We start from the raw sequence: 53,731 nt of genomic DNA on the forward strand, positions 1-53,731 counted from the left end.
TGCCGGCGAAAGCTTAGGCCGCCGCCTGACTTCAGACTGCCCAGGTAGTGCTAGGCTGCCATGCCCCGCCGCAGGAAGCGCTCCGCCCGGTAGGCCTCAGGGCTGACGAAGGGCCGCTCGCCCGTCATCATCTCGGCCAGCATCCGCCCCGTCGTCGGCCCGAGCGTCAGCCCCTGATGCGCATGGCCGAAGGCGCACCAGACGCCCGCCTGCCCCGGCAGCCGGCCGATGACCGGTAGCATGTCCGGCGTGCAGGGCCGGACGCCCATCCAGGGCACCCCCTCCACCCGCTCGCCGAGCGGCAGCAGGCCGCGCGCCACCGGCTCCGCCCGCTCCAGCTGCACCGGCGTCGCCGGCGCGCCCGGCTTGGCGAATTCTGCCCCCGTCGTCAGCCGGATGCCGGCCCGCATCGGCGCCAGCAGGAAGCCGCTCTCGGTGTCGAGCACCGGCCGGTGCAGCACGGCATTGCCGCGGAGGCCGTAATGCATGTGGTAGCCGCGCTTGCCGAAGAGCGGCGGCGCATAGCCGAGCGGCCGCGTCACCTCGACCGCCGCCGCGCCGAGCGCGATGACGACCTCCGCCGCCTCCACCTCGCCCTCCGCCGTCCGCACGGCCCAACCCGCGCCCGCCCGCCGCAGCGTCGCCGCATCGCCGATGCGGAAGGCGCCGCCCTCCTGCTGGAAGAACCCGGCATAGGCGAGCACCAGCGCATGCGGGTCGCTGACCGAGAGCGGGTCGGTCCAGTGGATCGCCCCCGCCCGCGACGCCAGCAGGTGCGGCTCCGCCTCCGCCAGCGCCGCGCCGTCGAGGGCCACGAAGTTGACGTCATGCTCGCGCCGCGCCTGCTCGGCCTGCGCCAGCGCCGCCTCCAGCATGGGCGCGGAGCTGTAGAGCCGCATCCAGCCGATCGGCCGCAGCAGCGCCATCGCCGCCGTCCCGCGCGCCAGCGCCAAGTGCTCGTCGAGGCAGGTGCGGATCAGCGCCGCATGCGCGGCGACGGCCGCCGCATAGCGCGCCGGCTCCGAGTGCCACCAGTAGCGCAGCAGCGGCGCGGCGAAGCCGGGCAGGGCGAGCGGGTGGTAGCGCACGTCGATGGAGCGGTTCCACGCCACCCGCCCGATCTCCCTCGCCTCGCGCGGAAAGGGATGCGGGAAGACCGCCTCGCGCTGGATCAGCCCGCCATTGCCGAAGGAGGCGCCTTCGCCCGGCTCCCGCCGGTCCACCAGCGCCACGTCATAGCCACGGCGCCTGAGGTGCAGCGCGACCGAGACGCCGACCATCCCGGCGCCGAGCACGATGGCTGATCGAGGCATCCTGTCCTTCCGTAGCGATGAGGCCGGGCAAGGCTACCTCGCCCCGCCGGGGCTGTCGCCCCCCGCCGCCCCGCTGCTAAGCTCGCCGCCGACGAAGTCCCTGGTGGAGCGGCGAGATGGTAGCGGATGGCATGGAGGCCGGCTTCGGCCGCTTCGGCAGCGGCCAGAAGGTCAGGCGCATCGAGGACGAGGCGCTGCTCTCCGGCACCGGCCGCTTCACCGACGACGTCTCGCTCCCCGGCCAGGCGCATTGCGTCTTCCTCCGCTCGCCCCACGCCCATGCGCGCATCACCCGCATCGACGCCGCCGCGGCGCTGGCCATGCCCGGCGTGCTCGCCGTCATCACCGGCCCCGAGCTGGAAGCCGCCGGGGTGAAGCCGCTCGGCGTCGCGCTGCCCTTCAAGCGGCCGGACGGCTCGCCGCTCGCCGCCCCGCCGCGGCCGATCCTCGCCATCGGCACGGTGCGCTTCGCCGGCGAGGCGGTCGCCGCCGTCATCGCCGAGACGCCCGGCCAGGCCCGCGACGCCGCCGAGGCCGTCGAGGTGGAGTACGAGGAGCTGCCCGCCGTCATCGGCCTCGCCCGCGCCAGCGCCCCCGATGCGCCGCTGGTCTGGCCGGCGGCGACCGGCAACGTCGTCGCCGAGACGCATTACGGCGACGCAGCCGCCGCCGAGGCCGCCTTCGCCCGCGCCGCGCACGCCGTCTCGCTCGACCTCGTCAACCAGCGCCTCGCCCCGGCCTCGATGGAGCCGCGCATGGCGCTCGCCGATTACGACGCGGCGAGCGGGCGCATCACCATCCGCCTCAGCAGCCAGATGCCCTCCGGCGCGCGCGACACGCTGGCGAAGGAGATCCTCGGCATTGAGCCCGCGCAAGTGCGCGTCCTCGTCGGCGATGTCGGCGGCGGCTTCGGGATGAAGACCGGCCTCTATCCGGAGGATGGCGTCGTCGCCTTCGCCGCCCGCAAGCTGGGGCGCCCGGTGAAATGGGCGGCGACGCGGCTCGAGGACTTCCTCTCGGCGACCCATGGCCGCGACACCGAGAGCCGCGCCGAGCTCGCCCTCGACGCGGATGGCAGGATCCTCGCCCTCCGCGTCAGGACGCTCGCCGACATGGGCGCCTATCAACGCGCGGCCGGCGTCGCCATCCAGCTGATGATCGGCCCCTGGGTCTCGACCAGCATCTACGACATCGGGACGATCGACCTGCGCTTCACCGCGCTGCTGACCAACACCGCGCCGACCGCCCCCTATCGCGGCGCCGGCCGTCCGGAGGCGATCTACCTGATCGAGCGGCTGATGGACGCCGCCGCGCGGCAGATGGGCATGGACCCGGCCGAGCTGCGCCGCCGCAACATGATCCGGCCGGAGCAGATGCCCTACACCAATGCCATGGGCCAGACCTATGACAGCGGCAGCTTCGCCCGCATCCTCGACGAGGGGCTGGCCGCCGCCGATTGGGGGGGCTTCGCCGCCCGCGCCGAGGCCTCGCGGGCCGCAGGCAAGCTGCGCGGGCGCGGCATCGCCACCTTCCTCGAATGGACCGGCGGCAACGTCTTCGAGGAGCGCGTCACCGTCGCGGTGAAGGGCGAGGGCGAGATCGAGGTCTATGCGACGACCCAGGCCATGGGCCAGGGCATCGCCACCAGCTACGCCCAGCTCGCCGTCGACGTCTTCAGCGTGCCCATCGGGCAGATCAAGGTGGTGCTCGGCGATTCCGACCGCGGCAGCGGCTTCGGCAGCGCCGGCTCCCGCTCGCTCTTCACCGCCGGCTCGGCGATCAAGGTCGCCTCCGACAGGGCGGTCGACACGGCGAAGGACCTCGCCGCCGAGGCACTGGAGGCCGCCGCCGCCGACCTCGAATACCGCAACGCCGTCATCAGCGTCGCCGGCACCGACCGCCGCATCGGCCTCTACGACCTCGCCGCGCACCAGCCGGAGGGGCGCATCTTCGTCGATATCAGCCACTCCGTCTCCGGCCCGACTTGGCCCAATGGCTGCCACATCTGCGAGGTGGAGCTGGATGCCGAGACCGGCGAGGTCGACGTCCTCTCCTACGTCTCGGCCAACGATGCCGGCCGCGTCGTCAACCCGCTGATCGTCGAGGGCCAGATCGTCGGCGGCGCGCTGCAGGGCATCGGCCAGGCGCTCGCCGAGCAGGTCGCTTACGACCCGGAGACGGGCCAGCCCCTCTCGGCCAGCTTCATGGACTACGCCATGCCGCGCGCCGACCTCGCCCATGGCTATCTGACGCAGCTCGACCAGTCCATCCCCTGCCGCACCAACCCGCTCGGGGTGAAGGGCGTCGGCGAGCTCGGCACCATCGGCGCGACGCCCGCCGTGGTCAGCGCCATCGCCGATGCGCTGGCCCGGGCCGGCCATGCCCAGGCGGCGGACCGGCTGCAGATGCCGCTGACGCCGCCGCGCGTCTGGGCGGCGCTGCGGGGCGCCGCGTAAACCCGGCGGTAATTTCCGCATGCCATTGATCCGCCGCATCCAAGGCAGCGGATCACCATGGCGATCAGAACCCGGATCCTCGCAGGCTTCTCCACCGTCCTCCTGCTGATCGGCGCCGTCGCGGCCGTTGGCTGGAGCGGCTTCCGCTCCTTCGCCGCCCGCGTCGACACGGCGAAGATGGCGGCGGCGGTGCGCGAGTCGGTGCTGACCGCCCGCCTCGCCGCCGACCGCATCCGCCTCGAGCCCGCGGCGCTGGAGGCTGCCCTCGACGCCCTCGGGCAGGCGACGGCGACCTTGCGACGGCTGGAAGGCCTGGCCGGCGCCGAGGCCGCCTCCGGCATCCGCGCCGCGGGCGAGGCGACCGAGCGCCTGGCTGGCACCTTGGCCGACCTCGCCACCAGCCAGTCCGCGATCCGCGAGGCCCGCGCCGAGCTCAACCAGCGCATCGAGGACTTCACCCGCCGAACCGAGGCGCTGGGCACTGCCGCGCTCGCCCGCTACACCGCCAGCCTGGAGACGCAGGAGGCCCGCCGCGCCGCCCAGCTCGCCGCCAACGGCACCCTCCTCGCCGCCCAGCGCCTCGCCCTGCTGCTGAGCGAGCTTGCCGAGGCCGAGGCCAAGCTCGTCGCCGAGGGCCGCGCCACCGACCGGGAGGCCGCGGAGCGGGCCGGGGCCGCGGTCAGCGCGGCCCTCGACGGGTTCCTTGCCTCGGTCAGCGAGGCCGCCCGCCCCGCCGCCGCCCGGATCGTCGAGCAGGCGCAGGAGCTGCATGACGGCCTCGCCAGCCTCGTCGAGGCGGCGGAGGAGCGCAGCCGCTTCGCCCTCGCCCTGGCCGCCTTCCGCCCCCGCCTGGCCGAGGCCTGGAGCGAGGTCGAAGTGGCCCTGCTGGCCCTGGCCGGCGAGGCCGGGTCGGAGGGGCTGCGCCGGCTTGCCCGCGCCATGGAAGGCCAGCTTCCCTCGCTCCGCGCCGGCGCCGCCTCGCGCGCCGAGAGTCTGGTCGCCGCGGCGGAGCTCGCGGCCCCTCTCGTCGCCGAGGCCGCCCGGCGGCCCGGGGAGGCCGACCGGATCAACGGCCTCCTCCGCCGCTTCGCCGCCGCCGCCACCGGGCAGGCGGCGTTGGAGCGCAGCGCCGCCGAGGCCGCCGCCCGCCCCGGCTCGCTGCTCGCCACCCGGCGCCAGGGTGCCGGCGTGCTGATGGCCGACATCGCGGCCCTGCTGGACGAGGTGCGCGCCACCATCCCCGGCTTCGTCGAGGGCGCCGTCGCCGCCCGCACCGACTTCGAGCGCCACGCCGCCATCCGCGACATCGCCGGCCGGCTGACGGCCCAGGCGCTGCGGGCCCAGCTCCACACCAATGCCTTCGCTCTCGCCGGGCAGGCGGAGGAGGCAGCCGAGGTCCGCCGCGCCCTCGGCGCCGCCGAGACGCTCTTCACCACCCTGCTGGGCGCCGTCGAGCCGGAGGAGCGCCTGGCGCTCGGCAGCCTGGCCGGCGCCATCGCCGGTGCCGGCCAGGCCTTCGAGGAGGCGACCCTCGCCACCGCCGGCCGCGCCCGCCACGAGGCGGCGATGCAGGAAGCGACGGCGACCGCCGACCGGGAGATGACGCAGCTCTCGACCGCGCAGGGCGAGGCCCTGGCTGCCGGCCGGCCGATTCGGAGCGGCTGATCCTCGCCGGCGGCGCCGCCGCCCTGCTGCTGGGCGCGCTGGCCGCGCTGCTGATCGCCCGCTCCGTCACGCGCCCCGTCACGGCGATGACGGCCGCCATGCGCCGCCTCGCCGAGGGCGCGTTGGAGACCGAGATTCCCGCCGTCCGCCGCCGCGACGAATTCGGCGCCGTGGCCGAGGCCGTGCTGGTCTTCCGCGGGAATGCCCGCGCCGTCGCCCGGCTCGAGGCCGAGGCGGACGCCGCCCGCGCGGCGGCCGAGCGGCAGCGCCAGGATGCGCAGCTCTCGCTGGCCGCCGAGGTCGAGCGCTCGCTCGGCGAGATCGCCGATGGCCTCGCCTCCGCCGCCACGGCGCTGACCGCGTCGGGCGAGGCGCTGCACCGCACCGCCGAAGCCGCCGCCGAGCAGGCCGGCACGGCGGAGCGCGGCGCCCGCCAGGCCGGCGGCAGCGTTCATGCCGTGGCCGGCGCGGCGGAGCAGATGGCCGGCTCCGTCCAGGCCATCGCCCGGCAGGTGACCGAGGCCGCCGGCATCGCCCGCCAGGCCGTCGCCGAGGCCGAGGCGACCGATGCCACCATCCGCGACCTCGCCGAGAGGGCGACGCGCATCGGCGAGGTGGTGCGGCTCATTGCCGACATCGCGAGCCGCACCAACCTCCTCGCCCTCAACGCCACCATCGAGGCGAGCCGAGCCGGCGAGGCCGGCCGCGGCTTCGCCGTCGTCGCCTCCGAGGTGAAGGGGCTCGCCGCCCAGACCGCCCGCGCGACGGAGGAGATCGGCCACCAGGTCGCCCGCATGCAGGCGACGGTGGACACCGCGGTCGGCGCCATCCGCGGCATCGGCGGCACCATCGCCCGCATCGACGATGCCTCCGCCGCCATCAGCCGGGCGGTCGAGGAGCAGGGCGCCGTCACCCGCCAGATCGCCGGCGGCGCCGGCGACGCGGCCGCGGGCTTCGAGGCGGCCAGCGCCAGCGTCATCCAGCTGGCCGAGGGCGCGGCCGCCACCTCCGCCTCGGTCGGGGGCCTGCGCGGCCATGCCGACTAGGTGGCGCAGCAGGCGGCGACGCTCCGTTCCGCCATCGGCGGCCTCGCCCGGCGGCTGCGAGGGTGACGGGGAAGTTCCTGGTTCACGCCCCGCCGGCTTGGTCTAGGGTGCGGCCATGACCTCCCATGCCGAACTCCTCCAGGACCTGGTCGCCGCCGCCCGCGGCGCCGGGGCCGATGCCGCGGATGCGCTGCTGGTCGCCTCCGCCTCGCTCTCCGTCCAGCGCCGCCTCGGCAAGATCGAGCAGTTGGAACGGGCGGAGGGCTTCGACCTCGGCCTCCGCGTCTTCCTCGGCCAGCGCCAGGCGATCGTCTCCTCCACCGACCCGTCGCCGCGCGGCTTCGAGGCGCTCGCCGAGCGCGCCGTCGCCATGGCCCGCGTCGTGCCCGAGGATCCCTTCGCCGGCCTGCCCGAGGCGCCGGACGGCCTCATCGCCTCCGCCCTCGAGCTGGAGGACCCGGCCGAGCCCAGCGCCGAGGACCTCATCGCCCGCTGCGCCGCCGCCGAGGATGCGGCGCTGGCCATCGCCGGCGTGACGAATTCGGAGGGCGCCGATGCCGGCTTCTCCCGCTATACCATCGCGCTCGCCGCCTCGAACGGCTTCGCCGGCGAGTATGCCCGCAGCAGCCATTCCATCTCGGCGACCGCGCTGGCCGGGCAGGGAACTGGCATGGAGCGCGACTACGATTACTCCAGCGCCGTCTTCCTCGCCGATCTCGAGGATGCCGCCGCCATCGGCCGCCGCGCCGGGGAGCGGGCCGTCGCCCGCCTCAACCCGACCCGGCCGAGGACCGCCCGGCTGCCCGTCGTCTATGACCCGCGCGTGGCCACCTCGCTGCTCGGCCACCTCTCCGGCGCCATCAATGGCGCGGCCGTCGCGCGGGGCACGAGCTTCCTGCGCGACCGGCTCGGCCAGCGCGTCATGGCGCCCGGCCTCTCGGTGATCGACGACCCGACCCGCCGCCGCGGCTTCCGCAGCCGGCCCTTCGACGGGGAGGGGATGCAGGGCATCCGCCGGGCCATCGTGGAGGACGGGGTGCTCACCACCTGGATCCTCGACTGGCGCAGCGCCCGCCAGCTCGGCATGACCTCGACCGGCCATGCCAGCCGCGGCACCGGCGGCCCGCCCGGCCCGGCGCCGACCAACCTCTACCTCGCTGCCGGCAGCCTCACGCCCGCGGCGCTGATGGCGGATATCCGGGAAGGCCTCTACGTCACCGAGCTGATCGGCATGGGCGTCAACGGCGTCACCGGCGACTACAGCCGCGGCGCCGCCGGCTTCATGATCCGCGACGGCGCCCTGGCCGAACCGATCTCCGAGGTCACCATCGCCGGCAATGTCCGCGAGATGCTGCTGCACCTCACCCCGGCGGACGACCTGGAATTCCGCCGCGGCACCGACAGCCCCACCGTCCGGGTCGAGGGGCTGACCATGGCCGGCGCCTGAGGCGCGGCCGGAACGGGGCGGGGATCGCTTCCCGCCCCGGGCCGGTCAGATGATGACGGTGAGGTCGTCGATGCCGAAGTAGTTGTCGGCGTTGAGATGCACCCCGTCCACCAGGCCGAAGTTGAGGCCGTTGAGGGCGCCCACCCGTCCGACGATACCCTTCGGCATGACGCCGATGCCGCCGATCTTGACGCCGTTGCTGTAGCCCAGGACATGCAGGATCCGGGCATCCGCATTGGCCGAGGATGCGAAGAGCGCACGCAGTCATTGCCGGTGCCGCCATGGACGGTGTTGTTGCCGAGCGCGGTGCCGATCACGTCGTTGCCGTCATCCCCCTGGAGGGTATCGTTGTTGATGCTGCCCCACAGGGTATCGTCGCCCGCCCAGCTACAGAGGGCGTTGACGCTGCCATAGTCCTCCAGCAGGTCGTTGCCGTCCCCGCCATACAGCCTGTCGGCGAGGCCCGAGCCCCAGATGCCGTCATTGCCGCCCTTGCCTTAGACCTCGAGGTCGTCGAAGCCGGAGATGTCGGGGGTATCGATCCATTCGGGGCCGGTGCTCCCGATCACGAGGCTTTCCGCCATGTTCCGGGTGGTCCCCAGCCAGCGGCGACCCGATCACCGCCATCCGCCCGTTGCCCGGCCGCAGCGTTAAGCCATCGTTAAGTTTCGCCGTGGCCATCCAACAAAAAGACATGATGCGTTTTGTGGACGGATGATCGCCTTCGCGCCCGGTCGCAACCTTCCTGCCGGCTGGAGCGCTTCCGGGCTGGGTGCCGCCTTCCCGGCTGCGCCGCTACCTTCGCCCATGACGGGCCTGCCCCGCAGCCGGGACACCACCCGCAACCAGCCATCTGTCGGCTTGCCGTCCCAACTTCGGCGGTTCCTGTCGTAATCGGGGGCACGCCTCCCTATATTGCAGTTAGTTCAGAATCACGGAGACCCTGGCCCGATGCGTCGCCCTGTCCTGTTCCTCGCCGCCGCCCTCCTGGCGCTGGCCCCTGCGTTCGCCGATGCGCGACCGGGGGGTGGTACCTCGACGGGCAGCCGCGGCAGCCGCACCTACAGCGCCCCGCCGGCCACCACGACCGCGCCCAACGCCGCGCGGCCGATGGAGCGCTCTATGGAATCCACCCGCCCGGCCACGCCCTACGGCCAGCAGGCCAGCCGTTCGCCGATCGGCCAGCCCAATCCGGCCGGCGGCTTCTTCTCCCGCTCGCCCTTCATGGCAGGGCTGATGGGCGGCCTGATCGGCGCCGGCATCGGCGGCCTGCTCTTCGGCCATGGCCTGTTCGGCGGCTTCACCGGCCTCGGCTCCATCTTCGGCCTGCTGCTGCAGATCGGACTGATCTTCCTCCTGGTCCGGCTGGTGATGGGCTTCATCCGCCGCCGCCAGCCGCAGCCCGCCATGGCCGGGATGCCGCAGGGGATGTCCGAGCGGATGCCGCAGGGCATGGCCCGCGAGGCGATGCAGGGCGCGCGGCCCATCGGCGGCGCCGGCGGAGCGCCCTCGGCCGCCATCGAGGTGACGCCGGCCGATTTCCAGGCCTTCGAAGCGGCCCTCCAGCGGGTCAACGAGGCCTGGAACCGGCAGGACGAGGCCGGGATGCGCGCCGTCGTCACGCCCGAGATGCTGCGCTACTTCGGCGACGACCTGGCCGATCTGGATCGCCGTGGCCTCCGCAACGAGGCCCGCGACGTGAAGCTGGAGCAGGGCGACCTGGCCGAGGCATGGCGCGAGGGCACGCGTGAGTTCGCCACCGTGGCCATGCGCTTCTCGATGATCGACGTGACCCGCCGGGTCAGCGATGGCGCGGTGGTCGAGGGCGACCCCAACCGCCGCACCGAGGCGACCGAGCTCTGGACCTTCCTCCGCGTCCAGGGCGGGCCCTGGATGCTCTCGGCGATCCAGCAGACCGGCTGATACCTTCACTATTCCGTCACAAACGCGCCGCCATCCCCGGGAGGGGTTGGCGGCGCGGTCGTAATTGTGGCCGGCTGGGGCCAAATCATGGCATAACCATGGCAGACCCTGTCTCATTCGCCGGAGGCCCCACATGCTACCACTTTGCTTCGTGGCCGTCCTTGCCGCCGTCGGCGGTCTGGCCGCGGTCGGCCTCGCCCTCGGCACCGCCGCCTCGGCCGGCTTGCTCGCCGCGCCGGTGCTCGGCCTCGTCTCCCTGACCAGCGGCCTCGCCGCTGCGGTCCTGGCGCTGCGCCGGAAAAGCGTTTTCGCCTGAGGCCAGGGGCGGGCGGCCCGCCCTATTCCGGCTCCGGACGGGGCGTGCTAGGGCGGCGGGCCCCATGTCCCGCCCGCCATGCTCCGCCGCCTGATCCGGCATCCCACGACCCAGGCGGCCTTCGCCAGGGCGCTCGGCCTCTACCTCGCCCTGGTCTTCCGCACCACGCGCTGGACCCTGCTCGGCGAGCCGAACCTGGCCGCCGCCCTCGGCCCGGCAGGCCGGCCCATCCTCGCCGCCTTCTGGCATGAGCGCCTGCCGATGATGCCGATGCTCTGGCTGCGCGCCCGCGCCGCCGAGCCGCGCCTCGCGGCCGTCAGCGCCCATGTCCTGGTCTCCCGCCACCGCGATGGCCGCTTCATCGGCGACATCGTCCGCCGCTTCCGGCTGGAGCTGGTGCATGCCTCCACCTCGCGCGGCGGCGCCACCGGCCTGCGGCAGTTGCTGCGGGTGCTGGGGGAGGGGGACATGGTAGTCATCACCCCGGACGGCCCCCGCGGCCCATGCCGCCGTGCCGCGCCCGGTGTCGCGCAGCTGGCGGCGCTGGCCGGCATCCCCGTCCTGCCCTGCGCCGCCCGCACCAGCCGCGTCCGCCGGCTGCGGAGCTGGGACCGGATGGTGCTGCCGCTGCCCTTCGCCCGCGGGGTGCTGGTGATGGGCCCGCCCGTCGCCGTGGACCGCGCCGCGCCGCTCGCCGCCCTGCCGGCGATCGAGGCGGCCCTCACCGCCGCCTGCGACACGGCGGATGCCTGGGTCGCCGCGGCATGAGCATGGCCGGATGAGCCTTGCCGCCTGGGCCTGGCGCTGCGGCACGACGCTGGCCGCCCCGCTGCTGCCGTTCTGGCTGCGCCACCGCCTGCGCCGCGGCAAGGAACTCGCCGCCCGCCTGCCGGAACGCCGCGGCCTCCATGCCGCCCGGCCGCCGGGGCCCCTGATCTGGTTGCACGCCGCCAGCATCGGCGAGACCCTCTCCCTCCTCCCGGTGCTGGAGGCGCTGGCCGCCCGCGCCCCGCGCCTGGCCATCCTGCTGACCACCGGCACCGTCACCAGCGCCGCCCTGCTCGAGCGCCGCCTCCCGCCCGCGCTCCGCCCGCGGGTGATCCATCGCTTCGCCCCGCTCGACGTGCCCGCCTGGGTTGCCCGCTTCCTCGATGCCTGGCGGCCCGATGCCGCGGGCCTCGTCGAGTCGGAGCTCTGGCCGAACCTGATCCGCGCCGCCCGCGCCCGTCGCCTGCCGCTGGTGCTGATCAACGGCCGCCTTTCGGCCCGCTCCGCCGCCCGTTGGCGCCTCGCCCCGGCGCTGGGGCGGGAGCTGATGGCCGCCTTCACCCTGGTCATGGCGCAGAGCGCGGGCGATGCCGCCCGCTTCGCCGGCCTCGGCGCCCGCGCCGTCCGCGCCCCCGGCAACCTGAAGGAGGCCGCGCCCCCCCTCCCGGCCGACCCCGCCGCCCTGGCCGCGCTGCGGGCGGCCATCGGCCCCCGCCCGGTCGTGCTCGGCGCCGCCACCCATCCGGGCGAGGAGGCGATGCTGGTTGCCGCCCATCGCCGGCTCGCCGCCGACATCCCCGGCCTGCTGACCATCCTCGCCCCCCGCCACCCGGAACGCGTCGCGGGCCTCGAGGCCGAGGCCGCCGGCCTCCCGCTCGCCCGCCGCAGTGCCGGCGCGCTCCCCGGCCCCCAGACGGCGGTCTACATCGCCGACACCCTCGGCGAACTCGGCCTCCTCTACCGCCTGGCCCATGTCGCCTTGGTCGGCGGCTCCCTCGTGCCGCATGGCGGGCAGAACCCGCTGGAGCCCGCCCGGCTCGGCTGCCCCATTCTGCTCGGTCCCCATACCGCCAATTTCGCCGATATCGCCGCACGGTTGCTGGCCGCGGGCGGCGCTCGCCTGGTCCAGCCGCCGGAGCCGGGGGCGCTGGCCGGGGCCATCCGCGCCGTGCTATCCAGCCCCGATCATGGCCGAAATCTGGCAGAGGCTGCCGCCGCCGCCATCGCGCCGGCCGCCACCCTGCCGGACCAGGTGGCCGAGGCGTTGCTGCACCTGCTGCCGCAGCGCGCCGACAGGGACGAGGATCGATCGACGCCCCATGCCGACTGAGATGACCGCCGGCTGATGCGCGCCCCCGATTTCTGGGGCGGCGACGGCTCCGGCCTGCTGCCGCTACTGCTCTCCCCGATCGCCGCCTTCTATGCGGCGGCGACCGCGCGCCGCGTGGCGAGGCCGGGCTGGCAGGCGCCGGTGCCGGTGATCTGCTGCGGCAACGCCACCGCGGGCGGCGCCGGCAAGACCACCGTCGCGCTCGACCTCGGCCAGCGCCTGGCCAATCGCGGCATCGCCGTGCATTTCCTCCTCCGCGGCTATGGCGGCAAGCTGCGCGGCCCCGTCCGCGTCGACCCCGCGGTGCATGACAGCCGGGCGGTCGGCGACGAGGCCCTGCTGCTGGCCGCCGAGCGCCCCGCCTGGATCTCGGCCGACCGCGCCGCCGGCGCCCAGGCCGCCGTCGCCGCCGGCGCCCAGGCCATCATCATGGATGACGGGCTGCAGAACCCGACGCTCGGGAAGGACCTCTCCTTCCTCATCGTCGACGGTAGCTTCGGCTTCGGCAACAACCGCATCATCCCCGCCGGGCCGCTGCGCGAGCCGGTCGCCGCCGCTGCCGCCCGCTGCCGCGCCGCCGTCATGATCGGCGAGGACGAGGCCGATGCGGCGAGCCTGTTGCCCCCCGGCACCCGCATCCTCCGCGCCCGGCAGCGCCCGGCGCCCGAGGCGGCGATGCTGGCCGGCCAGCCCGTCCATGCCTTCTGCGGCATCGGCAACCCGAAGAAATTCTTCGCCACCCTGGCCGAGGTCGGCGCCGTGGTCGCCGGCCGCGCCGCCTTCGCCGACCACTACCCCTTCGACGAGGGCGACATGCGCGAGATCCTGGCCGAGGCCGACCGGCTGCGCGCCATCCCCGTCACCACGCGGAAGGACTTCGTCCGCATCCCCCCTGGCTTCCGCAGCCGGGTGACGGTGGTGAATGTCGGTCTGGAGTGGGAGGACACGGCGGCGATCGAGGCGCTGCTTGATCCGCTCGCCCAGCGGGTGCCGATCCCGGCCTGACATGCCCCGCCTCCAGCACCGGCTCGAGGCGGCCGCGGCGCGGCTGCTGCTCGGCCTCTCGCGCCGCCTCGGGCCGCGCCGCGCCTCCGACCTCGGCGGCTGGATCGGGCGGAGCATCGGCCCGATGCTCCCCGTCACCCGCACCGCGCGGCGCAACCTGGCGCGCGCCCTGCCATCCCTGGCCGCGGCGGAGCGGGACCGGGTGGTGCGCGCCATGTGGGACAATCTCGGCCGCACCGCCGCCGAGCTGGCGCATATCCCGGCGCTGGAATGGGAGATGGAGGGGAGGGAGCACCTCGTCCCCATCGCGGAGCGCGGCGGCCCTGCCATCCTGGTCTCCGGCCATATCGGCAATTGGGAGGTGCTGCCCCCGGCGCTCGCCACCATGGGCATCCGCATGGGCAGCGTCTACCGCGCCGCCGACAATGCCGAGGTCGACGCGCTCATCGCCGCCTGCCGCGCCGAGGCCGTGCCGGGCGACCCGCTCCCGCTTTTCCCGAAGGGCTCGGCCGGCGCCCGCGCCGCGCTGCGCTACCTGTCGCGGGGCGGCGTCCTCGGCATGCTCGCCGACCAGAAGCTGAATGACGGCATCGCCGTCCCGCTGCTCGGCCTGCCGGCGATGACCGCCCCGGCGCCGGCGCAGCTGGCGCTGCGCTTCGGCTGTCCAATCATCCCCGGCCGCGTCCTGCGCCTCGGCCCCTGCCGCTTCCGCCTGATGGTGGAGCCGCCGCTTCCGGTCCCGCCCGGCGAGGACCGGCAGGCGCAGATCCTGGCGCTGACGACGGCCATCAACGACCGCATCTCCGCCTGGATCGCGGAGCGCCCGGCGGAGTGGCTCTGGCTGCACCGCCGGTGGCCCGCCTAAGGCTCCTGGATTACTGTACCGGCTGGACGGTTCAGCTTGACAGACCGTCCAGCCGGTATAGTTTGTCACCATGATGGATGGCTCGACTCTTCCCGCCCAGGCCGATGCCCGCACCCGCATCCTCGATGCGGCCGAGAGCCTGGTCCGCGCCAAGGGCGTCGCCGGCCTCACCCTCGAGGCCGCCGCCCGCCTCGCGGGGGTCTCCAAGGGCGGGCTGCTCTACCATTACGCCTCGAAGGAGGCGCTGCTCGCCGGCCTCATCGCGCGCATGGCGGCCTTCATCACCGAGGACTTCGCCGCCGGCGTCGCCGCCCAGCCCGCGGGGCCCGGCCAGGTCGCCCGCGCCGTGCTCGCCTGGGGCTTCGGCCAGACGCCGGAGGCGATGAACGAGCGCTGCGACCGTGCCGCCGCCGTCTTCCTCGCCACCTTCCACCACGACCCGGCCCTGCTGGACCCCGTGCGCGCCGTCATCGCCGACATGCGCCGCCGCGTCGCCGCGGACGGCTTGCCGCCTGGCATCGGCGGCGTCGTCATGGCCGCGGGCGACGGCCTCTTCATGGCGCGCATCTTCGGCATGTACACCCCGACGCCCGAGGAGATGGCCGCAATGCACGCCACCCTCTCCCGCCTGATCGAGGAGGCCCTGCCATGAGGCTGTCCACCGCGCTCGCCGGCGCCATCCTCACCATGCTCGCCGCCGGGGCCGCGGCGGGGACGCAGTTCCACCCCGCCATGCCCGGCCTCTTCGGCCTGATCAGCGACTGCCTCCGCGGCGACCCGCAGGACAGCGCGCTGCTCGCCTTCGACGTGCTGGACGAGGCCGAATTCCTGTCCCTGCTCGAGCCCGAGTCGCCCCCCCGATGAGGCGCCGCGTCGCCCTCTTCGGCCTGCTGCTCGTGGCCCTGACCGGGGCCGGCCTCGCCTGGGTCCGTCTCGGCGTCCGCGAGGCCGCGCCCATCTCGCCCGCGGAGGCCGCGCCGCTGCCGCCCCCCGGCGTCGGCGCCCTCGGCCGGGTCGATCCCGCCAGCCGCATCCGCCGCCTCAACCCGCCGGGCGGCATGGCGGTCACCCGCCTCGACCGCCTGCTGGTGGCCGAGGGCGACAGGGTGGAGGCCGGCCAGCTCATCGCCGAGTTCGGCGACCTCGCTCAGAAGGAGGCCGCCATCGCCCAGGCCGAGGCGCAGCTCGCGCAGGATCGCGCCGAGCTCGCCCGCATCCGCGCCGCCGGCCGGCCGGAGGAGATCGCCGCCCAGCGCGCCCGCATCGACGCCCTCCGCTACGCCGAGGCCAGCGCCCGCCGCGACGCCGAGCGGGCCGAGGCGCTCGTCCCCTCCGGCGCCGGCGGCGCCGCCACCGCCGAGCGCGCCCGCTTCGCCGCCGCCCGCACCGCGGCCGAGCGCGCCGAGGCCGAGGCCACGCTGCAGCAGCTCCTGGTTCCCCGCCCCGAGGATCTCGCCGTTGCCGAGACGGAGGTGAGGGCCTCGGAGGCCGCCCTCGCCAAGGCCCGCGCGGATGCCACCCTCTCCCGCGTTGTGGCCCCGATCGCCGGCACGATCCTGAAGATCTATGCCCGGCCCGGCGACCAGGTCGGCAGCGACGGGCTGCTCGACATGGCGGACCTCACCCGGCTCGACATCGTGGCCGATGTCTATGAGACGGACCTGCCGCGCCTGCGCCAGGGCGCCCCTGCCGAGGTGATCGTCCCCGGCGACCCGCGGCGCTACCCGGCGGAGCTGCGCGAGATCGGCTGGCTGGTCCGCCGCTCCACCCAGGCTGGCACCGACCCGGTGGCGGCGGTGGATGCGCGCACCGTCGAGGTCCGCCTCACCCTCTCGCCGGAGGGCCGCGCCGCGCTCGAGCGCCGCGCCGGCATGCAGGTGCAGGTCTCCATCCAGCCATGAACGCCATGCCCCGCACCGCGCCGGCGGCCGAGGCAGAGCTGCTGCCCTGGGCGCCCGAGCTCACCGGCGACGCCGCGGTGGCCGCATCCCCGCCGCCGCCGGGGGGCGGCTCGCCGCTCGCCGGGCTCTGGCTGCCGCTCCGCCTCGCCTGGCGCCAGCTCCGCGCCGAGCGCGCCCGCCTCGCCTCCGCCATCGCCGGCGTGCTCTTCGCCTGCGTGCTGGTCTTCATGCAGCTCGGCTTCCGCTCGGCGCTCTTCGACAGCGCGACCGCCCTGCTGGCGGCGATGCGCGCCGACATCTTCCTGATGCACCCGCTGACCACGGTGAGCTTCAAGCCGGAGACCCTGCCGCGGATCCGCGCCAGCCAGGCCATGGCGCTGCCCGAGGTGCAGGCGGCCGTGCCCGTCTACCTGGCCCAGGCCACCTGGCGGAATCCGGAGAACGGCAGCCGCCGCGCCGTCCAGCTCGTCGGCTTCGACACCGAATCCGGGGTGATGGACTTCCCTGGCCTCGCCCCCCTGGTCGAGACGCTGAAGCGCCCCGACACCATGGCCTTCGACCGCCGCTCCCGCCCCGAATTCGGCGATGTCGCCCGGCTGCTCGGCGAGCGCGGCCCCTTCGAGGTGCAGGTCGGCAACCGCCGGATGGAGGTCGCCGGGCTGGTCGAGATCGGCCCCTCCTTCGGCGCCGACGGCAACGTCGTCATGTCGGAGGTGAATTTCCGCCGCGTGGTGAAGGAGCGCCTGCCGAGCCAGGTCGACCTCGTCGCCATCAAGCTCCGCCCCGGCGCCGACCGCGAGGCCGCCATAGCCCGCCTGCGCGCCATCCTCCCCGCCGATGTCATGGTGATGAGCCAGCCGCAGCTCGTCGCCCATGAGCGGTCCTATTGGGAGAATGCGACGCCGATCGGCTTCATCTTCGCCTTCGGCAGCCTGATGGGCCTCGTGGTCGGCATGGTGATCGTCTACCAGATCCTCTTCAGCGACATCGCCAGCCACCTGCGCGAATACGCGACGCTGAAGGCTATCGGCTATTCCAACGGCTTCCTGCGCCGCGCCGTGCTCTCGGCGGCGCTGATCCTCGCGGTGCTCGGCTTCCTGCCTGGCCTCGCCCTCTCGACCCTGCTCTACGACGTGGTGGGGAAGGGGACCTTCCTGCCGCTCGAGATGGACGCTTCGCGCGCGCTCAGCGTCTTCGCCATGATCTTCACCATGTGCGGCATCGCCGGCCTGCTCGCCATGCGCAAGCTCCGCGACGCCAACCCGGCCGACATGTTCTGATGGCGCCGCCGCCCGTCTCGCTCAGCGGCGTCACCTATGCCTATGGGTCGGGCGACCTCGCCCGCCCCGTCCTGCGCGAGGTGGACCTCACCGTCGCCCCGGGCGAGGTGGTGCTGCTGACCGGCCCCTCGGGCAGCGGCAAGACCACGCTGCTGACGCTGATAGGCGCGCTGCGCGCCCTGCAGCAGGGCAGCGGCACCGTCCTCGGCCAGCCGCTCGCCGGCGCGACGGAGCGGCAGCGCACCGCGCTCCGGCGCCGCATCGGCTTCATCTTCCAGCAGCACAACCTGCTCGGCTTCCTCACCGCCCGGCAGAACGTGGCGATGGCGCTCGAGCTCGACCCGGCGACCAGCGAGCGCGACCGCCTCGCCCGCGCCGGCGAGATGCTGGCGGCCGTCGGCCTCGCCGAGAAATGCGAGAGCCGCCCGGACCAGCTCTCCGGCGGCCAGCGCCAGCGCGTCGCCGTCGCCCGCGCGCTCGCCGGCCAGCCCGGCCTCATCCTCGCCGACGAGCCGACCGCGGCGCTCGACAAGCAGTCGGGCGGCGACGTCGTCCGCCTGCTGCGCGACCTCGCCCGCCGCCGCGGCGTGCCGATCCTGATGGTGACGCACGACCCGCGCATCCTCGACATCGCCGACCGCATCGTCGCCATGGAAGATGGGCGCATTCTGCCCGCAAACGAGACAAAGCCGGTCTCCGCGCCCTGAGGCGCCGCCCGCCTCGCATCGACAGGGCGAAGCCGCAGCCGCGACCATCCCCGAGAGGCTCGAACAGGGCAGGCCAGGCATCATGCCGGGACGAGGCATCATCGCCGCGGCGGCACGCGCGTGTCCGGGCGAGCCGATTGCCCCGGTCGGACGATCCCGGCCGATCGGGGTTGGCCCTAGCCCTGCGCAGCCTGCACCGGCACCAAGTGCAGGCCGTGCTGCCGGACGCCGCGCTGGCTCGTCACCCCATCGGCGAAGCGCCGCACCGCGCCCGAGGGGCCGCGCAGCACCGCGACCTCGAGGCAGGCCTCGTGGTCGAGATGCACATGCAGGCTGGCGACGCTCAGCGCATGGTGGTCATGCTGCGACTGGGTCAGCCGCCGCGCCAGGTCCCGCACGGCGTGGTCGTAGACATAGGTCAGGGTGGCGAGGCAGGGCGTCTCCTCCGCCAGCGCCGCCTCGCGGTCAGTTGCCTCCCGCACCAGGTCGCGCACCGCCTCGGAGCGGCTGGCATAGCCCCGCCGCGCCGCCAGCCGGTCGATCGCCTCCAGCAGCGCCGCCTCGATGGTGATCGTCACCCGCTCCATCCCACATCCCCCCGCCTGCTTGCCGCGCCGCGGCGGCCATGTGATCTTTTGCCCGAAAAGTAAGAGGCACCCTCGCATGCCCCGGCGGTTCGGCGCAGCCCTCCTCCTGATCGGCACCGGCGCCGCCGCGCAGGAGGCGACGCTGCCGCCGCTCACCGTCACCGGCGCCGCGCCGCCCGCCGCCGCCAGCGAGATCCGCCTCGGCGCGGGCGAGATCGCCGCCCGCCCCGTCGCCCGCATCGGCGAGGCGCTGGAGGCCGCCCCCGGCCTCATCGTCACCCAGCACAGCGGGGAGGGGAAGGCGAACCAGTACTTCCTTCGCGGCTTCAACCTCGACCACGGCACCGACCTCGCCATCTCGGTCGACGGCATGCCGGTCAACATGCCGACCCACGCCCATGGCCAGGGCTATGCCGACACGAACTTCCTCATCCCCGAGACGCTGGGCGGCCTGCTGGTCCGCAAGGGCCCCTACTACGCCGATGACGGCGACTTCGCGACCGCCGGCTCGCTCCGCCTGTCCCTGCTGAACCGCATCGACCGGCCCTTCTTGCAGGCGACGGGGGGAAGCTTCGGCTACTGGCGCGGCCTCGCCGCCGGCTCCGTCGATCTCGGCCCCGGTACGCTGCTCGCCGCCGGCGAGGTCGCCACCTATGACGGTCCCTGGCAGCGCCCGGATGCGCTGCGGCGCTTGAACGGCTTGCTGCGCTACAGCCAGGGCACGGCGGAGGATGGCCTCTCCGTTACCGCCATGGGCTACAGCAGCCGCTGGCACGCAACCGACCAGGTCCCGGCCCGCGCCGTCTCCGCCGGGCTGATCCCGCGCTTCGGCACGCTCGACCCGAGCGATGGCGGCCGCGCCGAGCGCTACTCCCTGTCCGCACGCTGGGCCCGCACGACGAGCTTCGGCACGACGAGCGTGAGCGCCCATGCCATCCGCTCCACGCTCGACCTCTTCAACAACTTCACCTACTTCCTCGACGACCCGGTCAATGGCGACCAGTTCCACCAGCAGGACCGCCGCTGGATCCTCGGCGGCGAGGCCGTCCAGGCGCTTCCCTGGCGGCTGCTAGACGGCGAGGCCATGACCCGCCTCGGCCTGCAGGCCCGCGATGACGACATCCGCCTGGCGCTGCGCCGCACCGCGGCGCGCACGGCCCTCTCCACGGTCCGCGCGGACCGCGTCGAGGAGCACCAGCTCGGCCTCTTCACCGATACGAGCTGGCGCCCGGTGCCCTGGCTCCGCCTCACCGCCGGCGCCCGCGCCGACTGGGTGGGCGGCCGCGTCCGCAGCGACGCGGCCCAGAATTCCGGCGATGCCGGCGAATGGATCGCCAGCCCCAAGGGCGGCCTCGCCCTCGGCCCCTGGTGGTGGACGGAGCTCTTCCTGAACGCCGCCACCGGCTTCCACAGCAACGACTTGCGCGGCGCCACCATCCGCCTCGACCCGACCGACCGGCTGACGCCGCTCTCCCGCGTGCCGCTCCTGGTCCGGGCTAGGGGTGCCGAGATCGGCCTGCTGACGCGCCCGGCCGAGGGCCTCGAATCCCGCCTTGCCGCCTTCCTGCTCGAGCTCGGCTCCGAGATCCTTTTCCTCGGCGATGCCGGCACGACGGAGCCGAGCCGCGCCAGCCGGCGGGTGGGCGTCGAGTGGATCAATCGCTGGCAGGCGACGCCGCGGCTCGGCTTCGACCTCGACATCGCCGCGACGCGCGCCCGCTTCGGTGCCGCCTCCCTCGGGGCCGAACCGGCCGGGCGCTACATCCCCGGCGCGCCGAACCTCGTCATGGCGGCCGGCGCCACCTATGACGAGGGCATCGGCTGGTTCGCCGCCGCCCGCCTCCGCTATTTCGGCGCCCGCCCGCTGGTCGAGGACAACAGCCAGCGCTCCCGCGCAACGGCCCTGGTCAATGCGCGGCTCGGCTACCGCTTCGGGAACGGCCTCAGGATGCAGCTCGACGCCTTCAACCTCTTCGACAGCAAGGCCAGCCAGATCGACTATTTCTACGCCTCGCGCCTGCCCGGCGAGCCGGCCGAGGGCGTCGGCGACCGCCACTACCATCCGGCCGAGCCGCTGGCGCTGCGCTTCAGCCTGGCCGCTAGCCTGTGAGGCAGGCCTCCCGCAGCAGGGCGAAGGCGCGGGCCCGGTGGTTGAACAGGTGCTTCCTGGCCGGCTCCATCTCGCCGAAGGTCTCGGTCGCGCCCTCGGGGACGAACATCGGGTCGTAGCCGAAGCCCCGCTCGCCACGCGGCGGATGCACCCAGCTGCCGTGGATCTCGCCGAGGAAGCCCTCCTCATGCCCGTCCGGCCAGGCGAGGACGAGGGCGCAGGTGAACCAGGCATGCCGGTCGGGGAAGGGCCCGGCCAGCGCCGCCACCTTGGCCATCGCCATGGCATAGTCCCGCCCGCCGCCCGGCAGCTCCGCCCAGTCGGCGGTCCTGACGCCCGGGTCGCCGCCGAGCGAGGCGACGGAGAAGCCGCTGTCATCGGCCAGCGCCGGCAGCCCCGTCGCCCGTGCCGCCGCCCGCGCCTTGATCCGCGCATTGCCGAGGAAGCTGTCCTCAGTCTCCTCCGGCACCGGCAGGCCGAGCCCGCCTGCCGAGAGCACCTCCATCCCGAAGGGCTCCAGCAGCTCGGCGACCTCGCGCCGCTTGCCCTCGTTATGGGTGGCGATGACGAGGCGGCCGCGCTCCAGCCGCCGGTGCCCGCCGGCCGGCCGCTTCAGCCCCTCGGGCCTGTCGGCGCTCCGGCCATCGGACGGCTCAGCCAATGCCGACGGCCGCCCGCTGCCGCTTGAACAGCTCGTCCGTGCCCTGGCGCGCCAGCTTCAGCAGCGCCAGCAGCTCCGCCTCGGAGAAGGGCTCGCCCTCGGCCGTGCCCTGCACCTCGACGAGGCCGCCCTTGCCGGTCAGGACGAAATTGGCATCGGTCTGCGCCTTGCTGTCCTCGTCATAATCGAGGTCGAGCACCGCCGTGCCCTGCCAGATGCCGCAGGACACCGCCGCCACCTGGTCGCGCAGCGGCACGGTGCCCAAGACGTTCATCTTCATGCAGTGCCGGAAGGCGAGGTGCAGCGCCACCCAGCCGCCGGTGATGCTGGCGCAGCGCGTGCCGCCATCCGCCGTCAGCACGTCGCAGTCGACGGTGATGGACATCTCGCCCATCGCCTTGAGGTCGGTGACCGCCCGGAGGCTCCGCCCGATCAACCGCTGGATCTCCTGCGTCCGCCCGGACTGCTTGCCGCGCGCCGCCTCGCGGTCGGAGCGGGTATGGGTCGCGCGCGGCAGCATGCCGTATTCCGCCGTCACCCAGCCCTGGCCGGTGCCGCGCAGGAAGGGCGGCACCCGGCTCTCGACGCTCGCGGTGCAGAGCACCTCGGTATTGCCCATGCGGATGCGGCAGGAGCCCTCCGCATGCCGGGCGACATTGGGCTCGAGGGTGGCGCTGCGCAGCGCATCGGCCACGCGACCTGAGGGACGGTTCATCCGCGCGGGGTAGCACCGGCGCGCAGGGAAGGCGAGGGGGCGCTATGCTCCGCGCCATGCCCGACCTCGTCCTCGCCCGCCCCGGCCCCGCCCTGCTCGGCAGCTACCGCCAGGCGCTGGAGGCTGGCTGGTCCCCCCACAACCTCCGCGGCGCCGAGGTCGCGGCCGAGCACCTGGCGGCCATCGCCGCCGACCCGCAGCGCTTCCTCGCCAGCCTGGAGCAGCCGCCCGGCCGAGCCGGGACCGTCCGCCTGCCCGATGGCAACCGAGTCCCGCGCCTGCCCGGCTTCACCCGCTGGATCTCGGACGGCGAGTTCTGCGGCGCCGTCCATTTCCGCTGGCAGCCGGGGACGGAGGCGCTGCCGCCGCATGTGCTCGGCCATGTGGGCTATACCGTCGTTCCCTGGAAGCGCGGCCGCGGCCTCGCCCGCCGCGCCCTGGCCCTGCTGCTGCCCGAGGCGCGCGCCCGCGGCCTCCGCCATGTCGAGCTGACGACGGATCCGGACAACCTCGCCTCCCAGCGGGTCATCCTCGCCTGCGGCGGGCAGTTCGTGGAGCGCTTCCGCGGCCCTGCCGCCTATGGCGCGGCGGAGGAGCTGCGCTTCCGCATCCCGCTGGCGGAAGGCCCTGGCGCATGACCCACGCCGCCCCCCGCTTCCGCTACGACCACATCCACCTCCGCGCCCGCGACCCGGCGGCGATGGCGCGCTTCTTCATCGAGTTCTTCGGCGCCGAGGCCCGCCCCGAGGGCCGCAGCGACCGCTACGAGCTGACCCTCGACGGCCAGCGCCTGCTGGTCGCCCCCGCCAACCCCGACTTCCCGGCTGCGCCCGCCCCCGGCTTCCCGCATCTCGGCCTCGAGCATGTCGGCCTCGCCGTCGATGACGTGGATGCCGCCTGCGCGCATCTCCGCGCCCTCGGCGCCGACATCCCCATCGGCCCGCTGGCGGCCGGCCCCTTCCGCCTCGCCTTCGTCCGCGGGCCCGAGGGCGTGATGGTCGAGCTGCTCCAGCGCCCGGCCTGAGGGCAGCCTGCCCAAGCCCTGCGCAGCCCCCGGCGCCGACGCCCCGCCCGCCCGCGCTCCGGCGCTTGCACGCCGCTTGCATTCCCCGCCGGCACCAAGCCGGGGATGGGACCACGCATGAAGAGATCGGGACTGATCGGCACCCTCGCCATCGCTGCCCTGCTCGCCGCCTCGCCGGGCGATGCGCAGCAGCCGAAGGTGCTGCGCATCGCCATGACCGCCGCCGACGTGCCGACCACGACCGGCGCGCCGAACAACGGCTTCGAGGGCGTCCGCTTCCTCGGCTACCCCGCCTTCGAGGGGCTGGTGCTCTGGGACCTCTCCCGCGCCGACCGGCCGGCGACGCTCCGCCCCGGCCTCGCCGAGCGCTACGAGCAGGACCCGGCCGACCCGAAGACCTGGGTGTTCCATCTCCGCCGCGGGGTGAGGTTCCACGACGGCACCCCCTTCACCGCGGACAGCGTGATCTGGACGCTCGACCGTTTCTGGAAGCAGGACAGCCCGCATTTCGACCCGGCCGGCAGCGGCATCACCCGCGCCCGCATCCCGATCCTCGCCAGCTACCGCAGGCTCGACGACTTCACCGTCTCGATCACCACCACGCGGGTCGCCAGCTACTTCCCCTACATGGCGGTCTATATCCTCATGATCAGCCCGCAGGGCTGGGAGCAGGGCGGCCGCGACTGGGCCAAGGTCGCCGCCCTGCCGCCGGCGGGAACCGGGCCCTTCCGCCTCTCCCGCTTCACCCCGCGCGTCTCGGCGGAACTGACGAAGAACGCCGAGTACTGGGACCAGGCCCGCGTCCCGAAGCTCGACCGGGTGCTGCTGCTGCCGATCCCGGAGGCGAATTCCCGCCTCGCGGCGCTGCGCTCCGGCCAGGTCGACTGGATCGAGGTGCCGCCGCCGGATGCCATCCCAAGCCTGAAGGGGGCCGGCTTTCAGGTCGTCACCAACAGCTACCCGCATGTCTGGCCCTGGTTCTACCAGATGGGCGGCAGCACCACCCCCTTCCGCGACGTCCGCACCCGCCAGGGCCTCAATTACTGCGTCGACCGCGCCGGCCTGGTGGAGCTGCTGAACGGCACGGCGGAGCCGTCTGTCGGCTGGCTGAAGCCCTCCGACCCGCATTTCGGCTCGCCGCAGAACCGCTACGGCTTCGACCCGGCCAAGGGCCGGGCCATGCTCGCCGCGGCCGGCTTCAATGCGCAGAACCCGTTGCGCTTCAAGGTGATGATCTCGGCCAGCGGCTCCGGCCAGATGCTGCCGCTGCCGATGAACGAGTTCCTGCAGCAGAGCCTGAAGGAGGCCTGCGGAGTCGAGGTCTCCTTCGAGGTGACCGAGTGGAACACGCTCCTGACGGCGGTGCGCAGCGCGCCTGAGGCGCCGGTCCTGAACGGCGCGGTCTCGGTGAACCCCTCCTCGCCCTCCTCCGACCCGGCCGTGGCGACCCGCTACTTCCTGCAGGCCTTCGTCCCGCCGAACGGCTTCAACTGGGGCCAGTGGAACGACCCGCAATTCGAGGAGGCCTTCGCCGCCCTCGAGAATGCCCGCGACCCGGCGGCCTACTCCGCCGCCTATGCCCGCGCGCATGAGCGGCTGGTCGACAACCCGCCCTGGCTTTACATCGTCCACGACCTCAACCCGCGGGCGATGTCGCGCCGGGTGCGCGGGTTCACGTCAGCGCAGTCCTGGTTCCAGGACCTGGTGACGGTGGACCTGCAGTAGATCCCCACGACAACGCTGCGCCTTGCCGCGGGGGCCCCGGTCGGTGCCTCCTTCCCAGCACCGTCCATCCCTTCCGCGGCTTTGCCGCGGAAGGGTTCTCCCTGCGGAGCGAGCCTTGTCCACCCCGTCGCGGCGGGCGGATCATGGCGGCGGGAAGGAGCCTTGCCGCCATGATCCTGCTGCCGACCAAGGGGCGCCGCGCATGATCGGCGCTCTCGCCACCCTGCTCTCCTGCCAGCTTGCCGGCGAGGTTCTCGCCCGCGCGCTGCACCTGCCCGTCCCCGGCCCGGTGATCGGCATGGCGCTGCTCTTCGCCGGCCTGCTGCTGCGCGGCCGCGAGGCGCCGCCCGCCCTCGACGCCACGGCCGATGCGCTGCTCGGCAATCTCGGCCTGCTCTTCGTCCCAGCCGGCGTCGGGGTGATGCTCTACCTGCCGCTGCTGGCGCGGGACTGGGCGCCGCTCAGCCTCGGCGTCCTGGTCGGGACGCTGGCGGCCATCGCCTTCACCGGCCGCCTCGCGCAATGGCTGCTGCGCGGCCGATGAACGAGCTCGGTGAGATCTGGGTCTACCTGGCGCGGGAGCCGCTGGCCGCCCTGGCCGCGACGCTGCTCGCCTGGCTCGGCGCGCTCCGGCTGCAGCGCCTCTGCCGGCGGCATCCGCTGGCCAACCCGGTGCTCTTCGCGGTGCTGATCCTGGCCGCGGGGCTGCTGCTGAGCGGCGTCGACTACGGCCGCTACTTCGAGGGGGCGCAGTTCGTCCACTTCCTGCTCGGCCCGGCGACCGTCGCGCTGGCCGTGCCGCTGCACCGGCAATGGGCCGCCGTCCGCCGCTCGGCCCTGCTCGCCGCGCTCTCCGTCGTTACCGGCGGGCTCTTCGCCGCGGCGGTCGGCGTCGGCATCGCGCTCGCCCTCGGCGCCTCGCCGGAAGTTGTCGCCTCGCTCGCCCCGCGCTCCGTCACCACCCCCGTCGCCATGGGCATCGCCGAGCGGATCGGCGGGCTGCCCTCGCTGACCGCGGCCCTCGTCATCGCCAGCGGCATCACCGGCGCGGCGCTTGGGCCCCTGGTGCTCGACCTCGCCCGAGTCGCGGACATGCGCGCGAGGGGACTCGCCATCGGGACTGCATCGCATGGCATCGGCACGGCCCGCGCGCTCTCCGTCAGCGCTGCCGCAGGGGCCTTCAGCGGCCTCGCGATGGGACTGAATGCCCTGGCGACCGCCCTCCTGCTGCCCCTGCTGTGGCATGCGCTCGCCGGTTGAGACCGAAACGAGGCTTTTCCACAGGATTCACAGGAGTCACGACCGGCCAGAACTTGTGGCGGCCCTGCGCGATATCCTACCGTATCTAGTGGGTGGCCACATCTGGTAGGCCGGGGCAGGGGAGGACCACATGGAGTGGACGGCAGAGGCTATCGACCAACTCCGCGCCTACTGGGCGGAGGGTCACTCCACCGCCGAGATCGGCCGGCGCATGGGCATCTCGAAGAATGCAGTCGTCGGCAAGGCCCACCGTCTGAACCTCGATGCCCGGCCCAGCCCGATCCGCCGCGAGACCGAAGGCGGCGAGCGCCCGGCCGCGCAGCCCCGCCGCACCACGCCGCCGGCCCGCGAGGCCGCACCGCTCCGCCGCCTGGAGCAGCCGGCTGCGCCGCCCGCCGCCGTGGTCCGCCACTTCCCGCGCGCCGCGGCGCGGACCTGCTGCTGGCCGCTCGGCGAGCCGGGGACGCCGGAATTCCGCTTCTGCTCGGGCGATGCGCTGACCGGCAAGCCCTACTGCCAGGAACACGCCGCCGTCGCCTATGTGAAGGCCCGCGACCGGCGGGAGGATGCGGCCTAGACCCCCAAGACAACGCTTCGCGTCGCCGCGGGGGCCGATGAGCCACCGAATGCCGGGCGCATCGCATTCCTGCCACGGCGACGCCGCGGCGGGGTCCTTCCCGGTTGCCAGCGGGTGGCGCCGGGGCGATCCTGACGGGATGTCCATCCTTCCCGCCCGATGAGCGGCTGGCTCGCCGGGCTTCTGCTGCAGGTCGCAGCGCTCGCCGTCTTCGTCTGCATGGACACGCTGCTGAAGGTGATGACCGCCTTCTACGCCGTGCCGCAGCTGATGTGGGCCCGCTTCCTCTTCAGCCTGCTCGCCGTTGCCCTCGTCTTCCGCCTCACCATGCGCCGGCTGCCCTGGCGCTCCCGCGCGCCATGGCTGCAGGCCTGGCGCAGCCTCATGCTGACCGGCGCCAACCTGATGTTCTCCTCGGCGCTGCCCTACCTGCCGCTTGCCGACGCGACGGCCATCGGCTTCGCCTCCCCGCTGCTGACCGTGGCGCTGGCCGCCCTCTGGCTGCGCGAGCGCGTCAGCGCTCGGCGCTGGGCCGGCGTCGCCATCGGCCTCGGGGGCGTGATGCTGGCGCTCCGCCCGCCCTTCCTCACCGGCGCCGAGCCGCCGCATTGGGCCGCCATCCTGCCGCTCGGCACGGCCTGCATGTTCGCCGTCTACCAGATCCTGACCCGCAGGCTGGCCGCGATCGACGACCCGCGGACCACCATCCTGCATACCGGCTTCGCCGGCTGCGTGGTGACCAGCCTCGTGCAGCCCCTCTTCTGGACCTGGCCGCCGCTCGGCCACTGGCCGCTGCTGATGCTGCTCGGCCTGTTCGGCGCGCTCGGCCATGGGCTACTGGTGCTGGCCTATGCCCGCGCCCCGGTCAGCCTGCTGGCGCCGCTCTCCTATACCCAGCTGATCTGGGCCAGCCTCTCCGGCATCCTCGTCTTCGGCGACTGGCCGGATGGCTGGACCCTGCTCGGCGGCCTGGTCATCGCCCTCGGCGGCATCCTCGTCGCCCTGCCGGACCGAAGGCCGGCCTGATCAATCAACAGCGGTTTCTTCGGGAACCCTCGGCGCCGGCCCCCGCTTGCGTCCCAGTCCTGCTTGGTCTAGCGCAGGAACCTCGACTGAGGAGAGCCGGGTCATTTCGCACGCCAGGCTGGAACAGCCCCATCACAAGCCGATCGACCGTGACCCGCATCCGCGGACGGCACTGGATGCCGGCGCCGTGCGGGATGCCTATCGCCGCTGGGCCGGCGTCTATGACGAGGTCTTCGGCGGCGTCTCCGGCGCCGGCCGGCGCCGCGCCGTCGCTGCCGCCAACCGCCTGCCCGGCACCAAGGTGCTGGAGGTCGGCGTCGGCACCGGCCTCGCCCTGCCGCTCTACGAGAAGCACAAGCAGGTGGTCGGCATCGACCTGTCGAGCGACATGCTCCGCCGCGCCCATGACCGCGTCGCCAACGAGCGCCTGCGCAACGTCACCGGCCTGCTCGAGATGGATGCCGAGTCCATGGCCTTCGAGGATGGCAGCTTCGACATCGCCGTCGCCATGTTCACCGCGACCGTGGTGCCCGATGCCCGCCGCCTCTTCCGCGAGATGCGCCGCGTCGTGCGGCCGGGCGGCGAGCTGCTCTTCGTCAACCACTTCGCCGCCGAGGGCGGCCTCCGCTGGTGGGCGGAGCGGACGCTGGCGCCGCTCTCCCGCGTGCTCGGCTGGCACCCGGACTTCGCCCTGACCGACCTGCTGGACGACCCGCGCCAGGCGGCCGAGATCGAGGCCTGCCCGCCCTTCGGGCTCTTCACCCTGGTGCGCGTGCCGAACCCCGGCTGACCGCCGCGCAGGCGAGCCGCGGCCTGACCCCGCCGCCGCCGCGCCTGATGACCAGCGCCGGCTGCCGCCCCGCCGCGCAGAGCCCGGCGAGGTTCCGGGCGGGGAGGGGCACGCTGCCGCCATGGGCGAAGGCCGCCCCGAGCCGCGCCATCACCACCCGCTGCTGGTACCCCGCGCCCCGCTCCGGATCGCCGGAATGATACTGCGCGATGGCATCCGCCCAATTCCCCGTCCGCGCCCGCAGCTCCTGCAGGAAGCGCACCGCGTAGCGGACATTGGCCGCCGGGTCGAAGCCCTCCGCCACGCCGGGGAAGGCCTCGGGATGGTGCAGCAGGTTCACCTGCATGCAGCCGATATCGACCGAGCGCTGCCCGCGCGCGAGCAGGCCGGAGACCGCGGCGACCGCGGCCTCCCGCGTCGGCTCGGCATGGCCCTCGCCCGCGGCATTCCAGCTCCAGGGCCAGGGCTCGAACCGGCCGGTGCCCGGCTCGCCCCGCCCGGTCTCGACGAGGGCGATGGCCAGCAGAAGGCCGGGCGGCAGGCCGGAGCCGCGCTCGGCGGCGGCGATGGCGCGGCGGCAGGCCAGCCAGGAGTCCTCCTGCGCCCGGGCCGGGCCGGCGGCGAGGAGGATCAGGCAGAGGGCGATCCAGCGCATCGCTCGAGCCTAGCCCGCCACGAACCCCCAGAGCAGCTTGAGGTTCATCCCCACGATCACCACCGTGCAGGCCCAGCCCAGCACCACCTGCCAGCGCGGCGCCGCCTGCGCGCCCAGCCGCTCCCGGTCCGCGGCGAACATCATCAGCGGGATCACGGCGAAGGGCAGCTGCAGGCAGAGCACCACCTGGGAGAAGACCAGCAGCTCCGCCGTGCCGCTCTCACCATAGAGCCAGGTGACGATCACGGCCGGGACGATGGCGATCAGCCGCGTCACCAGCCGCCGCAACACCGGCGACAGCCTCAGGCCCAGAAAGCCCTCCATCACCACCTGCCCGGCCAGAGTCGCGGTGACAGTGGCGTTCAGCCCGCAGGCCAGCAGCGCCACGGCGAAGAGGGTGGCGGCCATCGCCGTGCCCACCATCGGCGCCAGCAGCTCATAGGCCTCCTGGATTTCGGCGACCTCAGTGCGCCCGCCGGCATGGAAGACCGCCGCCGCGGTGATGAGGATCGCCGAGTTCACCAGCAGCGCGAGCGTCAGCGCCACGGTGCTGTCGATGGTGGCGAAGCGTATGGCCTCCCGCCGGTCCGCCACGCCCTCGCCATAGGCCCGCGACTGCACCACGGCCGTGTGCAGGTAGAGGTTGTGCGGCATCACCGTCGCCCCGAGGATGCCGATAGCAATGTAGAGCTGGGTCTCGTTCGTTAGGATGGAGGCGCTCGGCAGGTAGCCGCCGAGCACCGCCGCCCAGTCCGGCTGGGCGAGCACCATCTGCGCCGCGAAGCAGCCGAAGACGAGGACCATGAGCCCCGCCACCAGCGCCTCCAGCCAACGCACGCCCCGGTGCTGCAGCCAGAGGATCAGCAGCGCGTCGAGCGCGGTCAGCACCACGCCGACCAGCAGCGGCAAGCCGAAGAGCAGGTTGAGGGCGATCGCCGTACCGATCAGCTCGGCGAGGTCGGTGGCACAGATGGCGATCTCCGCCAGCGCCCAAAGCACGAGGTTGACCGGGCGGGGGAAGCGGTCCCGGCAGAGCTGCGCCAGGTCCCGGCCGGTGGCGATGCCGATCCGCGCGCAGAGCGCCTGCAGCAGCATCGCCATCAGCGAGGAGGCGAGCGCCACCGTGAGCAGCGTGTAGCCGAAGGCCGAGCCGCCGGCGAGGGCGGTCGCCCAGTTGCCCGGATCCATGTAGCCGACGGCGATGAGGTAGCCGGGCCCGACGAAGGCGCCGAGCCGCCGCAGCCAGCCCGCGGCATGGGGGATGCGGACGCTGGCATGCATCTCCGCTAGGCTGAGATCGGCCGGCGGCGGCTTCAACATGCGGCCATTCCCGCACGGATGGCTGAACAGGTCTTCAACTGTTCAAAGGTTCCTTGTTTTTCAGTGGGTTATCCGTTACCACCCAGTTGCGCTCGCGATGCTTTCCTGTCAAGGCATGAGAGCAGGGGTGAGGGCAGATGCGCGGACGAATCCGGATCGGCGACGACCAGGTGGTCGAATTGGCGGAAATGTTCCGCCTGATGAGCGACCCGACGCGGCTCAAGATCATCCTCGCCTGCCTCGACGCCCCGGCGGCGGTGGGCGAGATGGCGGAGCGCCTCGGCATCTCCGCCTCCCTCGTCTCGCACCACCTGCGCCTGCTGCGCGCCGCGCGCCTGCTGCAGGCGGACCGGCGCGGCCGCCAGGTCTTCTATGCGGTGATGGACGAGCATGTCCGCTCCATGCTGTCCGACATGGTGGACCATGTCGCCGAGGTCGATGCCGAGGCCGAAGCTGCGCCTTGACCCCGGACCCTCCGCGCGGACTTGCGGATCGCCGGCGGAGCCTCACTTGTGCGTTGCGGTGCAGGGCGACTATGGTCCGGCCGCGTCGCCTCAGCGCCCTCCGGGCGCGGCGATGCGTCGGCTGGCCAGTCCGGCCGGCGGGGACCTTTCTCAGGCGGTGCGCACGGCGCGCGCGGCGGGCGGGACACGGGATGCAGCGGGTGATCGGTCAGGGGTTCGGGTGGGCATCGAGGCTGGCGCTGGCCGCCCTGCTCGCGCTGGGTGGCGCCATGGGCACGGCCCTGGCGCAGGATAATCGCGCCTCCGGCGGGGTGGTCGGCGAAACCCACTCCAATCTCGGCGCCCCCATCCCCTGGGGCACCGGCCTGCAGCCGGCCGGCGGCCCGGTGAAGGAGGCGATCCACGACTTCAACACCCTGGTGCTGTGGATCATCGTCGCCATCACCGTCTTCGTCATGGCGCTGCTGGGCTACTGCATCTGGCGCTTCCGCGCCTCGGCCAACCCGACGCCCTCGCGCACCAGCCACAACACGATCCTCGAGATCGCCTGGACGGTGGTGCCGGTGCTGATCCTGCTGGTGATCGCCATCCCCTCCTTCCGCCTGATCTATTACGAGGACCGGGCGCGGGATGCGGACCTGACGATCAACGTCCAAGGCCGCCAGTGGTACTGGCACTATGCCTATCCGGACAACGGCGACTTCGCCTTCGACAGCCGCCCGATCCCGGACGAGGACCTGAAGCCCGGCCAGCCCCGCAACCTCGCGGTGGACGAGCCCCTGGTCATCCCCGTCGGCGCCAATATCCGCGTGCTGACGACGGGCCAGGACGTGATCCACAGCTTCTTCGTCCCCTCGCTCGGCGTGCAGAAATATACGATCCCCGGCCGGACGCTGGAGACCTGGTTCCGCGCCGATGCCCCCGGCGTCTATTACGGCCAGTGCAACCAGATCTGCGGGACCAACCACTGGTTCATGCCGATCATGGTCCGTGCCGTGCCGCAGGCCGAGTTCCAGGCCTGGGTCGAGGAGGCCAAGAAGAAGTACGCGGCGAATGACGGCGCCCCGGCCGAGGCCGGCACCCGCGTCGCCGAGCTGAGCCGCTAGGCGGCTGACCCTTTCATCCAGAGGCGGATCCATGGCGCACGCCACAGACGCACATCACGACGGCCACCACGACCACGCCCCCGGCTTCGTCGCGCGCTGGCTGTTCAGCACCAACCACAAGGACATCGGCACCCTCTATCTCATCTTCTCGGTCTTCGCCGCGACCATCGGCGTGGCCCTGTCGATGTTGATGCGGATGGAGCTGCAGCAGCCCGGTCTGCAATTCTTCGGCAGCGGCCAGGCCTGGAACACGGTGGTCAGCGCCCATGGCCTGATCATGGTCTTCTTCGTCATCATGCCGGCGCTGATCGGCGGCTTCGGCAACTGGTTCGTCCCGCTGATGATCGGCGCGCCGGACATGGCCTTCCCGCGGATGAACAACATCAGCTTCTGGCTGCTGGTCCCGGCCTTCCTGCTGCTCGGCGCCAGCATGTTCATCGGCGAGGGCGCCGGCGCGGGCTGGACGATCTACACCCCGCTCTCCGACAGCGCCTACCACCCGGGCCCGTCGATGGACCTCGCGCTCTTCGCGCTGCACCTCGCCGGTGCGAGCTCGATCATGGGCGCGGCGAACTTCATCACGACCATCTTCAACATGCGCGCCCCGGGCATGACGCTGCACAAGATGCCGCTCTTCGTCTGGGCCATGCTGATCACCGCCTTCCTGCTGCTGCTGGCGGTGCCGGTGCTGGCGGGCGCCATCACCATGCTGATCACCGACCGCAACTTCGGCACGGCCTTCTTCAAGCCCGAGGGCGGCGGCGACCCGGTGCTGTTCCAGCACCTGTTCTGGTTCTTCGGCCACCCCGAAGTCTACATCATGATCCTGCCGGGCTTCGGCATCGTCAGCCACGTCGTCTCGACCTTCAGCCGCAAGCCCGTCTTCGGCTATCTCGGGATGGCCTATGCGATGACGGCGATCGGCGTGGTCGGCTTCGTGGTCTGGGCGCACCACATGTTCACCAGCGGAATCGACGTGGACACGCGGGCCTACTTCATGGCCGCGACCATGGTCATCGCGGTGCCGACGGGCATCAAGATCTTCTCCTGGATCGCCACCATGTGGGGCGGCTCGCTCGACCTCAGGACGCCGATGCTCTTCGCCATTGGCTTCATCTTCCTTTTCACGGTCGGCGGCGTGACAGGCGTGAAGCTGGCGAATGCCAGCGTCGACGTCATCCTGCACAACACCTACTACGTCGTGGCGCACTTCCACTACGTGCTGTCGCTCGGCGCCGTCTTCTCGATCTTCGCCGGCTTCTACTACTGGATCGGTAAGATGAGCGGGAAGCCCTACCCCGAGTTCTGGGGCAAGGTGCATTTCTGGATGCTCTTCATCGGCGCCAACCTGGTGTTCTTCCCGCAGCACTTCCTGGGCGCCCAGGGCATGCCGCGCCGCTACCCGGACTACCCGGACGCCTTCTGGGGCTGGAACCTGGTCTCCTCGCTCGGCTCCTATGTCGCCGGCGCCTCGATGCTGGTCTTCTTCTATGTCTGCTGGAAGACCCTGACCTCGAAGGAGCACCTGGCCGACAACTACTGGGGCGAGGGGGCGACCACCCTCGAGTGGCAGGTGAGCAGCCCGCCGCCCTTCCACACCTTCGAGGAACTGCCGCAGGTCCGCTGAGGCAGCTCCTAGCGACGGAAAGCGCCATATCCCGGCACCCGGGGTGTGGCGTTTTCCTTTATGAGGCCCTACATCGCCCCCATGAGCGACGTCACCGCAGCAGCCCCCCAGCAGGACCTGTCCGAAGTCCGCGACTGGGTAGCCCTTCTCAAGCCGCGCGTCATCTCGCTGGTGGTGCTCACCGGCGTCTGCGGGCTGCTCGTCGCCCCGGGCCACCTCCACCCGACGCTCGCCATAGCCGCGGTGCTCTGCATCGCGCTCGGCGCCGGCGCCTCGGGCGCCATCAACATGTGGTACGACCGCGACATCGATGCGGTGATGCGCCGCACCCAGAACCGGCCCATCCCCGCCGGGCGGATCGAGCCGGGGGCGGCGCTCTGCTACGGCGTCGGCCTCGCCGTCGCCTCCGTCCTCATCATGGGGCTCGCCACCAACTGGGCCGCGGCGGGCGTGCTGGCGCTCTCCATCGCCTTCTACGTCTTCGTCTACACCGCCTGGCTGAAGCGGCGGACCTCGCAGAACATCGTCATCGGCGGCGCGGCCGGCGCCTTCCCGCCGGTGATCGGCTGGGCGGCGGTCACCGGCGACGTGACGCTGGCGCCGATGATTCTCTTCGCCATCATCTTCTTCTGGACGCCGCCGCATTTCTGGGCGCTCAGCCTCTTCGCCCATGCCGATTACGAGAAGGTCGGCGTGCCGATGCTCCCCGTCACCCATGGCGCGCGGGAAACGCGGAAGCAGGTCCTGGTCTACACCATCCTCCTCCTGCCGCTGACGCTGCTGCCGACGCTGCTCGGCTTCGCCGGCTGGCTTTACGCGGCGGCGGCCGTGTTGCTCGGCGCCGAGTTCCTGCGCCATGCCATCGCCGTCTGGCGCGACAGGCAGGACGAGACCGGGCGCAGCCTCACCGGCGACAAGCCGGCCAAGAAGGCCTTCCGCTACTCGCTTCTCTACCTGGCTCTGCTCTTCGTCGCGCTGGCCGCCGACAAGGCGCTGCTCGGATGATGACGCCCGAGCAGCGCTTCGATCTCGACCGCCGGCGCCGGCAGAAGAACTGGGCCGTGCTCGGGGTGCTTGTCCTGCTCGTGGTGCTGTTCTTCGCCATCAGCACCGCCCGCGTATTGAGGGGCTGATCCCATGACGCCTGCCGAGACCCTTCGCCGCCGCAACCGCCGCCTCGGCCTCGTGGTCGGCGGCGGCGTCGCCTGCATGGTCGGCCTCGCCTTCGCCTCGGTGCCGCTCTACACCATGTTCTGCCAGGTGACCGGCTACAACGGCACGGTGCAGACCGGCGGGCCGGCCGCGCCGGGCGCCACGGCCGATGCCGGGGCGGTGACCGTCCGCTTCAATGCCAATACCCATCCCGGCCTGCCCTGGCGCTTCGCCCCGGAGGCGGCGAGCGTCTCGCTCCGCCTCGGCGAGGAGGGGATGGGCTTCTACCGTGCCGAGAACCTCGCCGACCGTCCGGTCACTGGGGTCGCCACCTACAATGTGACGCCCGAGGTGGTGGGCAAGTATTTCCACAAAACCGCCTGCTTCTGCTTCAACGAGCAGACGCTCGAGCCCGGGCAGAGGGTCGACATGCCGCTCAGCTTCTGGGTCGATCCCGCCATCGCCAGCGACCCGAACACGCGGGGCATCCGCACCGTCACCATCAACTACACCTTTTTCCGCACCCTCGACGACGCCGCCCGCTCCGGCGCGTTGGCCAATGCCGGGACGCATGTCGGACCGGCCCGGACCACCACCGAGTAGCCGCCTCGGGGCTTGAAAACGGCCGGCTTTTGAGGATTGATGCGCCCCGACCGGCGGGGCCCTCCCGCACGATACCAGGACGCGCAATGGCCAGCCCCACCGACATGACGGCGACCGCGGAACCCGCGCCGCTCCACAAGCACCCCTACCACCTGGTCGATCCCTCGCCCTGGCCGCTGGTCGGCGCCTTCGCCGGCGGCGCCTTCGTGCTCGGCATCATCCTGCTGGCGCATTACGGCATCCACTGGATGCTCTATCTCGGCGTCGCCGGCCTGCTCGCCACCATGTTCTTCTGGTGGCGCGACGTCATCCGCGAGTCCCGCACGCCGGGCATGCACACCCCGATCGTGCGCATCGGCCTGCGCTACGGGATGATGCTGTTCATCGCCTCGGAGGTGATGTTCTTCGTCGCCTTCTTCTGGGCCTATTTCCACTACGCGCTCTACCCGCAACATGTCTCGGGCGCGGTGGAGGCGATCTGGCCGCCCAAGGGCATCCTCACCTTCGACCCCTTCGGCCTGCCCTTCCTGAACACGATGATCCTGCTGCTCTCGGGCTGCACGGTCACCTGGGCGCATCACGGCCTGCTGCACAACGACCGCAAGTCGCTGATCACCGGCCTAGCGCTGACCGTGGTGCTCGGCCTCTCCTTCACCATGTTCCAGGTGATCGAGTATGCCGAGGCGCCCTTCAAGTTCACCGGCGGCGTCTATCCCTCGACCTTCTTCCTGGCGACCGGCTTCCACGGCTTCCATGTGATGGTCGGCACCACCTTCCTGATCGTCTGCCTGGTCCGCGCGCTCCGCGGCCACTTCACCCCGAACCGGCATTTCGGCTTCGAGGCAGCGGCCTGGTACTGGCATTTCGTGGACGTGGTCTGGCTCTTCCTCTTCGTCTGTATCTACTTCCTCGGCGCGGGCGAGATCGCCCAGCACTGAGGCCGGAGGGTCTCGGGCCGGGGCCGCCGTCCGCAAGCGCGGCGGCGGCCCTTTCCTTTTGGCAGCACCCCGATCCGCCCCCATATCGGTGAGCGATGCGCCGCTTCCTCCTCCCCATCCTCGCCAGCCTGCCGGTCCTGGCCGCGCTGGTCGCACTCGGCACCTGGCAGGTCCATCGCCTGCACTGGAAGCTCGACATCCTCGCCCGCATCGCGGCCGCCGAGGCCGGGCCGCCGGTGCCGCTCGCAGGTGTCCCACCGCCCTATACCAAGGTCGTGGCCACCGGCCGCTTCGACCATGAGCGGGAGGTGCTGGTCGGCATCGAGCTGCGCGGCACCACCCTCGGCGGTCATCTGGTCACGCCGCTGCTCCGCGCGGATGCCCCGCCGCTGCTGGTCAACCGCGGCTGGGTGCCGATGGAGCGCAGCCAGGGCATCGCCCGGCCCGAGGGGGAGGTCGCCGTCACCGGCTATGTCCGCGCGGCCGATACCCGCGACTGGAACTCGCCGCGCGACGACCTGCCGGCCCGCCGCTTCTACGTCTTCGACCCGGGCGTGATCGGCGCCGCGCTCGGCCTGCCGCCGCCCGCCCCCTTCGGCCTGGTCGCCCTCGCCGCACCGGGGGCCGGCGTGGCGACCCTCCCGGCCGCCGCGCGCAGCCTGCCGCGGCCGGACAATCCGCATCTCGGCTATGCCATCACCTGGTATGGCCTTGCCGCCGCCCTGGTCGGGGTCCTGGCCGCCTTCCTCCTCCGCAACCGCCGGGAGCATGCCGCATGAGCCGCCCCGCCTATGCCCGCCTCGCCACCCGCTTCGCCCGCATCGCGGCACTCGGCGAGGCCAGCGCCATGCTGCACTGGGATGCGAGCGCGATGATGCCCCCCGGCGGCGGCGCCGCCCGCGGCGAGCAGCTGGCGACCCTCGCCGGGCTCCGCCACGAACTGCTGACCGCCCCGGAGGTCGCCGAGGAGCTGGCTGCCGCCTCGGCCGAGGGCGAGTGGGAGGAGGCCAACCTCGCCCTCATGCGCCGCGCCCATCGCCGCGCGACGGCCCTCCCGACGGCGCTGGTGGAGGCGGCCGAGCGCGCCAACGCCGCCTGCGAGAAGGTCTGGCGCGGCGCCAAGGCCCGCTCCGACTTCGCCCTGGTCCGCCCGCATCTGGAGGAGGTCGTCCGCCTCCAGCGCGAGACGGCGGCCGCACTTTCCTCGGTTCTCGGCCTTTCGCCCTACGACGCGCTGATGGACGGCTACCAGCCCGGCATCGCCTCCGCCGATGTCGAGCCCGTCTTCGCCGCCTATGAGGGCTTCCTCGCCGAGGCGCTGCCCCGGGCCGAGGCCCTCCAGGCCGCCCGCGGTACCCCGCAGCCGCTGCCCGGCCCCTTCCCGGTGGAGATCCAGCGCCGCCTCTGCCGCGGCCTCTCCGCCCGTCTCGGCCTCGACTACGACCATGCCCGGCTCGACGAGAGCCTGCACCCCTTCTGCGGCGGCACGCCGACCGACATCCGCATCACCACCTTCTACAGCGAGGCGGAGGTCGGCAAGGCGCTGATGGGCGTGATCCACGAGACCGGCCATGCGCTCTACGAGGCAGGCCTGCCCGCCGCCTGGGCCCGCCAGCCGGTCGGCGAGGCCGCCGGCATGGCCGCCCATGAATCGCAGAGCCTGCTGATGGAGATGCAGGCCTGCCGGTCGGATGCCTTCCTCGCCTTCCTCGGCGGCGAGCTGCATGCGGCCTTCGGCGGCGACCCGGCGCCCTATGCGACCGCCAACCTCGCCCGCCTCTGGCGCCGCGTCTCCCGCGGCTTCATCCGCGTCGATGCGGATGAGCTGACCTATCCTGCCCATGTCATCCTCCGCTTCCGCCTCGAGCGGGCGATGATCGCGGGCGAGCTGGCCGTCGCCGACCTCCCCGGCGCCTGGGCCGAGGGCTTCACCCACCTGCTCGGCCTCGCCCCGCCCGACGACGCCCAGGGCTGCCTGCAGGACATCCACTGGCATGACGGCGCCTTCGGCTACTTCCCGAGCTACACCCTCGGCGCCATGGCTGCCGCCCAGCTGATGGGTGCCGCCCGCCGCGCCCTGCCCGACCTCGACCAGTCGCTGGCCGAGGGCGAGATGGCGCCGCTGCTCGGCTGGCTGCGCGCCCATGTCCACGGCCATGGCTCCCGCCTCGGCTTCCAGGACCTGCTGCGGGCGGCGACCGGCAAGCCGCTCGACCCGGCCGACTTCATGGCCCATCTGCGCGGCCGCTACCTGCAATAGCGGCGGGATGACCCGCAACCACGCCCTCGACAGCCTGCGCGGGCTGGCGGCGCTGGCCGTGGCGCTCGGCCATTGCGTCCTCGCCGTCACCGGCCAGGGCGCCTGGGCGCTGCGCCTCGCCGACTTCCCGGGCGCCGACCCGGCCGCCATCCTCGCCCGCCTCGCCTATGTGGCGTTCCCGAGCGATGCGGCGGTGCTGCTATTCTTCGCCCTCAGCGGCCATGTGCTCTGGGCCGCCTGCGCCCGCCACCCCGGCGGCCTGCTGGGCGGGCTGCCGGACTGGACGCTCGCCCGGCTCTACCGCCTGCTCCCCGTCGCCATGGCGAGCGCCCTGCCGCTCGGCCTGCTCGCCGGGGCGGAGGCCGGCCGGCTGGTCGGCAACATGCTGCTGCTGCGCACGGACCTCAACGGCCCCGCCTGGTCGCTGCAGGTGGAGATGGTGGCGAGCCTTGGCCTCTTCCTCGTCCATCGGCTGGCGGGCGGGCGGGGCAGGGGCCTCGCCCTCGCCTTCGCCCTCTCGGTGCTGCTGCTGCCGCTGCTGCGTGGGCCGCTGCCGATGGCGGTCTATTTCCCCGTCTTCCTCGGCGGGGCGCTGATCGCGGACCTGCCCGCCCGGCTCTGGCGCGGCGCGGTGCCCTGGCTCGGCCTCGCCGGCCTGCTGCTGGGCAGCCTGGGCCTCGGCCGCGGCGGGCTCGGCCGCGTCGTCGAGTCGCTGGGCGCGGTGCTGGTGGTCGGCGCCGTCGCCCATCGCCGCCCGGCCTGGCTGCTGCATCCGGTGCTGCTCTTCCTGGGCCGGATCAGCTACCCCTTCTACCTGTCGCACAGCCTCGGCCTGACGCTCGCGGCTCCGCTGGCGATCGGGTTTACCGCGCTCGGCGCCGCCGGGCAGGTGCTGGCCTTCGCCCTGCTCTCCCTCGCCGTCGCCATCCCCGTGGCCTGGCTGCTGCACGTCGCGGTGGAGGCGCCGCTGATGCGGGCCCGGCCGCGCCTGCCCGCCGCCCCGCCGGCCAAACATCTAGCTTCCTAGCTATCCGCGCCCGGTCTAGCCTTGCGCCATGCGGGACGGCTCAACGCTTGCCCATACCCAGTGGCGGCTCGGCATCAGCATCGCGCAGATCGCGCGGCGCTGGCGGGGGCGGCTCGACGCCCGCATCGCCGATTTCGGGCTGACCGAGGCACGCTGGCTCGCCCTCCTGACCCTCTCGCGCTGCGGGGACGGGCTGACCCAGAAGGACCTCGCCAACCGGCTGCTGATCGAGGGGCCGACCCTGGTCCGCACCCTCGACTGGCTGGAAGGCGAGGGGCTGGTCGAGCGCCGCAGCTCCGCCCAGGACCGCCGCGCCAAGACCCTGCACCTGACCGAGCGCGCCCTGCCGCTGATCCAGCGCATCGAGGCCGCGGCGACGCTGGTCCGCGCCGAGATCCTGGCCGGCATCCCGGAGGAGGACCTCGCCGCCTGCCTCGCCGTGCTGGAGCGGGTGGCGACCGGCCTCGCTACGCCCCCGGCCGGCGGCTGACGCGCACCGCCGCCTCGTTCCGCCGTAGCGGCGGCAGGGTCCAGGGCGGGTCGTAGAACCAATCGAAGGCCTCGCCCTCCGCCTGCCAGGGCCCGGCGGCGAGCGCCGCCAGCAGCCGCGCCCGCGCGGCGGCGGCCGCCTTGGCATTCGGCACCCCGGCATAGCGCAGCACGGCGACCCGCTCGCCCGGAACGCTGGCGATGGTGACGCGCCCGTCCTCCGGCACCGGCGCCGCCTCCGCGCTCGGGATCGAGGCGGGCAGGAAGAAGCGGATCACCCAGCCCCCCGCCGCCGGCGACTGCCCGACCGGCGCGGTCATGGCGATCCGCTCCGGCGCCTGGGCCACCGGCGCCGTCATGGCGATCCGCGCCTGGCCCCGGTTGCCGCCGAAGATGTAGCGGGCGAGCCGGCGGAACCCCTCCTGCCGCGCCGCCTCCTCGCTCCCGGCTGCAACCAGCGTCTCAGCCGCCACGCGAGGGGCATAGTCGCGGATCTCCACCTCGCCGAGCTGCCCCGCCACGGAGAAGCGCGGCTCTTCCGTCCCCGACCTCACGCCGAAGACCGAACAGGCCCCGAGCAGTAGGCCCGAGGCAGCCGACAGCACGCGTCCGAGCATGGCAGTGGACCCTCCATCACCCGTCCGATCTGGGGGCGGGCTGCGGAAGCGCCATGCCCCAGGCCACCCGTACCGCCGGCAGCTCCACGAGCTCGGCCCGGTCGAGCCAGCCCTCGACCGGCCCCGTCCAGGCCTCGGCCGCCGCGCCCAGGGCCGCCCCGCCCGGAAGCCGCCCCTCAAGGCTCAGCGTCACATGCGGCACCCAGGCGCCGAGGCGGTAATGCGGATGGCATCCGCAGTCGCCGAGCGCCCGATGCAGCGCCGCATGCCGGGCGAGCAGCGCCTCGGTCACCACCGGCACCGCCCAGACCACCGACGGCGTGCCAGGAAATACCGCCAGCCCGGCGAGCGCGAGCGGCATCGCATCCCATCCCGCCATGAGGGCCAGCGCCTCCTGCGGCACCGCCTGCGCGGCGAGCGCCAGGGTAATGTGCGGCGGATAGGGCGGGGGCCGCGCCGCCTCGCCCTCTGCCCGGAGCAGCGCCGCCCGCAAGCCCTCCACCCGCCGCGCCGCTGCCCCGTCGAGGCGCAAGGTCACCGCCCAGGCCATCGCCCTACTCCACCCGAAGTGCCGCCCCGGCCGCCAGCGGCGCCAGCGGCAGCGCCGCAGCGACCAGCGCCCCGAGCAGCAGCAGATAGGGCCGCGCCTCCAGCCCCGCGGCCGCCGCCTCGATCCCCGCCGCGCCGAAGATGGCGGCCGGGATGGCGAGCGGCAGCACCAGCAGCGGCAGCAGTACCCCGCCGCGCCGCGCGCCCAGCGTCAGCGCCGCCCCCGCCGTCCCCAGCAGCGACAGGAACCCCGTCGCCAGGCCGAGCGCCGCCATCGCCGCCGGCCAGGCCTCCGTCGCCAGGTTGAGCATGGCGCCGGCGATGGGCGTCGCCACCAGCAGCGGCAGCCCCGTCACCAGCCAATGCGCGACCGCCTTGGCCAGCGCGACCGCCGCCGCCCCCATCCCCGACAGCAGCAGCTGGTCGAGCGTCCCATCCTCCGCATCCGCGCCGAAGAGCCGGTCGAGCGGCAGCAGCGCCGCCAGCAGCCCCGCCGCCAGCAGGGCCCCGGGCGCCAGCCGCGCCAGCGCTTCCGGCGCCGGCCCGATGCCGAAGGGGAAGAGCGCGGCCACCAGGACGAAGAACAGCACCGCCGCCAGCGAATCCGCCGGATGCCGCAAGGCGAGCCGCAGCTCCCGCCCGAGCAGCGCCGCGAACCCCCTCACAGCCGCAGCTCCCGCGCGTCCGGCAGGGGCAAGGGCAGATGCGTCGCCGCCAGCACCATCCCGCCCTGCGCCCTGTGCCGCGCCAGCAGCCCCCCCAGCCGCTCCACGGAGGCCGCATCGAGCCCGACCGTCGGCTCGTCGAGCAGCCAGAGCGGCGCCGGGGCCAGGGCCAGCCGCGCCAGCGCCAGCCGCCGCTTCTGCCCGGAGGACAGCACTCGCGCCGGCAGCTCCGCGAGCGGTGCGAGCCCAAGCTGGTCGAGCGCCGCCCCCACCTCGCCGCCCCAGAGCCTGGCGAAGAAGCCGAGATTCTCCCGCGCCGTCAGCGCCGGCTTCAGCGCATCGGCATGCGAGAGGTAGCGCAGCCGCCCGGCATGCGCCGCGCGGTCGGCGAAGGCATCCACGCCCTGCCACAGCAGCCGCCCCTCCGCCGGCGCCAGCAGCCCGGCCAGCAGCCGCAGCAGGGTCGATTTCCCGGCGCCATTCTCGCCGGTCAACAGCACTGCCGCGCCCGGCTCCACCTTGAATGAAAGCCCTGCGAAGACGACTCTTTCACCACGCCGGCAGGCCAGGTTTTCCGCTTGCAGCATGGCCAGTTGCGAACCCTTCTCATCTGGCCTTGACAACCGCGGGGGCATGGACCAGCCCGCGGCAGCGTGGTTAAAACCGCCAGCCCCGCATCGCAGCATAGTCGATGCGGTTTGAGGAAAAAGGGCCCCCGCACCATGCGTATGATCGGGCAGGACAGCCTGAAGACCCGCCGCACCCTCGAGGTGGACGGCAAGACCTACAACTATTTCAGCCTGCCCGAGGCGGCCCGCTCGATCGGCGACATCGCGCGCCTGCCCTACAGCCTGAAGGTGCTGCTCGAGAACGTCCTCCGCTACGAGGACGGCCGCAGCTACACGGTCGAGGATGCGAAGTCGATCGCCGGCTGGCTTCCCGCTGGCCATTCCGACCGCGAAGTGCCCTTCCGCCCCTCCCGCATCCTGATGCAGGACTTCACCGGCGTCCCCGCCGTGGTCGATCTCGCTGCGATGCGCGACGGCATCATCGCCCTCGGCGGCGACCCGCGGAAGGTGAACCCGCTCGTCCCCGTCGACCTCGTCATCGACCACTCGGTCATGGTCGATGTCTCCGGCACGCCGCAGGCGCTCCAGAAGAACGTGGACATCGAGTTCCAGCGCAACGGCGAGCGCTACGAGTTCCTCCGCTGGGGCCAGGCCGCCTTCGACAATTTCCGCGTCGTCCCGCCCGGCACCGGCATCTGCCACCAGGTGAACCTCGAATACCTCGCCCAGGTCGCCTGGACCGCGCAGGACATCGGCGACACCTATGTCTATCCCGACAGCTGCTACGGCACGGACAGCCACACGACGATGGTCAACGGCCTCGGCGTGCTCGGCTGGGGCGTCGGCGGCATCGAGGCCGAGGCCGCGATGCTCGGCCAGCCGATCGCCATGCTCATCCCGGACGTCATCGGCTTCAAGCTGACCGGCAAGCTGCGCGAGGGCGTGACGGCCACCGACCTCGTGCTGACCGTCACGCAGATGCTGCGCAAGAAGGGCGTCGTCGGCAAGTTCGTCGAGTTCTTCGGCCCTGGCCTCGATGACCTGCCGCTCGCCGACCGCGCCACCATCGGCAACATGGCACCCGAATACGGCGCGACCTGCGGCTTCTTCCCGGTCGATGCCGTTACCATCGGCTATCTCCGCCTCTCCGGGCGCGAGGAGCACCGCATCAAGCTGGTCGAGGCCTATTGCCGCGCCCAGGGCATGTGGCGCGACAGCGGCTCGCCCGACCCGGTCTTCACCGACACGCTCGAGCTCGACATGGCGACCGTCGAGCCCTCCCTCGCCGGCCCGAAGCGCCCGCAGGACCGCGTGGCGCTGTCCAACGCCGCGACCAGCTTCGCAAAGGATCTCGCCGCCGGCACCATGGGCGTGCCCGGTGACAAGGCCACCAAGCGCGTCCCCGTCGAGGGCGCCAATTACGACCTCGGCCATGGCGACGTGGTCATCGCCGCGATCACCAGCTGCACCAACACATCGAACCCCTATGTGATGGTCGCCGCCGGCCTCGTCGCCCGCAAGGCGCGGGAGAAGGGGCTCTCGCCGAAGCCCTGGGTGAAGACCTCGCTCGCCCCGGGCAGCCAGGTGGTCACCGAGTATTTCGAGAAGTCCGGCCTGCAGTCGGATCTCGACGCCATCGGCTTCCAGACCGTCGGCTATGGCTGCACCACATGCATCGGCAACTCCGGCCCGCTGCCGGACCCGATCGTGGACGCTATCGAGAACAACAAGCTGGTCGCCGCCTCGGTGCTGTCGGGCAACCGCAACTTCGAGGGCCGCGTGCATGCCAACGTGCGCGCCAACTACCTGGCCTCACCGCCGCTGGTCGTCGCCTATGCGCTGGCTGGCACCATCACCAAGGACATCACCAAGGAGCCGATCGGCACCGGCTCGGACGGCCAGCCGGTCTACCTCAAGGACATCTGGCCGACGCAGAAGGAGGTGAACGACACCGTCCATGCCTGCGTGACGCGCGAGATGTTCCAGGGCCGCTACGGCGACGTGTTCAAGGGCCCGGCGCAGTGGCAGGCCATCCGCGTCGATGCGGACAGCGACACCTATCGCTGGAACAGCGGCTCCACCTACGTGCAGAACCCGCCCTATTTCGACGGCATGTCGGCCGACATCAAGCCGGTGACCTCGGTCCATGGCGCCCGCGTCCTGGCCGAGCTGGCGGACAGCATCACCACCGACCACATCTCGCCCGCTGGCAACATCCGGAAGTCGAGCCCGGCCGGCGAATACCTGCTGGAGCACCAGGTCCGGCAGGACGACTTCAACAGCTACGGCGCCCGCCGCGGCAACCATGAGGTCATGATGCGGGGCACCTTCGCCAATATCCGCATCAAGAACGAGATGGTCCCCGGCACGGAGGGCGGCGTCAGCAAGCACCACCCCTCGGGCAAAGTCGCGCCGATCTACGACGTGGCGATGAAGTACAAGGCCGAGGGCGTGCCGCTGGTCGTGTTCGGCGGCAAGGAATACGGCACCGGCTCGTCGCGCGACTGGGCGGCGAAGGGTACCTTCCTGCTCGGCGTGAAGGCCGTCATCGCCGAGAGCTTCGAGCGCATCCACCGCTCGAACCTGGTCGGCATGGGCGTCCTGCCGCTGGTCTTCATGAATGGCGAGGATCGCAAGAGCCTCAGCATCCAGGGCGACGAGGTGGTCGACATCCTTGGTCTCGAGCAGCTCTCGCCTCGCCAGACGCTGGACCTCGTCATCCGCCGCGCCGACGGCACCGAGACCCGCACCAAGGTCCTCAGCCGCATCGATACCGCTGACGAGGTCGAGTACTACAAGAACGGCGGCATCCTGCACTACGTGCTGCGCGGGATGGCGAAGGCGGCCTGACACTCCCCGCTTTTCGCGGGCCTTTGGAAGCTTCGGCAACCGTCCCACGGTGAAGCTGCGGGACGGCGCAGGGCACGGTAGGTTGAATGAGGGCGCGGTCCGCGGGGGGCGCGCCCTTTTCCTCGCCGGGATGCCGGCCTAGCCTCCCTCCGCACGGCCCATGGAGGCCCGAAGGAGGAAACCCGCATGACAGAGACCGCCGCCACGCGCCGCACCGCGCTGGCCGCCGGCGCCAGCCTGCTCGCCGCGCCAGCCTTTGTTCCTCGGGCGCTCGCCCAGACCGTCCCCTTTTCCGTCGGCACGGAGAAGCCCAAGCTCCAGGCGCCGCCCAACGCCACGGACTGCCACTTCCACATCTACAACGACAAGTACCCGCCCGCGCCCGGCGGCCTGCCCGCGCCCAACGCCTCGCCCGATGACTACCGCGCGCTTCAGCGCCGCATCGGCACGACGCGCGGCGTCGTCGTGCAGCCCTCGCTCTACGGCACCGACAACAGCCCGACGCTGCTGGGGATGGCCGCGCTCGGCCCCAATTTCCGCGGCGTCGCGGTGGTCAACGACAAGGTGGAGGATGCCGAGCTGCAGCGGCTGCACGCCGCCGGCATCCGCGGCATCCGCTTCAACCTGGCCCAGGCGGGTGCGACGACGCCCGGGATGATGGAGCCGCTCGCCCGCCGCATCAAACCGATGGGCTGGCACATCCAGATCAACGCGCCCGCGCCCGTCATCATGGCCCAGCGCGAGCTGTTTCAGCGCGTCGACGCCACCCTGGTCTTCGACCACTTGGCGCATGTGCCGCAGCCCACCGGCACGAGCGACCCGACCTTCGCCTTCGTCAAGTCGCTGCTGGAGAAGGGCAATGTCTGGATGAAGCTCTCCGGCGCATATATGGACACCAAGTCCGGCCCGCCCGCCTATGCCGATACCAGCGCCGTGGCCCGCGCCTTTGCCCAGATCGCGCCCGACAAGATGGTCTGGGGCAGCGATTGGCCCCACCCGACCGAGAAGCCCGACAACAAGCCCGACGACGCCGTCCTCTTCGACTTGCTCACCACCTGGGTCCCCGACGCCGCCGCCCGCCAGCGCATCCTCGTCGACAACCCCGCCCGCCTCTACGACTTCCCCCGCTCATGACGAAAAAAGGGAGCCTCACGGCTCCCTTTCGGTCTGCGCCTTCCGTGGCTTTGCCACGGAAGGATGCCAACGCGCTGCTCACCAAGCGCCCGTAAACCGGGGCCCCACGGCAACGCGCAGCGCTGTCGTGGGGATATCAGCGATCGTCCATCGCCGCGCCGATCTCGGCGCGCAGCTCGTCCTCGAGGCTCGGCTCCTCCTCGCGGACGATCTCCTCGCCGCGGGCCTGGCGCTCGGCCTCCTCCTGACTGCGTGCGACGTTGACGGTCACCGGGATATGCACCTCCGGGTGCAGCTCGACGCGCACCTTGGTGAGGCCCAGCGTCTTGATCGGCTGCTCCAGCAGTACCTGGCTGCGGGAGACGGTCAGCCCACCCTCCTTGCAGAGGTCGGCGATGTCGCGCGCCGAGACGCTGCCATAGAGGCCGCCGCTCTCACCCGCCTGGCGGATGATGGTGACGGTGAGGCCGTCCATCCGCTCGGCCACACGCTCGGCTTCCTCGCGGCGCTTGAGGTTCTGCGCCTCGAGCTGGGCACGCTGCTGCTCGAACTTCTCGAGATTCGCCTTGTTCGCGCGGATCGCCTTGCCGAGGGGGAGGAGGAAGTTGCGGGCATAGCCCGGCTTCACCTTCACCACCTCGCCCATCTGGCCGAGTTTCTCGACGCGCTGCATCAGGATGATGTCGATCATGGGTTGAACTCTCTCGTCAGCTGTTGCGCGGCGCCGGGCGCCGCCGGATTTGGTCGTAGAGGCCGAGGCCGACGAGGCCGGGGCCCATGATTTGCAGGAAGAGCAGCATCAACAGGTAGAAGCCCGCCAGCATCGCCGCCGCGCCCGGCCGGCCGCGCACCCGCGCATGCACCCCGGCGCAGCCCTGCAGGAAGAGCGGCACCAGCAGCAGCAGCAGGGCGGAGAGCGCGACCGCATCCCCGTCCTCGGGCGCCGCCAGGAAGAAGCCTGCGGCGATGGCCGGCAGCGGCAGGTACCAGCCCGGCAGCCGCACCGCGCTCCACGGGATGCGCGGCCCCTGCAGCCAGCCGCGCCGGGCGAGGAAGCGCTCCGCCCCCGCCGCATTGGCCAGCAGGGCGATGCAGGCCCAGAAGCCGATCGCCGCCGCCTTCACCCGCACCAGCTCGGCGACCAGCATCTCCTGCGCCGGCAGGCCGAGCCGGGCGAGGGCGATCTCCACCGCGCGCCGCATCGCCGGCTCCAGCCCGCCATCATCGACGAGGAAGAGCGCGGCGCAAAGCAGCACGGAAACCGGCCAGAGCCCGAGCAGCGCCAGCGGCAGCGACAGGCCGAACCCGCCGCCGCGCATCGCCGCCCCCAGCAGCAGCGGCACCGGCACGCCGAAGAGCAGCAGGAAGACCAGCATCGGCAGGCCGCCGCCGGCCAGCGCCACCAGCACCGCCGCCAGCACCGCCCCCGCCACCGCGCTGCCGAGCCCGAAGCCGAGCCCGGCCGCGAAGAGCGGGAACGGCGTCAGCCAGAACAGCACCGTGCCGCCCGGCAGGCCGCGGAAGGCCCAGAGCGCGCAGACGGTCGCGGCCAGGGCCGCGGCCGCCGCCGCCATCAGGCCCTCACTAGACCGGCCGAGTGGTGCTGATGCCGTCACCGCCGCCACGCCTCACTACCCCGGGTCCCGCCCGTCAGTCGTTGATGACGTAAGGCAGCAGGGCCAGGAAGCGGGCACGCTTGATGGCGTTCGCCAGCTCGCGCTGCTTCTTGGCGCTGACCGCGGTGATGCGGCTGGGGACGATCTTGCCACGCTCGGAGAGGAAGCGGCTCAGCAGGCGCACGTCCTTATAGTCGATCTTCGGCGCGTTCGGGCCGGAGAAGGGGCAGGACTTGCGGCGCCGGTAGAAGGGCCGGCGCGCGCCGACGGCCGGGCGGCGCGCCGCCGGCGTCATGTCGGAAGCGGGGATCTCGTCGGACATGGCTTACTCCTCGCCGCCCATGGAGGGATCGGTCATCTCGTCGCGCGGGCGGGCACGGAATTCCTCGCGCTCGTCGCCGCGCTCGCGCCGGCCGCTGCTGAAGCGCCCCGGCGGGCGGGGGCCGCGGAAGCCGCGGTCGCGCTCGCGTTCCTCGCCACGGCGGGAGAGGATGGCCGACGGCGCCTCGTCGATCGCCTCGACGCGGAGCGTCATGACGCGGAGCACGTCCTCGTTGAGGCCCAGCTGGCGCTCGGCCTCCTGCATCGCCGCCGGGACGGTGTCGATGCCGAGGAGCATGTAGTGCCCCTTGCGGTTCTTCTTGATGCGGTAGGCGAGGCCGCGCAGGCCCCAGTACTCGCGCTTCTTGACCTCGCCGCCCTGCTCGGCGACGACGGCGGCCACCTGCTCGGCAATCGCCTCGACCTGCTGCTGGGTGACGTCGTTGCGTGCGATGAACACGCTTTCATAGAGCGGCATGTGCACTCCCTCTGGCTGTCTCAGCCCGTGGCGACAGGCGGGATGCCGGGCGCGCAAATGGGCATAGCCGCGCGCGATGCCTCCGCGGCGGCAGGGAAGCGGGGCGTAAAGCACGCCGCCCCGCCGGAAGCAAGGGCCGATCTACCCCTTCTGCACCCCCCAGAAGGTCGGGAAGCCCTTGGCGACGCCGGTCACGCTGGTCCGGTAGGCCGTCGGCTGGATGTACTGCCCGAGCGGGATGCTGGGTACGTCCCGCATCGCCTGCACCTGCATCTCGCGGCAGGCCGCCTGCTGCCCGGCCAGGTCCGGCGCGGCGAACCAGGCATCCCGCAGCTGCTCCAGCCGCTCGCTCACGCACCAGCCCGGCCAGGCGCCGGTCTCCTTCCCGTTGCCGCGGATGGCGTAGTGGCTGGCCGGGTCCATGTGGTCCGCCCCCTCCCAGCTGGTGTTGAGGCAGCTCCACCCGCCCTGCGCCACCGGCCCGCGGTTGTTCCGGCGCTGCAGCATGGTGCCCCAGTCGGTGGCGATGTAGTCGACCTTGAGGCCGATTTTGCCCATCGCATCCGCCATCACCTCGCCGATCGCCTTGAGATGGGGGTAGTCGGTGGCGACCAGCAGGGCGACCGTCTCGCCGCCATAGCCCGCCTCGGCCAGCAGCCGCCGGCCCTTCCCGTAGTCCCGTGCCCCCGTCAGCGGCTCGAGCCCCGCCTCGCTCGCCATGGGCGTGCCGGGGCAGAAGATGCCGTGCGGCACGTGGTACATCGCCGCATCGTCGCCGACGACCGCCTGCATGAAGGCGGCCTGGTCGAAGGCATGCAGCAGCGCCTGCCGCGCCTCCGGCTTGTCGAAGGGCGGTTGCAGGTGGTTCGGCCGCATCATGCAGACGGTGCCGGTCGGGTTGTTCACCTCGATGCGGATGCGCCGGTCCCGCCGCAGCAGCGGCAGCAGGTCATGCGTCGGGTTCTCCCACCAGTCCTGCTCGCCGCGCTGGATCGCCGCCACCTTGGTCGCCGCATCGGGGATGGTGGTCCACTCCACCCGGTCCAGATGGACGAGCTTCGGCCCGGCATTCCAGTCGGCCCGCCGCCCCTCGCGCGGGAGGTATTTCTCGAACCTCGCATAGACGTTGCGCGAGCCCGCCACCCGTTCATCGGCGAGGAAGCGGAAGGGCCCGCTGCCGACCATCTCGGTGACCTGCTTGAACGGGTCGGTCTCGGCCAGCCGCTCCGGCATCATCGCCGGCATGGGCGAGCTGACCTTGCCCAGCGCCTCAGGCAGGAGCGGGAAGGGGCGGGAGAGGCGGAAGCGGATGGTCCGGTCGTCGGGCGCCAAGAGCTCCTCGGTCGCGGCCATCAGCGCGCCGCCCAGCGCATCCCGTTTCGCCCAGCGCCGGATGCTGGCGACGCAGTCCCGTGCCAGCACCCGCTCCCCGTCATGCCAGAGCAGCCCCGGCCGCAGGGTCAGCGTCCAAAGCCGGCCGTCATTCTCGACGACATGCCCCTCCACCATCTGCGGCGAGGCCTTGAAGCTGCTGTCCTGGCCGTAGAGCGTGTCGAAGACCAGGTGCCCGTGGCCACGGGTCACATAGGCCGTGGTCCAGTGCGGATCGAGGAAGGCGAGGTCGATCTGCGGGATGAATTTCAGCACCCGCTGCCCTTGGGCGGCGGCAAGGCGCGGCATGGCCAGGCCGGCAGCCCCGGCCAGCATGGTGCGACGGTTCAAGCGGATGTCCATGGCTCTCTGCCCCCGGCGGTGGCGTGCGGCCCGGCCTTGCTCCCCGGGCCGCAGGCTAGGCTACCGAGGCACAGGATGACAAACACCCCCCATCCGCATTATGCAGCGCAGCAAATTCCTCCAACCCGGAACGGTGAACCACTCTTGCGACGTCTCCCGCGTATTCTTCCCCTCCTGCTGCTCGCCGCCTGCGGTGCCGACTACTCGCCGGACACCTACGCCACGCGCGCCGTCCAGCAGGCGAACAAGGTGGAGCAGGGCATGGTCGTCGGCCGGCGCGAGGTGAGCGTCACCGCCGAGGGCAGCACCGGCGCCGCGACCGGCGCGGCGGCGGGCGGCGTGCTCGGTGCCCAGACGCCGGGGGGCGGGATCGGCTCGGCGCTCGGCGGCGTCGGCGGCGCGCTGATCGGCGGGCTGATCGGCACCACGGCGGAGCATGTGGCGGGCGACACCAAGGCCTTCGAATACGTAGTCCGCACCACCGGCAAGAACGAGCTGATCTCGGTGACGCAGCGCGACCAGACGCCGCTCGTCGTCGGCCAGCGGGTCCTGGTCATCGCCGGCACCCAGGCCCGCATCGTCCCCGACTACACGACCGAGCCGCCCGCGACCCCAGCCGTCGCCGCGGCGACGGCCGCCGCCGCGCAGCCCCAGCCCGCCTCCGCCGCGCCCGCCCCCGCCGGCGGGACCGCCGCCCTGCCGCCCGCGCCGTCGCCGCCGGTCGTCATCCCGCCGCCACCCGCCCCGCCCGCCGAGGCCGCTGCCGAGCCCCCGCCGCAGGCTCCGGCGCAGGGCGGCGCCTCCCAGGCGGTGCAGAACGCGCTGACCTCCCAGCTCCCGCCCGTGGCGCAGGGCGTCGCCCGCAGCGTCGCCGCCTCCCCTTGAGGCGCCGATTGACAGGGCTGTGACAGGCCGGTAGGCCCGCCCGCCAACCGCGCACGCTCTGAGGAACCGTCCATGGCAATGGCCTTCGTCTTCCCCGGCCAGGGCAGCCAGGCCCCCGGCATGGGCCGCGACCTCGCCGCCGCCTTTCCGGTCGCCCGCGAGGTCTTCCAGGAGGTCGACGAGGCGCTGAAGCAGCACCTCTCCCGCCTGATGTTCGAGGGCCCGCCGGAGGAGCTCACCCTCACCGTCAATGCCCAGCCCGCGCTGATGGCCCATTCCGTCGCCGTGCTGCGGGTGCTGGAAGGCGAGGGGGGCTTCGAGCTCCCGGCCAAGGTCGCCCTCGTCGCCGGCCATTCCCTCGGCGAGTACAGCGCGCTGACCGCCGCCCGCGCCTTCGACCTCCCGACCGCCGCCCGCCTGCTCCGCCTCCGCGGCGAGGCGATGCAGAAGGCGACGCCGCCCGGCACCGGCGCCATGGCCGCCCTCCTCGGCGCCGAGCTGCCCCAGGCCCAGGCTATCTGCGACGCCGCCAAGGCCGACCCGGAGACCGGCGAGGAGGAGGTGCTGCAGATCGCCAACGACAATGGCGGCGGCCAGGTGGTCATTTCCGGGGCCAAGGCGGCCGTCGAGCGCGCCATCGCCGCCGCGCCCGGGCTCGGCGTGAAGCGCGCCCTGCCGCTCCCCGTCTCCGCCCCCTTCCACTGCGCGCTGATGGCGCCCGCCGCCGATGCCATGGCCGCGGCCCTGGCCGAGGCGATGATCAAGGCCCCCCTCGTTCCGGTGATCGCCAATGTCACTGCCGCCAAGGCGACCGAACCGGCCGAGATCCGCCGCCTGCTGGTCGAGCAGGTGACGGCCACCGTCCGCTGGCGCGAATGCGTCGGCGGCATGGCGGCGATGGGCTGCGACCGCTTCGTCGAGCTCGGTGCCGGCCGCGTCCTCACCGGCCTGATGAAGCGCAACGCGCCGGACGCCACGGCCAGCGCCATCGGCACCCCCGCCGAGGTCGAGGCCTTCCTCAAGACCCTCTGAACCCCTGCCATCCCGATCACGTGGAACTCAATCGCGCAACCGGGGCGACCATGTTCAACCGCAGGTCTCTCACCCCTGCGAGGATCCCAACCCCGATGCCCGCCAACCCGGTGAACGAGGACTGGTACCGCAACAGCACCCTCCGCATGGAGGCAGAGGGCTATCAGTGGCGCAACGCCAACCACGGCCCGCGCAAGACCCTCGCCAGCGACCCGGACCCGGATGCGCTGGGCCGCTTCGCCTACCAGCGCAATGGCGGCCTCATCGCCAAGCGCCGCGTGCTGCTGGCCGAGGACAACATGCTCTACCGCTTCGCCGCCCGCCGCTACCTCGGCACCGGCGGCCAGGCGCTGCTGCCGCTGCTGAACTCGCCCTGGTGGATGGAGGAGGACCGCATGGTGCTCCTCCTCTCCCGCGCCCGCACCGCCGGCATCACCCTGGTCGAGGCCGCCCGCCGCCAGCTCGCCCTGCCGCCGGCCTGGACGGATTGCGACATCATCGTCCGCGTCCGGCCGAAGCCCGGCGTCCTGATCGCCGCCCATGCCGGGCCGGGCGTCACGGCGGAGGGCGGCGGCCAGCGCTTCGTCGTCGCCCAGGAGGCGCCGCACCTCTTCATCGACCAGCTCTACATCCCCGGCCTCGGCCGCCACTTCGCGCTGGGTGGCGCCGGCGAGGCCGATGCCGCCGCCTGGTTCGACCTCACGACCGCCGCCTCCTTCGACCCGGCCGCCCGCGGCCTCAACCCATGACGGGAGCTCCCCCATGTTCGACCTGACCGGCCGCACCGCCCTGGTCACCGGCGCGACGGGCGGCATCGGCGCCGCCACCGCCCGCGCCCTCCATGCCCGCGGGGCGAAGCTGGCGCTGACCGGCCGCCGCGCCGCGGAGCTCGAGGCGCTCGCCACCGAGCTGGGCGAGGGCGTGCTGGTCGCCCCCGCCGACCTTGCCGACCCGGCGGCGCCTGCCGCACTCGTCGAGCAGGTGGAGGGCAGGCTCGGCAGCCTCGACATCCTGGTGAACAATGCCGGCTTCACCCGCGACATGCTGGCGCTGCGGATGGGCGACGCCGACTGGGCCGCGGTGCTCGAGGTCGACCTCACCGCCCCCTTCCGCCTGGCCCGCGCCGCGCTCCGGGGGATGATG

General features: G+C 72.8%; 57 protein-coding genes and 1 pseudogene (1 of these 58 cut by a window edge). 41 read left to right on the forward strand and 17 right to left on the reverse strand.

All coding sequences use genetic code 11. The features are described from left to right. Nucleotides 1-50: 50 nt before the first annotated feature. Nucleotides 51-1,313 (reverse strand): NAD(P)/FAD-dependent oxidoreductase, encoded by a 1,263-nt coding sequence (locus tag AC5JJ1_RS16540; protein WP_495786203.1) that lies wholly within the window; start codon nucleotides 1,311-1,313, stop codon nucleotides 51-53. A gap of 116 nt (nucleotides 1,314-1,429) precedes the next feature. Here AC5JJ1_RS16540 and AC5JJ1_RS16545 point away from each other — a divergent pair, with 116 nt between their 5' ends. The 4 genes from AC5JJ1_RS16545 (at nucleotide 1,430) to AC5JJ1_RS16560 (ending at nucleotide 7,927) form a co-directional block, all read left to right on the forward strand. Beyond that, nucleotides 1,430-3,769: a xanthine dehydrogenase family protein molybdopterin-binding subunit gene (locus tag AC5JJ1_RS16545; protein WP_495786204.1), complete on the forward strand. Its 2,340-nt coding sequence runs from the start codon at nucleotides 1,430-1,432 to the stop codon at nucleotides 3,767-3,769. Between the two features lie 57 nt (nucleotides 3,770-3,826). Next, complete coding sequence (locus tag AC5JJ1_RS16550) at nucleotides 3,827-5,434, forward strand: hypothetical protein (RefSeq protein WP_495786205.1); 1,608 nt, start codon at nucleotides 3,827-3,829, stop codon at nucleotides 5,432-5,434. Nucleotides 5,435-5,487: 53 nt separating this feature from the next. Then, nucleotides 5,488-6,480, forward strand: a complete 993-nt coding sequence (locus tag AC5JJ1_RS16555) for a methyl-accepting chemotaxis protein (protein ID WP_495786311.1) — start codon at nucleotides 5,488-5,490, stop codon at nucleotides 6,478-6,480. A 115-nt stretch (nucleotides 6,481-6,595) separates the two neighbouring features. Beyond that, nucleotides 6,596-7,927: a TldD/PmbA family protein gene (locus AC5JJ1_RS16560; protein ID WP_495786206.1), complete on the forward strand. Its 1,332-nt coding sequence runs from the start codon at nucleotides 6,596-6,598 to the stop codon at nucleotides 7,925-7,927. A 45-nt stretch (nucleotides 7,928-7,972) separates the two neighbouring features. On the opposite strand, the gene AC5JJ1_RS16565 is transcribed toward AC5JJ1_RS16560, so the two are convergent. Together AC5JJ1_RS16565 and AC5JJ1_RS16570 are read right to left on the reverse strand one after the other, a co-directional pair. After that, nucleotides 7,973-8,095, reverse strand: coding sequence for a hypothetical protein (locus AC5JJ1_RS16565; protein WP_495786207.1), 123 nt, complete (start codon nucleotides 8,093-8,095; stop codon nucleotides 7,973-7,975). Nucleotides 8,096-8,223: 128 nt separating this feature from the next. Further along, nucleotides 8,224-8,403 (reverse strand): annotated as a pseudogene (locus tag AC5JJ1_RS16570) (hypothetical protein); the annotation flags it as partial. A 475-nt stretch (nucleotides 8,404-8,878) separates the two neighbouring features. On the opposite strand from AC5JJ1_RS16570, the gene AC5JJ1_RS16575 reads away from it, so the two are divergent. From AC5JJ1_RS16575 to AC5JJ1_RS16625, 11 genes are all read left to right on the forward strand, one after another. After that, nucleotides 8,879-9,850 carry a Tim44 domain-containing protein gene (locus AC5JJ1_RS16575; protein ID WP_495786208.1) on the forward strand — a complete coding sequence of 324 codons (972 nt, stop codon included), beginning with the start codon at nucleotides 8,879-8,881 and terminating at the stop codon, nucleotides 9,848-9,850. 151 nt (nucleotides 9,851-10,001) lie between these two features. Next, nucleotides 10,002-10,166, forward strand: coding sequence for a hypothetical protein (locus AC5JJ1_RS16580; protein WP_495786209.1), 165 nt, complete (start codon nucleotides 10,002-10,004; stop codon nucleotides 10,164-10,166). A 78-nt stretch (nucleotides 10,167-10,244) separates the two neighbouring features. Next, nucleotides 10,245-10,934, forward strand: coding sequence for a lysophospholipid acyltransferase family protein (locus AC5JJ1_RS16585; protein ID WP_495786210.1), 690 nt, complete (start codon nucleotides 10,245-10,247; stop codon nucleotides 10,932-10,934). Nucleotides 10,935-10,944: 10 nt separating this feature from the next. Then, the gene (locus AC5JJ1_RS16590) at nucleotides 10,945-12,264 is read left to right on the forward strand and encodes a 3-deoxy-D-manno-octulosonic acid transferase (RefSeq protein ID WP_495786211.1); all 1,320 of its coding nucleotides are present in this window, start codon (nucleotides 10,945-10,947) and stop codon (nucleotides 12,262-12,264) included. 15 nt (nucleotides 12,265-12,279) lie between these two features. Beyond that, nucleotides 12,280-13,269, forward strand: coding sequence for a tetraacyldisaccharide 4'-kinase (lpxK, locus tag AC5JJ1_RS16595; protein WP_495786212.1), 990 nt, complete (start codon nucleotides 12,280-12,282; stop codon nucleotides 13,267-13,269). A 1-nt stretch (nucleotide 13,270) separates the two neighbouring features. Next, nucleotides 13,271-14,134, forward strand: coding sequence for a lysophospholipid acyltransferase family protein (locus tag AC5JJ1_RS16600; protein ID WP_495786213.1), 864 nt, complete (start codon nucleotides 13,271-13,273; stop codon nucleotides 14,132-14,134). Between the two features lie 70 nt (nucleotides 14,135-14,204). Beyond that, on the forward strand, nucleotides 14,205-14,786 hold the full coding sequence (locus AC5JJ1_RS16605) for a TetR/AcrR family transcriptional regulator (RefSeq protein ID WP_495786214.1): 582 nt from the start codon (nucleotides 14,205-14,207) through the stop codon (nucleotides 14,784-14,786). Continuing rightward, nucleotides 14,783-14,998 (forward strand): hypothetical protein, encoded by a 216-nt coding sequence (locus AC5JJ1_RS16610; RefSeq protein WP_495786215.1) that lies wholly within the window; start codon nucleotides 14,783-14,785, stop codon nucleotides 14,996-14,998. The genes AC5JJ1_RS16605 and AC5JJ1_RS16610 overlap by 4 nt, the downstream gene beginning before the upstream one ends. Beyond that, the gene (locus tag AC5JJ1_RS16615; protein ID WP_495786216.1) at nucleotides 14,995-16,035 is read left to right on the forward strand and encodes a hypothetical protein; all 1,041 of its coding nucleotides are present in this window, start codon (nucleotides 14,995-14,997) and stop codon (nucleotides 16,033-16,035) included. The genes AC5JJ1_RS16610 and AC5JJ1_RS16615 overlap by 4 nt, the downstream gene beginning before the upstream one ends. Then, nucleotides 16,032-17,315, forward strand: coding sequence for an ABC transporter permease DevC (devC, locus tag AC5JJ1_RS16620; RefSeq protein ID WP_495786217.1), 1,284 nt, complete (start codon nucleotides 16,032-16,034; stop codon nucleotides 17,313-17,315). Before AC5JJ1_RS16615 ends, devC begins: the two co-directional genes overlap by 4 nt. After that, nucleotides 17,315-18,022, forward strand: a complete 708-nt coding sequence (locus AC5JJ1_RS16625) for an ATP-binding cassette domain-containing protein (protein WP_495786218.1) — start codon at nucleotides 17,315-17,317, stop codon at nucleotides 18,020-18,022. The genes devC and AC5JJ1_RS16625 overlap by 1 nt, the downstream gene beginning before the upstream one ends. A gap of 176 nt (nucleotides 18,023-18,198) precedes the next feature. Here AC5JJ1_RS16625 and nikR read toward each other — a convergent pair whose 3' ends face one another. Next, nucleotides 18,199-18,609, reverse strand: a complete 411-nt coding sequence (gene nikR, locus AC5JJ1_RS16630; protein ID WP_495786219.1) for a nickel-responsive transcriptional regulator NikR — start codon at nucleotides 18,607-18,609, stop codon at nucleotides 18,199-18,201. 76 nt (nucleotides 18,610-18,685) lie between these two features. Here nikR and AC5JJ1_RS16635 point away from each other — a divergent pair, with 76 nt between their 5' ends. Further along, nucleotides 18,686-20,719, forward strand: a complete 2,034-nt coding sequence (locus AC5JJ1_RS16635; protein WP_495786220.1) for a TonB-dependent receptor — start codon at nucleotides 18,686-18,688, stop codon at nucleotides 20,717-20,719. Here AC5JJ1_RS16635 and AC5JJ1_RS16640 read toward each other — a convergent pair. Beyond that, nucleotides 20,709-21,335, reverse strand: a complete 627-nt coding sequence (locus AC5JJ1_RS16640) for a non-canonical purine NTP pyrophosphatase (protein ID WP_495786312.1) — start codon at nucleotides 21,333-21,335, stop codon at nucleotides 20,709-20,711. The two genes, AC5JJ1_RS16635 and AC5JJ1_RS16640, sit on opposite strands and share 11 nt — an antisense overlap. A 37-nt stretch (nucleotides 21,336-21,372) precedes the next feature. Further along, nucleotides 21,373-22,095, reverse strand: coding sequence for a ribonuclease PH (rph, locus tag AC5JJ1_RS16645; protein ID WP_495786221.1), 723 nt, complete (start codon nucleotides 22,093-22,095; stop codon nucleotides 21,373-21,375). A 56-nt stretch (nucleotides 22,096-22,151) separates the two neighbouring features. On the opposite strand from rph, the gene AC5JJ1_RS16650 reads away from it, so the two are divergent. The 8 genes from AC5JJ1_RS16650 to AC5JJ1_RS16685 all read left to right on the forward strand — a co-directional run bounded on the left by AC5JJ1_RS16650 (nucleotide 22,152) and on the right by AC5JJ1_RS16685 (nucleotide 28,497). After that, entirely contained in the window at nucleotides 22,152-22,733 is a 582-nt protein-coding gene (locus AC5JJ1_RS16650) for a GNAT family N-acetyltransferase (RefSeq protein WP_495786222.1), read from the forward strand. After that, the gene (locus tag AC5JJ1_RS16655; protein ID WP_495786223.1) at nucleotides 22,730-23,119 is read left to right on the forward strand and encodes a VOC family protein; all 390 of its coding nucleotides are present in this window, start codon (nucleotides 22,730-22,732) and stop codon (nucleotides 23,117-23,119) included. Before AC5JJ1_RS16650 ends, AC5JJ1_RS16655 begins: the two co-directional genes overlap by 4 nt. A 117-nt stretch (nucleotides 23,120-23,236) precedes the next feature. Next, nucleotides 23,237-24,844 carry an ABC transporter substrate-binding protein gene (locus AC5JJ1_RS16660; RefSeq protein ID WP_495786224.1) on the forward strand — a complete coding sequence of 536 codons (1,608 nt, stop codon included), beginning with the start codon at nucleotides 23,237-23,239 and terminating at the stop codon, nucleotides 24,842-24,844. Between the two features lie 202 nt (nucleotides 24,845-25,046). Then, complete coding sequence (locus AC5JJ1_RS16665; protein ID WP_495786225.1) at nucleotides 25,047-25,388, forward strand: CidA/LrgA family protein; 342 nt, start codon at nucleotides 25,047-25,049, stop codon at nucleotides 25,386-25,388. Beyond that, nucleotides 25,385-26,104 carry an LrgB family protein gene (locus AC5JJ1_RS16670; protein ID WP_495786226.1) on the forward strand — a complete coding sequence of 240 codons (720 nt, stop codon included), beginning with the start codon at nucleotides 25,385-25,387 and terminating at the stop codon, nucleotides 26,102-26,104. Before AC5JJ1_RS16665 ends, AC5JJ1_RS16670 begins: the two co-directional genes overlap by 4 nt. A gap of 130 nt (nucleotides 26,105-26,234) precedes the next feature. Further along, a complete protein-coding gene (locus tag AC5JJ1_RS16675; RefSeq protein ID WP_495786227.1) occupies nucleotides 26,235-26,681 on the forward strand; it encodes a GcrA family cell cycle regulator in 447 nt (148 codons plus the stop codon). Nucleotides 26,682-26,840: 159 nt separating this feature from the next. Next, a complete protein-coding gene (locus AC5JJ1_RS16680; RefSeq protein WP_495786228.1) occupies nucleotides 26,841-27,707 on the forward strand; it encodes a DMT family transporter in 867 nt (288 codons plus the stop codon). Between the two features lie 103 nt (nucleotides 27,708-27,810). Beyond that, nucleotides 27,811-28,497, forward strand: a complete 687-nt coding sequence (locus AC5JJ1_RS16685) for a class I SAM-dependent methyltransferase (RefSeq protein WP_495786313.1) — start codon at nucleotides 27,811-27,813, stop codon at nucleotides 28,495-28,497. Here the strand turns inward: AC5JJ1_RS16685 and AC5JJ1_RS16690 are convergent. Beyond that, nucleotides 28,466-29,152 carry a lytic transglycosylase domain-containing protein gene (locus AC5JJ1_RS16690; RefSeq protein WP_495786229.1) on the reverse strand — a complete coding sequence of 229 codons (687 nt, stop codon included), beginning with the start codon at nucleotides 29,150-29,152 and terminating at the stop codon, nucleotides 28,466-28,468. The genes AC5JJ1_RS16685 and AC5JJ1_RS16690 overlap by 32 nt on opposite strands. Nucleotides 29,153-29,161: 9 nt before the next feature. Continuing rightward, entirely contained in the window at nucleotides 29,162-30,472 is a 1,311-nt protein-coding gene (locus AC5JJ1_RS16695; protein WP_495786230.1) for an Nramp family divalent metal transporter, read from the reverse strand. Nucleotides 30,473-30,609: 137 nt separating this feature from the next. Here AC5JJ1_RS16695 and AC5JJ1_RS16700 point away from each other — a divergent pair, with 137 nt between their 5' ends. The 11 genes from AC5JJ1_RS16700 to AC5JJ1_RS16750 all read left to right on the forward strand — a co-directional run bounded on the left by AC5JJ1_RS16700 (nucleotide 30,610) and on the right by AC5JJ1_RS16750 (nucleotide 40,139). Further along, complete coding sequence (locus AC5JJ1_RS16700; RefSeq protein WP_495786231.1) at nucleotides 30,610-30,936, forward strand: ArsR/SmtB family transcription factor; 327 nt, start codon at nucleotides 30,610-30,612, stop codon at nucleotides 30,934-30,936. A gap of 191 nt (nucleotides 30,937-31,127) precedes the next feature. After that, nucleotides 31,128-32,042: a cytochrome c oxidase subunit II gene (gene coxB, locus AC5JJ1_RS16705; RefSeq protein ID WP_495786232.1), complete on the forward strand. Its 915-nt coding sequence runs from the start codon at nucleotides 31,128-31,130 to the stop codon at nucleotides 32,040-32,042. A gap of 31 nt (nucleotides 32,043-32,073) precedes the next feature. Next, on the forward strand, nucleotides 32,074-33,669 hold the full coding sequence (ctaD, locus tag AC5JJ1_RS16710) for a cytochrome c oxidase subunit I (protein WP_495786233.1): 1,596 nt from the start codon (nucleotides 32,074-32,076) through the stop codon (nucleotides 33,667-33,669). Between the two features lie 81 nt (nucleotides 33,670-33,750). Beyond that, nucleotides 33,751-34,674, forward strand: coding sequence for a heme o synthase (locus tag AC5JJ1_RS16715; RefSeq protein WP_495786234.1), 924 nt, complete (start codon nucleotides 33,751-33,753; stop codon nucleotides 34,672-34,674). Then, complete coding sequence (locus AC5JJ1_RS16720) at nucleotides 34,671-34,802, forward strand: cytochrome c oxidase system small membrane protein (RefSeq protein ID WP_495786235.1); 132 nt, start codon at nucleotides 34,671-34,673, stop codon at nucleotides 34,800-34,802. Before AC5JJ1_RS16715 ends, AC5JJ1_RS16720 begins: the two co-directional genes overlap by 4 nt. A 4-nt stretch (nucleotides 34,803-34,806) precedes the next feature. Next, nucleotides 34,807-35,424 carry a cytochrome c oxidase assembly protein gene (locus AC5JJ1_RS16725; protein ID WP_495786236.1) on the forward strand — a complete coding sequence of 206 codons (618 nt, stop codon included), beginning with the start codon at nucleotides 34,807-34,809 and terminating at the stop codon, nucleotides 35,422-35,424. A gap of 86 nt (nucleotides 35,425-35,510) precedes the next feature. Beyond that, complete coding sequence (locus AC5JJ1_RS16730; protein WP_495786237.1) at nucleotides 35,511-36,362, forward strand: cytochrome c oxidase subunit 3; 852 nt, start codon at nucleotides 35,511-35,513, stop codon at nucleotides 36,360-36,362. Nucleotides 36,363-36,457: 95 nt separating this feature from the next. Continuing rightward, nucleotides 36,458-37,141 carry an SURF1 family protein gene (locus AC5JJ1_RS16735; RefSeq protein WP_495786238.1) on the forward strand — a complete coding sequence of 228 codons (684 nt, stop codon included), beginning with the start codon at nucleotides 36,458-36,460 and terminating at the stop codon, nucleotides 37,139-37,141. After that, a complete protein-coding gene (locus AC5JJ1_RS16740; protein WP_495786239.1) occupies nucleotides 37,138-38,622 on the forward strand; it encodes a carboxypeptidase M32 in 1,485 nt (494 codons plus the stop codon). The genes AC5JJ1_RS16735 and AC5JJ1_RS16740 overlap by 4 nt, the downstream gene beginning before the upstream one ends. Nucleotides 38,623-38,629: 7 nt before the next feature. After that, nucleotides 38,630-39,649 (forward strand): acyltransferase family protein, encoded by a 1,020-nt coding sequence (locus tag AC5JJ1_RS16745; RefSeq protein WP_495786240.1) that lies wholly within the window; start codon nucleotides 38,630-38,632, stop codon nucleotides 39,647-39,649. 28 nt (nucleotides 39,650-39,677) lie between these two features. After that, on the forward strand, nucleotides 39,678-40,139 hold the full coding sequence (locus AC5JJ1_RS16750) for a MarR family transcriptional regulator (protein WP_495786241.1): 462 nt from the start codon (nucleotides 39,678-39,680) through the stop codon (nucleotides 40,137-40,139). Here the strand turns inward: AC5JJ1_RS16750 and AC5JJ1_RS16755 are convergent. From AC5JJ1_RS16755 to ccmA, 4 genes are read right to left on the reverse strand one after another with little or no spacing between them, the layout of a single operon-like run. Further along, entirely contained in the window at nucleotides 40,117-40,755 is a 639-nt protein-coding gene (locus AC5JJ1_RS16755; protein ID WP_495786242.1) for an SOUL family heme-binding protein, read from the reverse strand. The two genes, AC5JJ1_RS16750 and AC5JJ1_RS16755, sit on opposite strands and share 23 nt — an antisense overlap. A 16-nt stretch (nucleotides 40,756-40,771) precedes the next feature. Further along, nucleotides 40,772-41,305 carry a 2'-5' RNA ligase family protein gene (locus AC5JJ1_RS16760; RefSeq protein ID WP_495786243.1) on the reverse strand — a complete coding sequence of 178 codons (534 nt, stop codon included), beginning with the start codon at nucleotides 41,303-41,305 and terminating at the stop codon, nucleotides 40,772-40,774. Between the two features lie 4 nt (nucleotides 41,306-41,309). Then, nucleotides 41,310-41,969 (reverse strand): heme exporter protein CcmB, encoded by a 660-nt coding sequence (gene ccmB / locus AC5JJ1_RS16765; protein ID WP_495786244.1) that lies wholly within the window; start codon nucleotides 41,967-41,969, stop codon nucleotides 41,310-41,312. Next, nucleotides 41,966-42,556 (reverse strand): heme ABC exporter ATP-binding protein CcmA, encoded by a 591-nt coding sequence (gene ccmA / locus AC5JJ1_RS16770; protein WP_495786245.1) that lies wholly within the window; start codon nucleotides 42,554-42,556, stop codon nucleotides 41,966-41,968. Before ccmA ends, ccmB begins: the two co-directional genes overlap by 4 nt. A 135-nt stretch (nucleotides 42,557-42,691) precedes the next feature. Here ccmA and acnA point away from each other — a divergent pair, with 135 nt between their 5' ends. Next, entirely contained in the window at nucleotides 42,692-45,388 is a 2,697-nt protein-coding gene (acnA, locus tag AC5JJ1_RS16775) for an aconitate hydratase AcnA (RefSeq protein WP_495786246.1), read from the forward strand. A 186-nt stretch (nucleotides 45,389-45,574) separates the two neighbouring features. Continuing rightward, nucleotides 45,575-46,522, forward strand: a complete 948-nt coding sequence (locus AC5JJ1_RS16780) for an amidohydrolase family protein (RefSeq protein WP_495786247.1) — start codon at nucleotides 45,575-45,577, stop codon at nucleotides 46,520-46,522. 136 nt (nucleotides 46,523-46,658) lie between these two features. Here the strand turns inward: AC5JJ1_RS16780 and rplI are convergent, their stop codons facing one another. From rplI to AC5JJ1_RS16805, 5 genes are all read right to left on the reverse strand, one after another. Next, nucleotides 46,659-47,213 (reverse strand): 50S ribosomal protein L9, encoded by a 555-nt coding sequence (gene rplI, locus AC5JJ1_RS16785; protein ID WP_495786248.1) that lies wholly within the window; start codon nucleotides 47,211-47,213, stop codon nucleotides 46,659-46,661. Between the two features lie 16 nt (nucleotides 47,214-47,229). Next, nucleotides 47,230-48,096: a hypothetical protein gene (locus tag AC5JJ1_RS16790; protein ID WP_495786249.1), complete on the reverse strand. Its 867-nt coding sequence runs from the start codon at nucleotides 48,094-48,096 to the stop codon at nucleotides 47,230-47,232. A gap of 76 nt (nucleotides 48,097-48,172) precedes the next feature. Then, a complete protein-coding gene (gene rpsR / locus AC5JJ1_RS16795; protein ID WP_043362479.1) occupies nucleotides 48,173-48,460 on the reverse strand; it encodes a 30S ribosomal protein S18 in 288 nt (95 codons plus the stop codon). Nucleotides 48,461-48,463: 3 nt separating this feature from the next. Next, complete coding sequence (gene rpsF / locus AC5JJ1_RS16800; protein ID WP_495786250.1) at nucleotides 48,464-48,937, reverse strand: 30S ribosomal protein S6; 474 nt, start codon at nucleotides 48,935-48,937, stop codon at nucleotides 48,464-48,466. A 141-nt stretch (nucleotides 48,938-49,078) separates the two neighbouring features. Continuing rightward, nucleotides 49,079-50,659, reverse strand: coding sequence for an ABC transporter substrate-binding protein (locus tag AC5JJ1_RS16805; protein WP_495786314.1), 1,581 nt, complete (start codon nucleotides 50,657-50,659; stop codon nucleotides 49,079-49,081). A gap of 156 nt (nucleotides 50,660-50,815) precedes the next feature. On the opposite strand from AC5JJ1_RS16805, the gene AC5JJ1_RS16810 reads away from it, so the two are divergent. The 4 genes from AC5JJ1_RS16810 to fabG all read left to right on the forward strand — a co-directional run. Continuing rightward, nucleotides 50,816-51,556, forward strand: a complete 741-nt coding sequence (locus AC5JJ1_RS16810; RefSeq protein ID WP_495786251.1) for a hypothetical protein — start codon at nucleotides 50,816-50,818, stop codon at nucleotides 51,554-51,556. Nucleotides 51,557-51,628: 72 nt separating this feature from the next. Further along, nucleotides 51,629-52,588, forward strand: a complete 960-nt coding sequence (gene fabD, locus AC5JJ1_RS16815) for an ACP S-malonyltransferase (RefSeq protein WP_495786252.1) — start codon at nucleotides 51,629-51,631, stop codon at nucleotides 52,586-52,588. A gap of 95 nt (nucleotides 52,589-52,683) precedes the next feature. After that, nucleotides 52,684-53,337 (forward strand): hypothetical protein, encoded by a 654-nt coding sequence (locus AC5JJ1_RS16820; RefSeq protein ID WP_495786253.1) that lies wholly within the window; start codon nucleotides 52,684-52,686, stop codon nucleotides 53,335-53,337. Nucleotides 53,338-53,350: 13 nt separating this feature from the next. Then, nucleotides 53,351-53,731: the 5' portion of a 3-oxoacyl-[acyl-carrier-protein] reductase gene (gene fabG, locus AC5JJ1_RS16825; protein WP_495786254.1), read on the forward strand. The gene runs 357 nt beyond the window's last position; the window shows 381 of its 738 coding nt (coding positions 1-381); its start codon is at nucleotides 53,351-53,353; its stop codon lies off the right edge, out of view.

It is taken from the genome of Belnapia sp., from assembly GCF_059504005.1.

Excerpts from the sequence above, each read along its gene's own strand:
- AC5JJ1_RS16680 (WP_495786228.1), top strand. The coding sequence starts at position 26,841 with ATGAGCGGCTGGCTCGCCGGGCTTCTGCTGCAGGTCGCAGCGCTCGCC.
- AC5JJ1_RS16740 (WP_495786239.1), top strand. The coding sequence starts at position 37,138 with ATGAGCCGCCCCGCCTATGCCCGCCTCGCCACCCGCTTCGCCCGCATC.
- nikR (WP_495786219.1), bottom strand. The coding sequence starts at position 18,609 with ATGGAGCGGGTGACGATCACCATCGAGGCGGCGCTGCTGGAGGCGATC.
- AC5JJ1_RS16565 (WP_495786207.1), bottom strand. The coding sequence starts at position 8,095 with ATGCCGAAGGGTATCGTCGGACGGGTGGGCGCCCTCAACGGCCTCAAC.
- AC5JJ1_RS16750 (WP_495786241.1), top strand. The coding sequence starts at position 39,678 with ATGCGGGACGGCTCAACGCTTGCCCATACCCAGTGGCGGCTCGGCATC.
- AC5JJ1_RS16755 (WP_495786242.1), bottom strand. The coding sequence starts at position 40,755 with ATGCTCGGACGCGTGCTGTCGGCTGCCTCGGGCCTACTGCTCGGGGCC.
- lpxK (WP_495786212.1), top strand. The coding sequence starts at position 12,280 with ATGCGCGCCCCCGATTTCTGGGGCGGCGACGGCTCCGGCCTGCTGCCG.
- rpsR (WP_043362479.1), bottom strand. The coding sequence starts at position 48,460 with ATGTCCGACGAGATCCCCGCTTCCGACATGACGCCGGCGGCGCGCCGC.
- AC5JJ1_RS16735 (WP_495786238.1), top strand. The coding sequence starts at position 36,458 with ATGCGCCGCTTCCTCCTCCCCATCCTCGCCAGCCTGCCGGTCCTGGCC.
- devC (WP_495786217.1), top strand. The coding sequence starts at position 16,032 with ATGAACGCCATGCCCCGCACCGCGCCGGCGGCCGAGGCAGAGCTGCTG.
- AC5JJ1_RS16780 (WP_495786247.1), top strand. The coding sequence starts at position 45,575 with ATGACAGAGACCGCCGCCACGCGCCGCACCGCGCTGGCCGCCGGCGCC.
- AC5JJ1_RS16730 (WP_495786237.1), top strand. The coding sequence starts at position 35,511 with ATGGCCAGCCCCACCGACATGACGGCGACCGCGGAACCCGCGCCGCTC.
- AC5JJ1_RS16695 (WP_495786230.1), bottom strand. The coding sequence starts at position 30,472 with ATGTTGAAGCCGCCGCCGGCCGATCTCAGCCTAGCGGAGATGCATGCC.
- ctaD (WP_495786233.1), top strand. The coding sequence starts at position 32,074 with ATGGCGCACGCCACAGACGCACATCACGACGGCCACCACGACCACGCC.
- AC5JJ1_RS16665 (WP_495786225.1), top strand. The coding sequence starts at position 25,047 with ATGATCGGCGCTCTCGCCACCCTGCTCTCCTGCCAGCTTGCCGGCGAG.
- AC5JJ1_RS16600 (WP_495786213.1), top strand. The coding sequence starts at position 13,271 with ATGCCCCGCCTCCAGCACCGGCTCGAGGCGGCCGCGGCGCGGCTGCTG.
- rplI (WP_495786248.1), bottom strand. The coding sequence starts at position 47,213 with ATGATCGACATCATCCTGATGCAGCGCGTCGAGAAACTCGGCCAGATG.
- AC5JJ1_RS16760 (WP_495786243.1), bottom strand. The coding sequence starts at position 41,305 with ATGGCCTGGGCGGTGACCTTGCGCCTCGACGGGGCAGCGGCGCGGCGG.
- rpsF (WP_495786250.1), bottom strand. The coding sequence starts at position 48,937 with ATGCCGCTCTATGAAAGCGTGTTCATCGCACGCAACGACGTCACCCAG.
- AC5JJ1_RS16585 (WP_495786210.1), top strand. The coding sequence starts at position 10,245 with ATGCTCCGCCGCCTGATCCGGCATCCCACGACCCAGGCGGCCTTCGCC.
- AC5JJ1_RS16650 (WP_495786222.1), top strand. The coding sequence starts at position 22,152 with ATGCCCGACCTCGTCCTCGCCCGCCCCGGCCCCGCCCTGCTCGGCAGC.
- AC5JJ1_RS16655 (WP_495786223.1), top strand. The coding sequence starts at position 22,730 with ATGACCCACGCCGCCCCCCGCTTCCGCTACGACCACATCCACCTCCGC.
- fabD (WP_495786252.1), top strand. The coding sequence starts at position 51,629 with ATGGCAATGGCCTTCGTCTTCCCCGGCCAGGGCAGCCAGGCCCCCGGC.
- AC5JJ1_RS16610 (WP_495786215.1), top strand. The coding sequence starts at position 14,783 with ATGAGGCTGTCCACCGCGCTCGCCGGCGCCATCCTCACCATGCTCGCC.
- AC5JJ1_RS16560 (WP_495786206.1), top strand. The coding sequence starts at position 6,596 with ATGACCTCCCATGCCGAACTCCTCCAGGACCTGGTCGCCGCCGCCCGC.
- acnA (WP_495786246.1), top strand. The coding sequence starts at position 42,692 with ATGCGTATGATCGGGCAGGACAGCCTGAAGACCCGCCGCACCCTCGAG.
- AC5JJ1_RS16715 (WP_495786234.1), top strand. The coding sequence starts at position 33,751 with ATGAGCGACGTCACCGCAGCAGCCCCCCAGCAGGACCTGTCCGAAGTC.
- coxB (WP_495786232.1), top strand. The coding sequence starts at position 31,128 with ATGCAGCGGGTGATCGGTCAGGGGTTCGGGTGGGCATCGAGGCTGGCG.
- AC5JJ1_RS16820 (WP_495786253.1), top strand. The coding sequence starts at position 52,684 with ATGCCCGCCAACCCGGTGAACGAGGACTGGTACCGCAACAGCACCCTC.
- AC5JJ1_RS16670 (WP_495786226.1), top strand. The coding sequence starts at position 25,385 with ATGAACGAGCTCGGTGAGATCTGGGTCTACCTGGCGCGGGAGCCGCTG.
- AC5JJ1_RS16675 (WP_495786227.1), top strand. The coding sequence starts at position 26,235 with ATGGAGTGGACGGCAGAGGCTATCGACCAACTCCGCGCCTACTGGGCG.
- rph (WP_495786221.1), bottom strand. The coding sequence starts at position 22,095 with ATGAACCGTCCCTCAGGTCGCGTGGCCGATGCGCTGCGCAGCGCCACC.
- AC5JJ1_RS16545 (WP_495786204.1), top strand. The coding sequence starts at position 1,430 with ATGGTAGCGGATGGCATGGAGGCCGGCTTCGGCCGCTTCGGCAGCGGC.
- AC5JJ1_RS16625 (WP_495786218.1), top strand. The coding sequence starts at position 17,315 with ATGGCGCCGCCGCCCGTCTCGCTCAGCGGCGTCACCTATGCCTATGGG.
- AC5JJ1_RS16550 (WP_495786205.1), top strand. The coding sequence starts at position 3,827 with ATGGCGATCAGAACCCGGATCCTCGCAGGCTTCTCCACCGTCCTCCTG.
- AC5JJ1_RS16700 (WP_495786231.1), top strand. The coding sequence starts at position 30,610 with ATGCGCGGACGAATCCGGATCGGCGACGACCAGGTGGTCGAATTGGCG.
- AC5JJ1_RS16725 (WP_495786236.1), top strand. The coding sequence starts at position 34,807 with ATGACGCCTGCCGAGACCCTTCGCCGCCGCAACCGCCGCCTCGGCCTC.
- AC5JJ1_RS16615 (WP_495786216.1), top strand. The coding sequence starts at position 14,995 with ATGAGGCGCCGCGTCGCCCTCTTCGGCCTGCTGCTCGTGGCCCTGACC.
- AC5JJ1_RS16540 (WP_495786203.1), bottom strand. The coding sequence starts at position 1,313 with ATGCCTCGATCAGCCATCGTGCTCGGCGCCGGGATGGTCGGCGTCTCG.
- AC5JJ1_RS16660 (WP_495786224.1), top strand. The coding sequence starts at position 23,237 with ATGAAGAGATCGGGACTGATCGGCACCCTCGCCATCGCTGCCCTGCTC.
- AC5JJ1_RS16605 (WP_495786214.1), top strand. The coding sequence starts at position 14,205 with ATGATGGATGGCTCGACTCTTCCCGCCCAGGCCGATGCCCGCACCCGC.
- AC5JJ1_RS16745 (WP_495786240.1), top strand. The coding sequence starts at position 38,630 with ATGACCCGCAACCACGCCCTCGACAGCCTGCGCGGGCTGGCGGCGCTG.
- AC5JJ1_RS16590 (WP_495786211.1), top strand. The coding sequence starts at position 10,945 with ATGAGCCTTGCCGCCTGGGCCTGGCGCTGCGGCACGACGCTGGCCGCC.
- AC5JJ1_RS16690 (WP_495786229.1), bottom strand. The coding sequence starts at position 29,152 with ATGCGCTGGATCGCCCTCTGCCTGATCCTCCTCGCCGCCGGCCCGGCC.
- AC5JJ1_RS16575 (WP_495786208.1), top strand. The coding sequence starts at position 8,879 with ATGCGTCGCCCTGTCCTGTTCCTCGCCGCCGCCCTCCTGGCGCTGGCC.
- AC5JJ1_RS16790 (WP_495786249.1), bottom strand. The coding sequence starts at position 48,096 with ATGGCGGCGGCGGCCGCGGCCCTGGCCGCGACCGTCTGCGCGCTCTGG.
- AC5JJ1_RS16635 (WP_495786220.1), top strand. The coding sequence starts at position 18,686 with ATGCCCCGGCGGTTCGGCGCAGCCCTCCTCCTGATCGGCACCGGCGCC.
- AC5JJ1_RS16720 (WP_495786235.1), top strand. The coding sequence starts at position 34,671 with ATGATGACGCCCGAGCAGCGCTTCGATCTCGACCGCCGGCGCCGGCAG.
- ccmA (WP_495786245.1), bottom strand. The coding sequence starts at position 42,556 with ATGCTGCAAGCGGAAAACCTGGCCTGCCGGCGTGGTGAAAGAGTCGTC.